Origin of the sequence: Streptomyces sp. NPDC052236 (genome assembly GCF_044548015.1) — a bacterium.
GTDB lineage: Bacteria > Actinomycetota > Actinomycetes > Streptomycetales > Streptomycetaceae > Streptomyces.
Map to the genome: position 1 here is coordinate 1 of NZ_JBIUBL010000020.1, position 57,671 is coordinate 57,671.

Annotated in this window: 42 protein-coding genes; 16 read left to right on the plus strand and 26 right to left on the minus strand. The window is 70.4% G+C overall.

All coding sequences use genetic code 11. The features are described from left to right. Window positions 1–89: 89 nt before the first annotated feature. Genes ACIHCQ_RS28555 through ACIHCQ_RS28565 form a run of 3 tightly spaced genes read right to left on the minus strand, consistent with a single transcriptional unit; the run spans window position 90 to window position 3,141 of the window. Window positions 90–1,382 (minus strand): ABC transporter substrate-binding protein, encoded by a 1,293-nt coding sequence (locus tag ACIHCQ_RS28555; RefSeq protein ID WP_399668289.1) that lies wholly within the window; start codon window positions 1,380–1,382, stop codon window positions 90–92. Beyond that, window positions 1,382–2,224 (minus strand): carbohydrate ABC transporter permease, encoded by an 843-nt coding sequence (locus ACIHCQ_RS28560; RefSeq protein ID WP_399668292.1) that lies wholly within the window; start codon window positions 2,222–2,224, stop codon window positions 1,382–1,384. The genes ACIHCQ_RS28555 and ACIHCQ_RS28560 overlap by 1 nt, the downstream gene beginning before the upstream one ends. Further along, on the minus strand, window positions 2,221–3,141 hold the full coding sequence (locus tag ACIHCQ_RS28565) for a carbohydrate ABC transporter permease (protein ID WP_399668295.1): 921 nt from the start codon (window positions 3,139–3,141) through the stop codon (window positions 2,221–2,223). The genes ACIHCQ_RS28560 and ACIHCQ_RS28565 overlap by 4 nt, the downstream gene beginning before the upstream one ends. 168 nt (window positions 3,142–3,309) lie before the next feature. On the opposite strand from ACIHCQ_RS28565, the gene ACIHCQ_RS28570 reads away from it, so the two are divergent. After that, window positions 3,310–4,170: a phosphotransferase enzyme family protein gene (locus tag ACIHCQ_RS28570; RefSeq protein WP_399668713.1), complete on the plus strand. Its 861-nt coding sequence runs from the start codon at window positions 3,310–3,312 to the stop codon at window positions 4,168–4,170. A 28-nt stretch (window positions 4,171–4,198) separates the two neighbouring features. Here ACIHCQ_RS28570 and ACIHCQ_RS28575 read toward each other — a convergent pair whose 3' ends face one another. The 3 genes from ACIHCQ_RS28575 to ACIHCQ_RS28585 form a co-directional block, all read right to left on the minus strand. Then, window positions 4,199–6,058 carry a hypothetical protein gene (locus ACIHCQ_RS28575; protein WP_399668300.1) on the minus strand — a complete coding sequence of 620 codons (1,860 nt, stop codon included), beginning with the start codon at window positions 6,056–6,058 and terminating at the stop codon, window positions 4,199–4,201. After that, a complete protein-coding gene (locus ACIHCQ_RS28580; protein ID WP_399668303.1) occupies window positions 6,055–7,116 on the minus strand; it encodes an ATP-binding protein in 1,062 nt (353 codons plus the stop codon). Before ACIHCQ_RS28580 ends, ACIHCQ_RS28575 begins: the two co-directional genes overlap by 4 nt. Before the next feature lie 194 nt (window positions 7,117–7,310). Further along, a complete protein-coding gene (locus ACIHCQ_RS28585) occupies window positions 7,311–8,024 on the minus strand; it encodes a 3'-5' exonuclease (RefSeq protein WP_399668306.1) in 714 nt (237 codons plus the stop codon). A 160-nt stretch (window positions 8,025–8,184) separates the two neighbouring features. On the opposite strand from ACIHCQ_RS28585, the gene ACIHCQ_RS28590 reads away from it, so the two are divergent. Continuing rightward, window positions 8,185–8,949 (plus strand): DUF5984 family protein, encoded by a 765-nt coding sequence (locus ACIHCQ_RS28590; RefSeq protein ID WP_399668309.1) that lies wholly within the window; start codon window positions 8,185–8,187, stop codon window positions 8,947–8,949. 99 nt (window positions 8,950–9,048) lie between these two features. On the opposite strand, the gene ACIHCQ_RS28595 is transcribed toward ACIHCQ_RS28590, so the two are convergent. Then, window positions 9,049–10,278 carry an SAV2148 family HEPN domain-containing protein gene (locus ACIHCQ_RS28595; RefSeq protein WP_399668312.1) on the minus strand — a complete coding sequence of 410 codons (1,230 nt, stop codon included), beginning with the start codon at window positions 10,276–10,278 and terminating at the stop codon, window positions 9,049–9,051. A gap of 253 nt (window positions 10,279–10,531) precedes the next feature. On the opposite strand from ACIHCQ_RS28595, the gene glgX reads away from it, so the two are divergent. Both glgX and treY read left to right on the plus strand, forming a co-directional pair. Then, window positions 10,532–12,652: a glycogen debranching protein GlgX gene (gene glgX, locus ACIHCQ_RS28600; protein ID WP_399668315.1), complete on the plus strand. Its 2,121-nt coding sequence runs from the start codon at window positions 10,532–10,534 to the stop codon at window positions 12,650–12,652. Between the two features lie 133 nt (window positions 12,653–12,785). Continuing rightward, entirely contained in the window at window positions 12,786–15,143 is a 2,358-nt protein-coding gene (gene treY, locus ACIHCQ_RS28605; protein ID WP_399668318.1) for a malto-oligosyltrehalose synthase, read from the plus strand. Between the two features lie 207 nt (window positions 15,144–15,350). On the opposite strand, the gene ACIHCQ_RS28610 is transcribed toward treY, so the two are convergent. After that, window positions 15,351–15,905: an FHA domain-containing protein gene (locus ACIHCQ_RS28610; RefSeq protein ID WP_399668321.1), complete on the minus strand. Its 555-nt coding sequence runs from the start codon at window positions 15,903–15,905 to the stop codon at window positions 15,351–15,353. A 234-nt stretch (window positions 15,906–16,139) separates the two neighbouring features. On the opposite strand from ACIHCQ_RS28610, the gene ACIHCQ_RS28615 reads away from it, so the two are divergent. Then, window positions 16,140–17,024, plus strand: a complete 885-nt coding sequence (locus ACIHCQ_RS28615; protein WP_399668324.1) for a GNAT family N-acetyltransferase — start codon at window positions 16,140–16,142, stop codon at window positions 17,022–17,024. Between the two features lie 21 nt (window positions 17,025–17,045). On the opposite strand, the gene ACIHCQ_RS28620 is transcribed toward ACIHCQ_RS28615, so the two are convergent. Beyond that, a complete protein-coding gene (locus ACIHCQ_RS28620) occupies window positions 17,046–18,416 on the minus strand; it encodes a GH1 family beta-glucosidase (protein ID WP_399668329.1) in 1,371 nt (456 codons plus the stop codon). 88 nt (window positions 18,417–18,504) lie between these two features. Between ACIHCQ_RS28620 and treZ the strand changes: the two genes are divergently transcribed. Together treZ and ACIHCQ_RS28630 are read left to right on the plus strand one after the other, a co-directional pair. After that, complete coding sequence (treZ, locus tag ACIHCQ_RS28625; RefSeq protein WP_399668332.1) at window positions 18,505–20,265, plus strand: malto-oligosyltrehalose trehalohydrolase; 1,761 nt, start codon at window positions 18,505–18,507, stop codon at window positions 20,263–20,265. Between the two features lie 43 nt (window positions 20,266–20,308). Continuing rightward, on the plus strand, window positions 20,309–21,307 hold the full coding sequence (locus tag ACIHCQ_RS28630) for an aldo/keto reductase (RefSeq protein ID WP_399668335.1): 999 nt from the start codon (window positions 20,309–20,311) through the stop codon (window positions 21,305–21,307). Between the two features lie 7 nt (window positions 21,308–21,314). Here ACIHCQ_RS28630 and ACIHCQ_RS28635 read toward each other — a convergent pair whose 3' ends face one another. Together ACIHCQ_RS28635 and ACIHCQ_RS28640 are read right to left on the minus strand one after the other, a co-directional pair. Beyond that, window positions 21,315–22,271: a hypothetical protein gene (locus ACIHCQ_RS28635; RefSeq protein WP_399668338.1), complete on the minus strand. Its 957-nt coding sequence runs from the start codon at window positions 22,269–22,271 to the stop codon at window positions 21,315–21,317. A 126-nt stretch (window positions 22,272–22,397) separates the two neighbouring features. Further along, a complete protein-coding gene (locus ACIHCQ_RS28640; protein ID WP_399668341.1) occupies window positions 22,398–22,997 on the minus strand; it encodes a CGNR zinc finger domain-containing protein in 600 nt (199 codons plus the stop codon). A gap of 91 nt (window positions 22,998–23,088) precedes the next feature. Between ACIHCQ_RS28640 and ACIHCQ_RS28645 the strand changes: the two genes are divergently transcribed. Then, window positions 23,089–23,880, plus strand: a complete 792-nt coding sequence (locus ACIHCQ_RS28645; RefSeq protein WP_399668344.1) for an MBL fold metallo-hydrolase — start codon at window positions 23,089–23,091, stop codon at window positions 23,878–23,880. A gap of 24 nt (window positions 23,881–23,904) precedes the next feature. Here the strand turns inward: ACIHCQ_RS28645 and ACIHCQ_RS28650 are convergent, their stop codons facing one another. Both ACIHCQ_RS28650 and ACIHCQ_RS28655 read right to left on the minus strand, forming a co-directional pair. Further along, complete coding sequence (locus tag ACIHCQ_RS28650; RefSeq protein ID WP_399668347.1) at window positions 23,905–24,108, minus strand: hypothetical protein; 204 nt, start codon at window positions 24,106–24,108, stop codon at window positions 23,905–23,907. Next, complete coding sequence (locus ACIHCQ_RS28655; protein ID WP_399668350.1) at window positions 24,105–25,004, minus strand: hypothetical protein; 900 nt, start codon at window positions 25,002–25,004, stop codon at window positions 24,105–24,107. The genes ACIHCQ_RS28650 and ACIHCQ_RS28655 overlap by 4 nt, the downstream gene beginning before the upstream one ends. A gap of 318 nt (window positions 25,005–25,322) precedes the next feature. On the opposite strand from ACIHCQ_RS28655, the gene ACIHCQ_RS28660 reads away from it, so the two are divergent. After that, window positions 25,323–25,958: a DUF6461 domain-containing protein gene (locus ACIHCQ_RS28660; RefSeq protein ID WP_399668352.1), complete on the plus strand. Its 636-nt coding sequence runs from the start codon at window positions 25,323–25,325 to the stop codon at window positions 25,956–25,958. Between the two features lie 119 nt (window positions 25,959–26,077). Here ACIHCQ_RS28660 and ACIHCQ_RS28665 read toward each other — a convergent pair whose 3' ends face one another. Then, window positions 26,078–26,494: a VOC family protein gene (locus ACIHCQ_RS28665; RefSeq protein ID WP_399668355.1), complete on the minus strand. Its 417-nt coding sequence runs from the start codon at window positions 26,492–26,494 to the stop codon at window positions 26,078–26,080. A gap of 176 nt (window positions 26,495–26,670) precedes the next feature. Between ACIHCQ_RS28665 and ACIHCQ_RS28670 the strand changes: the two genes are divergently transcribed. From ACIHCQ_RS28670 to argB, 6 genes are all read left to right on the plus strand, one after another. After that, the gene (locus ACIHCQ_RS28670) at window positions 26,671–27,612 is read left to right on the plus strand and encodes a phosphotransferase (RefSeq protein WP_399668358.1); all 942 of its coding nucleotides are present in this window, start codon (window positions 26,671–26,673) and stop codon (window positions 27,610–27,612) included. Window positions 27,613–27,680: 68 nt separating this feature from the next. Next, complete coding sequence (locus ACIHCQ_RS28675) at window positions 27,681–28,358, plus strand: hypothetical protein (protein WP_399668361.1); 678 nt, start codon at window positions 27,681–27,683, stop codon at window positions 28,356–28,358. Between the two features lie 127 nt (window positions 28,359–28,485). Beyond that, complete coding sequence (locus ACIHCQ_RS28680; protein ID WP_399668364.1) at window positions 28,486–28,893, plus strand: hypothetical protein; 408 nt, start codon at window positions 28,486–28,488, stop codon at window positions 28,891–28,893. Window positions 28,894–28,922: 29 nt separating this feature from the next. Continuing rightward, complete coding sequence (locus ACIHCQ_RS28685) at window positions 28,923–29,390, plus strand: MarR family winged helix-turn-helix transcriptional regulator (protein ID WP_399668367.1); 468 nt, start codon at window positions 28,923–28,925, stop codon at window positions 29,388–29,390. Window positions 29,391–29,531: 141 nt separating this feature from the next. Continuing rightward, window positions 29,532–30,185, plus strand: a complete 654-nt coding sequence (locus ACIHCQ_RS28690) for an isochorismatase family protein (protein ID WP_399668370.1) — start codon at window positions 29,532–29,534, stop codon at window positions 30,183–30,185. 55 nt (window positions 30,186–30,240) lie between these two features. Then, the gene (gene argB / locus ACIHCQ_RS28695; protein ID WP_399668716.1) at window positions 30,241–31,011 is read left to right on the plus strand and encodes an acetylglutamate kinase; all 771 of its coding nucleotides are present in this window, start codon (window positions 30,241–30,243) and stop codon (window positions 31,009–31,011) included. A 20-nt stretch (window positions 31,012–31,031) separates the two neighbouring features. Here argB and ACIHCQ_RS28700 read toward each other — a convergent pair whose 3' ends face one another. The 11 genes from ACIHCQ_RS28700 to ACIHCQ_RS28750 form a co-directional block, all read right to left on the minus strand. Continuing rightward, window positions 31,032–31,565, minus strand: coding sequence for a GNAT family N-acetyltransferase (locus ACIHCQ_RS28700; RefSeq protein WP_399668373.1), 534 nt, complete (start codon window positions 31,563–31,565; stop codon window positions 31,032–31,034). An 80-nt stretch (window positions 31,566–31,645) separates the two neighbouring features. Further along, a complete protein-coding gene (locus ACIHCQ_RS28705) occupies window positions 31,646–32,248 on the minus strand; it encodes a 4'-phosphopantetheinyl transferase family protein (RefSeq protein WP_399668376.1) in 603 nt (200 codons plus the stop codon). Window positions 32,249–32,325: 77 nt separating this feature from the next. Next, the gene (locus tag ACIHCQ_RS28710; RefSeq protein WP_399668379.1) at window positions 32,326–32,571 is read right to left on the minus strand and encodes a hypothetical protein; all 246 of its coding nucleotides are present in this window, start codon (window positions 32,569–32,571) and stop codon (window positions 32,326–32,328) included. Next, window positions 32,568–34,145, minus strand: a complete 1,578-nt coding sequence (locus ACIHCQ_RS28715; protein WP_399668382.1) for an amidohydrolase — start codon at window positions 34,143–34,145, stop codon at window positions 32,568–32,570. The genes ACIHCQ_RS28710 and ACIHCQ_RS28715 overlap by 4 nt, the downstream gene beginning before the upstream one ends. A gap of 17 nt (window positions 34,146–34,162) precedes the next feature. Next, on the minus strand, window positions 34,163–35,002 hold the full coding sequence (locus ACIHCQ_RS28720; RefSeq protein WP_399668385.1) for an ABC transporter ATP-binding protein: 840 nt from the start codon (window positions 35,000–35,002) through the stop codon (window positions 34,163–34,165). 14 nt (window positions 35,003–35,016) lie between these two features. Then, the gene (locus ACIHCQ_RS28725) at window positions 35,017–36,090 is read right to left on the minus strand and encodes a FecCD family ABC transporter permease (protein WP_399668389.1); all 1,074 of its coding nucleotides are present in this window, start codon (window positions 36,088–36,090) and stop codon (window positions 35,017–35,019) included. Between the two features lie 5 nt (window positions 36,091–36,095). Further along, the gene (locus tag ACIHCQ_RS28730) at window positions 36,096–37,166 is read right to left on the minus strand and encodes a FecCD family ABC transporter permease (protein ID WP_399668392.1); all 1,071 of its coding nucleotides are present in this window, start codon (window positions 37,164–37,166) and stop codon (window positions 36,096–36,098) included. A gap of 113 nt (window positions 37,167–37,279) precedes the next feature. Next, window positions 37,280–37,489: an MbtH family protein gene (locus tag ACIHCQ_RS28735; RefSeq protein ID WP_399668396.1), complete on the minus strand. Its 210-nt coding sequence runs from the start codon at window positions 37,487–37,489 to the stop codon at window positions 37,280–37,282. Next, window positions 37,486–53,010: an amino acid adenylation domain-containing protein gene (locus tag ACIHCQ_RS28740; RefSeq protein WP_399668399.1), complete on the minus strand. Its 15,525-nt coding sequence runs from the start codon at window positions 53,008–53,010 to the stop codon at window positions 37,486–37,488. The genes ACIHCQ_RS28735 and ACIHCQ_RS28740 overlap by 4 nt, the downstream gene beginning before the upstream one ends. 58 nt (window positions 53,011–53,068) lie before the next feature. Beyond that, window positions 53,069–54,118 (minus strand): iron-siderophore ABC transporter substrate-binding protein, encoded by a 1,050-nt coding sequence (locus ACIHCQ_RS28745; RefSeq protein ID WP_399668402.1) that lies wholly within the window; start codon window positions 54,116–54,118, stop codon window positions 53,069–53,071. Window positions 54,119–54,267: 149 nt separating this feature from the next. Beyond that, entirely contained in the window at window positions 54,268–55,620 is a 1,353-nt protein-coding gene (locus ACIHCQ_RS28750) for a lysine N(6)-hydroxylase/L-ornithine N(5)-oxygenase family protein (RefSeq protein WP_399668405.1), read from the minus strand. A gap of 252 nt (window positions 55,621–55,872) precedes the next feature. Between ACIHCQ_RS28750 and ACIHCQ_RS28755 the strand changes: the two genes are divergently transcribed. Further along, window positions 55,873–56,820 (plus strand): methionyl-tRNA formyltransferase, encoded by a 948-nt coding sequence (locus tag ACIHCQ_RS28755; RefSeq protein ID WP_399668408.1) that lies wholly within the window; start codon window positions 55,873–55,875, stop codon window positions 56,818–56,820. 97 nt (window positions 56,821–56,917) lie between these two features. Here ACIHCQ_RS28755 and ACIHCQ_RS28760 read toward each other — a convergent pair whose 3' ends face one another. Further along, window positions 56,918–57,547, minus strand: a complete 630-nt coding sequence (locus tag ACIHCQ_RS28760) for an HAD family hydrolase (RefSeq protein WP_399668411.1) — start codon at window positions 57,545–57,547, stop codon at window positions 56,918–56,920. Window positions 57,548–57,671 lie beyond the last annotated feature (124 nt).

Sequence of the window (57,671 nt, forward strand, 5' to 3'; positions counted from 1 at the left end):
GCGCGGGCGGGGGGGGGGGGGGGGGGGGGGGGGGGGGGGGGGGGGGGGGGGGGGGCCCCCCCCCCCCCCCCCCCCACACCCCCGCCGGGTCAGCGCTGGTAGCGGGCCAGAACCAGGTTGCCGTCCTTCACCAGCCGCTTCTTCAGCTCCGCCGCGTCGATCGCGCCGCTGTAGTACTCCTGGAGCGCCGGCGTCGCCACCTTGTCCTTCCACTCCGGGTAGCCCCGCACCGACTGCGCCGGCGCCGAGCGCAGGTCCCGCGCCAGCTCCGCGCCCGTCGCCCAGCCGTCCTTCTCGGTGTGCAGCGACGCGTCCGCCAGGGCCGCCGTACCCGTCGGCAGCATCCAGTCGCCCTTCGCCAGCCGTACCATGTTCGCCGGTTGCAGCATGAAGTCGATGAACTGCGCCGCTTCCTTCTTGTACGGGCTGTCCTCCGCGACGGACAGCGTCTGCGGGCTCACGCCCTGAGCCAGGCCCTCGGACCCGGCCGGCGCGGGCAGCACTGTCCACTCGAAGCCCTTCGGCGCCTGCTGCACTATCTGCTGCCGGTACGAGAACCCCAGCGGAACCATCGCGTACTTGCCGCCGAAGAATCCGGGCAGCGTGTCCGAGCCGCCCATCCCCAGGGTCGTACGGGAAGCGCTCTTGTCCCTGTTGACCTGGTCGTGGACGGTGCCGGGCACCACGCCGTCGCCTTCCGCGAACCGGACCGTGACCTTGCCGTCCTCACCTCGGTGGAACAACTGCCCACCCGCGGAGAGCCCGAGGTTGAGCGTGACGGAGACCGGCTCCTTCAGCGGCCAGGCGACTGCGTACTTCCCCTTCCCCGTCTTCTCGGTGAGCGTCTTGGTCACCTGGCCGAACTCCTCCCAGCTCCAGGGCTCGGCCGCCGTGGGCACGCGGACCCCGGAGGATTCGAGGAGCTTCTTGTTGGCGATCAGGACGCGCGGCTCCTGGAGGAAGGGGACGCCGTAGACCCCCTTGTCGAAGGTCACCGTCTCCCAGCTCTGCCGCGGGATGTCCGCCTTGAGGCGCTCGGGCAGCAGCTCGCTCAGATCCGCGAGGTAGCCGCCGTACGCGAAGTCGGCGAGGTCGTCGGAGGCGTCGTGGATGATGTCCGGCGCCTCGCCGCCCTCGAAGGAGGTCAGCAGCTGGTCGTGGACGCTGTCCCAGCTGCCCTGGACGTACTGGACCTGGACGCCGGGGTGGCTGGCGTTCCACTCCTTCACCAGTTCCTTGTTGGCGTCGACGGACTCCTTCTGCCAGGCCAGGGACTGGAAACGCAGCCTGATCGTCCCGTCGGTGTTCTGTCCGTCGTCCGAACATCCCGTCAGCAGCAGCGCGCATACGGCCGCGGAGGCGGCGAATCTCTGTGGTCGCATCAGCTCTTCACCGCCCCGGTCAGCATCCCGCCGGTGATCCGCCGCTGGATGATCGCGAAGATGACGAGTGAGGGAATCGTCGCGAGGAACGCGGCTGCCGCGAGCGGCCCGAGGTCCGCGACGCCCTCCGCGCCGAGGAAGTGGGTGAGGACGACAGGCAATGTCTGCTTCTCCGGGGTCTTGAGCAGGACGAGCGCGAAGAAGAACTCGTTCCACGCGGTGATGAACGCGAACAGCGCGGTGGCGACAATGCCGGGGGCGAGCAGCGGCGCGGTCACCGAGACGAGGGTGCGTACCTTGCCCGCGCCGTCGACGGAGGCGGCCTCCTCCAGCTCGGGCGGCACAGCCCGTACGTACCCCACGAGCATCCAGAGCGCGAACGGCAGCGACCAGACGACGTACACCATGATCAGTCCGAACAGGGTGTTGATCAGATGCAGGTTCTTCAGGATCAGGAACAGCGGAATGATCACCAGGACGAACGGGAACGCCTGGCTGACCACGACCCAGCCGGTGGCGGCGGTGGAGAGCCTGCCGCGATGCCGGGCCATGACGTACGCCATGGGTGTCGCGATGACGACGGCGATCAGCGCGGCGGACAGGGCGGCGATCAGGCTGTTGGCGGCGGCCTGGAGGAGGGGCTGTTCGTCGAAGGCCTGCCGGAAGTTGTCGAGGGTCGCATCGCGCGGGATCCAGGTGGGGTGGAGGGAGCCCAGTTCGCGTGGCGGCTTGAAGGCGGTGGAGATCAGCCACAGGAACGGGAAGGCGAGGAAGACGAGATAGCAGAGGAGCGCGACGTACTGCCCGGCGCGCCCGGACCTGCTGGTGCGGAGCGTCGTCACGTCTCGTCCCCTCCCTTGAGCCGTCCTACGAGGTAGAGGGCGAGCATCACCGAGATCACCGCGACCATGACGCAGCCCATCGCGGCGGCGTACCCGAACTGGCCGTAGCGGAAGGCCTCTTCGTAGGCGAAGAGCATGGGGAGGCGGGTGCGTCCGCCGGGCCCGCCGTTGGTGAGCACGTACACCAGGGCGAAGGCGTTGAAATTCCAGATGAAGTTGAGCGCGGTGATGGCGAGCGCGACGGGTTTGAGCGCCGGCCAGGTGACGGTACGGAACCGGCGCCAGGCCCCCGCGCCGTCGAGCGCGGCGGCTTCGTGGAGTTCGTGCGGGGTGTTCTGGAGCCCGGCGAGCAGCGCGACGGTGGTCTGCGGCATACCGGCCCAGATGCCGACGACTATCACGGCGGGCAGGGCGGTGGCGAGGCCGGTGAGCCAGTCCCGGCCGTCGCCGAGGCCGAGGTCGCGGATGGTTTCGTTGAGGATGCCCGCGTCGGGGTTGTAGACGAGCCGCCACATGATGCCGACGACCACCTCGGGCATGGCCCAGGGAATGATCGCGAGGGCCCGCGCCAGCCAGCGGAAACGGAGGTTCTGGTTGAGCAGGAGGGCAAGGCCGAGGGCGAGCGCGAACTGCGGGACGGTCACGCCGACCGCCCAGAGCAGGCCGATCCGGAAAGAGTCCCAGAAGAGGGTGTCGTGGAGGAGGTCGCGGAAGTTCAGCGTGCCGATCCACTCGGTGGGCTCGGTGCGGCCGGCCTGGGAGTCGGTGAAGGCGAGCGAGATTCCGTAGAGCAGCGGTCCGACGCTGAGTACGAGAATCGGGATGAGGGCGGGCAGTACGAGGAACCAGGCCCCGTGGTCCACCGGCTTTCCCGCACTCGGCTTACCGGACCGCGGTGGTGCGGTCACTAATGTCATATATTGGTCCCCTTCGGGCGGCTCATCCTGGTCTGGCCGCCCTGGCGGCCCCCGTCATCGTGCTGACGGCCCGTTGGTTCGTCAAGCCAACCTGCACGGATGCGAGACTTTGCCCCCATGAACGCCGGGAACGCCAGAAACGCCATGAACGCCAGGAACACAGACGCCTTGGACGAGACACGCGCACGCGACGTACTGACGGCCGCCGGGCTCCCTTCCGGCGCGGCGCTGCTGGCGCTGGGCGAGAACGCGGTGTTCCGGGCGGACGAGGTGATCGTCAAGGTCGGCCGGTACGTCAAGGATCCGGTGCTGCTGGCGCGGGCGGAGCGTGAACTGGCCATCGGCGCCTGGCTGGCGGAGGCGGATGTCCCCGCGGTCCGGCCCGCCGAGCCGAAGGCCCGTGTGGTGGAGGGCCACCCGGTGACGCTCTGGCACCGCCTCCCGGACGCGGTACGCCCGGCGGAAGCGGCGGATCTGGCGCGGCTGCTGCTCCTGATCCACGCGCTGCCGTCCCCTTCCTTCTCCCTCCCGCGGCGCGAACTGCTCGGGGGCGTCGAGCGCTGGCTGAGCCTCGCGGGCAACGCGATCGACCCGGCCGACGCGGACTATCTGCGCGAGCGCCGTGACGGTTTCGCCGAGGCGGCCTCCGCGCTGACCCCGCACCTGCCCCCGGGCCCGATCCACGGCGACGCGCTCCCCCGGAACGTCCATGTGAGCCCGGAAGGACCGGTCCTGGTCGACCTGGAGACGTTCTCCGCGGATCTGCGGGAGCACGATCTGGTGGTCATGGCGCTCTCCGAGGACCGCTACGGCCTCGCACCCGGGGCGTACGAATCGTTCACGGAGACGTACGGCTGGGACGTCCGCGCATGGGAGGGCTGCACGGTCCTGCGGGGCGCCCGCGAAACGGCGAGCTGCGCCTGGGTGGCCCAGCACGCACCGACGAACCCGAAGGCGCGGGCGGAGTTCCGGCGCCGGGTGGCCTCCCTGCGGGACGGCGCGCCGGAGGTCCGCTGGTATCCGTTCTGATGAGCCCGGGGAAACCCGTGCGGCGTCGTCAGCTCATCGCGAAGACCGGGCCCCGCGGGGTGAACGGCAGCTTCCCGCCCCGCGGGATCAGGTAGGCGTGCTCCCTGCGGACCCGCAGGACATCGCACTCCGCGTCCGTGATGATCAGCACGGGCGCGGTCGGCGGGAAGTCCTCCGCCCGCAGGAGCAGGTCCACGCCCGGCTGCAGGACCGTGCCGCCGCGTCCCCGGACCTTGACCCGGCCGGCGATCTCGGTCACCGGCAGATAACCCGCGTCGAAGGGAGCCGCGTCGCACATCACCACGCGCGCCGCCGCCACGTCGCGGGCGGTGGCATACGAGGCGATGGCGCCCAGCGCCTTGCCGAGCATCGCGCGCTCCATCGAACCCGACGTGTCCAGCACGACGCCGAAGGTACAGCGGGCCACTTCGTCCGGCGGGAAGTGCCGCCCCGCGCGTGGGATGTCGGGCGTTGCCGCCTGCCGTCGGGACGGCCTCGCGTAGCTGCGTACGGCCTCGGGGCGTGGCACGTACTCGTCGAACCAGCGGGCCAGCTTGGCGTCCCACGGCACGGGCGGATGGCTGAGCGCGCGGATCTCCTCGACCAGACCGGCGGGGAGCAGGCCTCGTCGGCCACGGTGCAGGTCGAAGCCGTTGACCAGGCCGCGCCGGTAGAACTCGTCCAGGTCCGTCCACTCCCCCGGCGCGGCAGGCCGGAACAGCGGTTCGCCCAGCACGTCGCCGCGCCCCTTGCCGCGCAGGGTGGCGAGACGGCGGGCCCGGCGCAGGTCGGTGGTGATCCGGTCGTAGACCTCCTCGGCGGACATGCCGCTGAACAGCGGGTCGTACAGCAGCCCCTCCGGCATGTCGCCGACGCCCATTTCGAGCAGCCAGCCGTTGATCACGTAGTCGGCTGCGACGTTGAAGAGGAACGGGTCGCGGGTGCCGTTCCGGTCGCCGTGGCGCAGTGCGGCGTGCAGCATCTCGTGGGCGAGGACGAACCGCCACTCCTCGTCGGTCTGGCGGCGCAAGGGATTGATGTAGATCTCGCCGGCCCGCGCGCTGACCGCGGCGATCGAGATGTCGTGGGCACGGGCCAGTTCGGCGTCGGCGACCAGCGTCATACCGGCCGCGATACCGCCGAGCAGGGGGTACGAGGACACGAACCAGTTGAGGGCGCGCTCCCAGGGCTGCGGCTCCGTGCGCTCCCCGGTGAGGGCGTCGCGGCGACCGCCCGCCACGTCCATCGCGGCGGAGACCCTGCGGGTGAGGGCGCGGGCGAGGGCGTGCGACCAGTCGGGCGGGTCCTGCCAGCGGTTCGTCCAGGGCTTGAGGAGCTGATCGGGCTCGCCTTCGCCCGCCGTACCGCAGTTGGCGTACTGGGGCGGGATGCCGCTGCGGCGCCAGCCGGCGGCAAGCTTCTCCTCGTCACCGTCCGGCCAGGCTTGCGGCAGGAACTCGGGGGGCTCGCCCACCGGCATGGTGGCCAGGAACCGGTTGACGACGACGCAGCGGGCTGTCAGCTCGTACGCGTCGGGCTGCTCGCGGGGCGCTGCGTCGGCGACCGCGGGGACATGGTCGAAGCCCAGGTGGAGAAGGGCGTGGGCCAGGGCCCACGCCCAGGCGGCGGGCTCGGCCTTACGGTGCGGATTGGCGTGCAGGACACCGTTGGAGTCGACGGTGACCAGGCCCCGCTGGGGGTGGTCGGTGCAGTCGGGGTCCCGGCAGTGGGTGCCGGGCAGCGCGTGCAGAGCCGAATTGCGGGAGAGCAGAACGCGCCCGGCGGCGTATGCGGCGGCGGCCGCCTCCTTGAGCCGGGCGTCGGGCCCGCCCTTCCCGCGGCCCTTGCCTCCTTTGCCGTTGCCTCCTTTGCCGCCATTGCCGCTCACCGGCGGGCCTCGACCAGACGCGGCATGTCGCGCGCGGCCTCGACAAGGAACCAAGCGGGCAGCACCGGCTGGTCGTCAGAGCTGTCGGCGATGACGGTCTGCGCGACCTCGACGGAGATCTCGGCGAGCTGGACAAGCAGCGACTTGGCCCGGAACGCGGTCTGCCGCACGGCGGAGGAGACATGCTCCTTGTTGGCGGGCAGTTCCTTGATGAGGCGGCCCCGGAAGGCGTCGGCCAGGTAGTAGAGCAGGTCGCGGTCCTCGACGCGGCGCGGCCAGGAGGCATCGCCCTTGAGGATGGCGTCGAGTCCGTACACATGACGGACGATCTTGGCGTAGCCGCAGAACGACACGGCGTGCGCCGGGGTGAGCGTGCCGTGCACGATGACCTGGAGGGTGGTCTCATCCAGGTCATCGCCGAAGGAGTGCAAGGCGTCCGAAAGCATGTGCCAGGAGCGCGGGGTGGAGAACGGCTCCTCGGTCTTGGGCGGCTTGGACCACAGGTGGTCGGGGCGGTCTATGAGGTAGTCGACGACCCAGGGGTGGATGCCGGACTCCGCCGCCCACACGAGCCAGTCGGTGCTGGAGGCCCGCAGGTGCACATGGGTCAGGCGGTTGACGAGGGCGGAGGCGATGGGCCGGGCCAGCGCGTTGTCGGTGGCCCGGTTGCCCGCGCCGATGACGATGCTGCCGGGCGGGAGTTCGTAGTTCCCGATCCGGCGGTCGAGGATCAGCGAGTAGAACGCCTTCTGCACGTCGGGCGTCGCGGCGTTCAGCTCATCCAGGAAGAGGCAGTACGGTTCGTCACGCGCGATGGCCTCGGGCGGGCAGAACCGCGACCGTCCGTCGACGATCTGCGGTACGCCGATCAGGTCCTCGGGCGCAAGCTGCGTGCCGAGCAGGCTGACGCATTCAAGTCCCAGTGATTCGGCGAACGCCTTGACCAGTGAGGACTTGCCGATCCCGGGTGAGCCCCACAGGAACACCGGCCGCACGGTCGCGAGACCGAGCAGCAACTCGGGTACCTGGGTGGGCGTAATGGTGATCGTTGCCTGCACGCGCGGGCTCCTCGGGCATTGGGGGGGTGGCGCGCGGGGCGCGGCTTCGTGCCGCCCAGTGTGTGGGCTCGTGATGGACCACGCACCCTATTTCCGCGCCGGCCCGCTCTCGCACCGGAAGAACCCGGTGAGCCCGGTGAGCCCGGTGAGCCCGGTGAGCCCGGTGAACGGCTCGGAGGGCCCTGACCAACTCGTCAGTCTCTGCTCGGGATGACCGGCCAGTCCGGCTCGACCACCGCCGTCGGGTTCGCCGTGCGGCGCAGATACTGCTGCAGCGACGCCGACTGCTCCGCAGCCGCACGCACTTGAAGGTCATGCAGATCCGCCAACGGCATCATCCCGATGGGCTCGTGCTGCTCTGCCATGCGCCGCACCACGCGCGCGGCGGCCACCGCGTCCGCGCTCGCGTTGTGCGCGTCGTCCAGCGTCACGCTGTAGTGGGCGCACAGCGCGTGAAGGGCGCGCTTGCCCCTGCGGTACTTGTCCACATGCTTGTCCAGCACCAGAGGGTCGATGACAGGCGCGAGCACCGTGCCCAGCCGGTCGGCTATCGAATGGACCCCGTACCGCCGGCATTCGCGCTCCAGCAGCGACAGGTCGTACCGGGCGTTCATCACCACCAATGGCGTCCCGGAACGCAGCACCCCGGCGAGAGCATGCGCGATCTCCTCGATCGCGGAAGCGGCCGAGGCCCCGTGCTCGCGGGCATGGGCCGTCGAAATGCCGTGAATCGCAGAAGCCTGCTCGGGGATCACCACCCCGGGGTTGAGCAGCCAGGTCCGTTCCTCCGAGATGGCCCCGTGCGACTCCAGCCGCACCACTGCCGCTGTGACGATACGGTCGGTCTCCACGTCGGTGCCCGTGGTTTCCAGGTCGAAGGCCACCAACGGCCCACTCATCCAGCCCATCACTCGGCTCCCGTTCCGGTGGTGTCCGGATACCGGCCGACCAGTGGTTCCCGATGCCAAGCCATAGTGGCCCTCCTTCATGGTGCGGCGGTGCGTTCCCCCAACAGGCATTCACCCTCCCACGCGCCACTGACAACGAGAGACCAGGGACACTGGGGCGGTGACCCACACCGACCCCGCGATTCGCCTCCGCTTCGGACTGACTCCGTTGGACCGGGTCGGCGCCTGGGGCGGTGAGCGTCCCGTACTGCACTGGTTCGGGCTGACCGACGGCTGGTACTGCATCGACCTCGGCGGCCATGAAGTGCTGCGCTACTCCAAGCGCACCTCCCGGGAACCGGACCATCCCTATGTGGACTACTACGTCGTTCGCCTGTGGGAAGACATGCTCGCGCTCGTCTCAGGGGCGATGGAGCCAGTGCCGCCGGACTTGGCGGACGTCGCCGCCGAAATGTCGCCGGACTGGAACTGGGTGGACACGCCGGAAGCCGAGGCCGCGGTGGACTGGCACAGCGCGGGCTTCCTGTACACGGATTACCTGCGCGTCGCTCCGCACGTCCGCTGCTGGCGCACCCTCGTCGGCGACGACGACACCGTGACCGTCGCCTGGGAGCACCAGCCGGACCCGGAGGGTGCGATCGAGTTCGCCGGCCCGCAGACCGGCCGGGTGACCATGCCGACGAGCGAGTTCCTCGCGGCGGTGATCGAATTCGACCGGGCGCTGCTGGCCGCGATGGACCAGCGCATCAGCGAGCTGGAAGCGCTGGAAGAGTCAGGCCGGGCGGCCGTGCCCGGTGTTGAGCTGGACCTGGAGCAGTTGTGCCGTGAGCACCTGGACCGGGCTGCCTGGCTGCGGCGCGCCCGGGACCGCGATCCGGCCACCGACTGGGACGCCGTACGGGCCGGTGTACGCATGCTCCGCTGACCGACGAACCGGAGAGAGCGCGATGACATCACCGACACCGGCCGTCGTGAGCGGCGGACCCGGCACCGGAAAGACGATCAGCGCCATGTGATCAGCGCTTCAGGAAACGGGGCGAGAGTCCGCCCACACCGACTCGAACTCCTCCCGGTACGTCTGGAACAGCCCGTTCTCGCCGTCATAGCCCGCCGTGACCACCGCACGCCCGCCCCGCAACACCAGCACCGGCGCCTCCATCCCCCGCGCCCGCCGCAAGTACGACTGGATGACCGCGAGGCCGTCCGGGCCGTCGCCGTCCACCAGGTACGCCGTGAAGCGCGGCGTCTCGTCGAAGACGTGGATCTCGAACGCGCCCGGGTCCCGCAGGCGGGAGCGGACGCGGCGCATATGGAGGATGTTCATTTCCACCGTACGGCTCAACTCCCCCTTCTTCAGGCCCAGTTCACGCTCGCGCCGCTTCACCGCGCTGCTCGCCGGGTTCAGGAAGAGCAGCCGCACCCGGCAGCCCGATTCGGCCAGCCGGATCAGTCTTCGGCCGGAGAAGTTCTGAACCAGCAGGTTCAGTCCTATGCCGATCGCGTCCACGCGGCGCGCTCCGCCGAAGAGGTCTTCGGCGGGGAGCTGGCGCTGCAGGCGGACCCGGTCCGGATGGACCGAGACCACGTCCGCGTAGCGGTCGCCGACGAGGTCCTCGACCGCGTCGACCGGGAGCCGGTCCGCCGAGGGGACGCCCGCGCCGCTGCCCAGTATCTCCAGCAGGCGCGCCGACGCGCGCTCCGCCTGCGCGAGGACCGCCTCGTTCAGCGCGCGGTTGCGGGAGACGACATTGCGCGCCACCTCCAGCTCGTCCAGTGCCAGTTCGACCTCGCGCCGGTCGTCGAAGTACGGCTCGAAGCACGGCCAGTGCTGGACCATGAGCTCGCGCAGCTGCGGCAGCGTGAGGAAGGACAGCACATTGTCGTCCGCCGGATCGAGCAGATAGCCCTTGCGGCGCGAGACCTCCCGTACCGCCACCGCCCGCTGCACCCACTCCTGCCCCGCCGGGCCCGCCGCGGCCACCACCCAGTCGTCGCCGTGCACCGGCTCGTAGATGGGGCGCAGCACCGCGGCGACCACCGCCCGCAGCCGTTGCTCGACCAGGTTCAGCCAGATGTACGCCCGCCCGGCCCGCTGCGCCCGCGTACGCACCTCGCTCCAGGCGTCCGCGTCCCAGTCCAGTTCCGCCCCGATCTCCATCGGCCGCGCCAGGGAGACCGCTCCGGGCGGGATGCCGGCGGATTCCCCCTCGTGACCACCGTCACCGGGGGGTAGCTCCAGCCCTCCCGAGCTCACCCGCGTACCGCCTTCCCTACCCCTTCAAAGATCAAGGAAGACTACTCCGCCTGTGCGACACGACGCATCGGATCGACAACGTCCTTTCCCAACCCTCCATGCCATGAAGGACCGCTTTGCCGGTTATGAGGGAGAATAAAGTGTTGTACGCGCCGTCCTCACCGGCGTCAGCCGCCCCACCCGCGATACTTTCAGGGAACATCTGGGCCAAGTGCCCCCCAGCACCCGGATCAGAAGTGGAAGAGTCATATCTATGCAGGTCTGGCCGGGACAGGCGTATCCGCTCGGCGCCACCTACGATGGCGCCGGCACGAACTTCGCGGTGTACTCAGAAGCCGCCCGACGAATTGAGTTGTGCCTGCTGTACGACGACGGCTCGGAGACCGCGGTGGAGCTGCGGGAGTCCGACGCCTTCGTACGGCACGCCTATCTGCCCGGCATCATGCCGGGCCAGCGGTACGGATTCCGGGTCCACGGCCCGTACGCCCCCGAGCGCGGGCAGCGCTGCAATTCCGCGAAACTCCTCCTCGATCCGTACGCGCGTGCGATCAGCGGCTCCGTCGAGTGGGACGAGTCGGTCTACGGCTACCACTTCGGCAAGCCCGATTCGCGCAATGACATGGACTCCGCGCCGCACACGATGACCTCGGTCGTCGTCAATCCGTACTTCGACTGGGGCGACGACCGGCCGCCGCGTACCGAGTACCACCGCACGGTGATCTACGAGGCCCATGTGAAGGGCCTGACCATGCTCCACCCGGAGCTGCCGCCGGAGCTGCGCGGTACGTACGCGGGGCTCGCGCACCCCGCCGTCATCTCCCATCTGACCGAGCTGGGCGTCACCGCGCTCGAACTGATGCCGGTGCACCAGTTCGTTAATGATCATCGGCTGGTGGACGCCGGGCTGAACAATTACTGGGGCTACAACACCATCGGTTTCTTCGCCCCGCACAACACCTACGCGTCCTGGGGCGACCGCGGCGAACAGGTCCTGGAGTTCAAGCAGGCCGTGCGGGCGCTGCACAAAGCGGGCATCGAGGTCATCCTCGATGTGGTCTACAACCACACGGCGGAGGGCAACCACCTGGGGCCCACACTGTCCTTCCGGGGGCTGGACAACGCCTCGTACTACCGCCTTTCCGAGGACCGCCGCTACCACACCGACACGACCGGCACCGGAAACTCCCTGCTGATGCGCAGCCCCCATGTGCTGCAGCTGATCATGGACTCGCTGCGGTACTGGGTGACCGAGATGCACGTCGACGGTTTCCGCTTCGATCTGGCGGCGACACTGGCCCGCCAGTTCCACGAGGTGGACCGGCTGTCGTCGTTCTTCGACCTGGTCCAGCAGGACCCGGTGGTCAGCCAGGTGAAGCTGATCGCCGAGCCGTGGGACGTCGGCGAGGGCGGCTACCAGGTGGGGAATTTCCCGCCGCTGTGGACCGAGTGGAACGGAAAATACCGCGATACGGTACGCGACCTGTGGCGCGGCGAGCCCCGAACGCTGGCGGAATTCGCGTCCCGGCTGACCGGCTCGTCCGATCTCTACCAGGACGACGGGCGCCGCCCGCTCGCCTCCATCAACTTCACCACCTGCCACGACGGCTTCACGCTGCACGACCTGGTCTCGTACAACGACAAGCACAATGAGGCCAACGGCGAGGGCAACCGCGACGGCGAGAGCCACAACCGGTCGTGGAACTGCGGGACCGAGGGCGAGACCACCGACCCCGAGGTCCTCGATCTGCGCGACCGGCAGATGCGTAACTTCATCGCGACGCTGATGCTCTCGCAGGGCGTGCCGATGCTCAGCCACGGCGACGAGTTCGCCCGTACGCAGGGCGGCAACAACAACGCGTACTGCCAGGACAACGAGGTCTCCTGGGTCCGCTGGCCGGAGCCGGGCGCGGACGAGACGGGGACGCTGCTGGCGTTCACCCGGGCGATGGTGTGGCTGCGGCGCGACCACCCCGTATTCCGGCGGCGGCGCTTCTTCCACGGCCGTCCGGTGGAGGGGACGCACGACGAGCTGTCGGACATCGCCTGGTTCACCCCGGAGGGTGAGGAAATGGTCCAGCGGGACTGGCAGGCGGCGCACGCCAAGGCCCTGTCGGTGTTCCTGAACGGCCATGCGATCTCGGAGCCGGGAGGGCGGGGCGAGCGGATCTCCGACGACTCATTTCTGCTGATGTTCAACGCGAGCGCGGAGGATCTGGATTTCGCGGTGCCGGTGAACCACGGGCGGCAGTGGCAGGTGGTCGTGGACACGGCGAGGAAGGAGGGCGTGCCGCCGGGGGCGGGCCCGGAAGTGGCGGCCGGGGAGCGGGTGCGGCTGGTGGGGCGGAGCCTGGTGGTGCTGCGACGGCCTGCGTAGGGCCGGGCTGGCCTGCGTGGGGGGCCGGGCCTACGTAGGGCCGGGCTGGTCTGCGTGGGGCCGGAACGCTCCCGGGGCTGAATTTGCGGGCGGATGTGACGCGGAACCCCGCCAACTGGGTACGTACGTTCGCATGACGCCCACCGCCACCTACCGGCTCCAGCTCCAGCCGGATTTCCCCTTTCGGGCCGCCGAGCAGGCCGTCCCGTATCTCGCCGAGCTCGGCGTCTCGCATCTGCACCTCTCGCCGGTGCTGGAGGCGGTCCCCGGGTCCAGGCACGGCTACGACGTCGTGGACCCCGCCCGCGTACGGGAGGAGTTGGGCGGCGAGGAGGGCCTGCGCCGGCTCGCCCGTACGGCACACGCCCACGGGCTCGGGCTGGTCCTGGACATCGTCCCGAACCATATGGCCGCCGTGCCGGGCCACAACCCGGCCCTGTGGGAGGTGCTGCGCGAGGGCCCCTCGTCCCCCTACGCCCGCTGGTTCGACATCGACTGGGCAGCGGGCGGCGGGAAGATCCTGCTGCCGGTGCTCGCGGGCCGGATCGGCGACGAGCTGGGCGCGCTGCGGGTCGAGGGGGACGTACTGCACTACGGGGAGCAGCGCTTCCCGCTGCGATCGGCCACCGCGCACCTGCCGCTGCCCGAGCTGCTGGACGCGCAGTGGTACCGGCTCGCCTGGTGGCGGCTGGCCAGGACCGAGCTCAACTACCGCCGCTTCTTCACCATTTCGGACCTGATCGGGGTACGAGTCGAGGACCCCGAGGTCTTCGACGCGACCCACGGGAAGATCCTCGAACTGGTTCGGGACGGGGTCGTGGAGGGCCTGCGGGTGGACCATCCGGACGGTCTCGCCGACCCGGAGGCGTATCTGGGGCAGCTGTCCGAGGCGACGGGAGGAGTGTGCTGGATCGTCGTCGAGAAGATCCTCACCGGGGACGAACGGCTGCCGCCCGGCTGGCCGGTCGCCGGTACGACGGGCTACGACGCCCTGCACCACATCGACGGCCTGTTCGTCGACCCGACGGGTGAGGCCGAACTCGCCGGACAATACAGGGAGTTCGCCCGCCCGGCCGGTGACCGCGGCGGCTACTGGGAGGCGACGGTGCGCCGCGCAGCGTACAAGGTGGTCACCCATGAACTGGCCGCCGAGACCGCGGTGCTCACCCGCCTGGCTTCGCGGGTGTGTGCCGCGGACCTCGCGCTGCGTGACCATGCTCCGTGGGCGTTGCTCGCGGCGGTACGGGAGCTGCTGGTGCGGGTCCCCGTCTACCGTCCGTACCGCATCGGCGGCGAGACGGCGCTGCCCGCGGAGGCGGCGGACAGCGCGAAGACGGCGTTCGCGGTCGCCGAGGAGGCCACGGCGGTCGATGTGGTGCGGGATCTGGCGCTCGGGCGGCTCGGCGAGGGCGCGGCCGAGGGCACGGATGAGGCGGCGTTCCGGTCGCGCTTCGCTCAGACCGCGTCCGCGCTGCGCGCCAAGTCGGTGGAGGACACGGCCTTCTACCGGTACGCGCCGCTGATCTCGGCGAACGAGGTGGGCGGGGACCCGGGGAGCCCGGCGGTCGGCCCGGAGATGTTCCACGCGTACTGCGAGCGGCTGGCGCGCGACTGGCCGACAACGGGGACGGTGCTGTCCACGCACGACACCAAGCGGAGCGCGGATGTACGGGCGAGGATCGCCGTGCTCTCCGAGTGCCCGGAGCGGTGGGCGGACTTCCTGGGGCGCATCACGGCGGAGGCCGACCAGGTGGACGGCGGGCGCGCGCCCGATCCGCAGCTGGCGTGGGTGGCCTGGCAGACCGCGGTCGGATTCGCCGTCCCGTCCGCGGAGACCGCGCGGCTGGAGGCGGCGCTGCTGAAGAACGTACGGGAGGCGGGGCTGCACACCAGCTGGACGGAGCCGGACCCGGCGTACGAGCGGGCGGTGACGGCGTTCGTCGGGGCGGGTCCGGCGGGTCCGCCGCTGCACTCGGTGGCGCGCTTCGCGCGCGAGCTGGATCCGTACGTACGGGCGAATGTGCTGGGGGCGGCGCTGGTACATCTGACGATGCCGGGGGTGCCGGACCTCTACCAGGGTACGGAGCGCGAGTATCTGGCGCTGGTGGACCCGGACAACCGGGAGCCGTTCCGGCAGTGCCCGCCGACCGAGAAGACGGCCCTGACGAGGGCGGCGCTGCGGCTGCGGCGGGAGCGCCCGGAGGTCTTCGGCGCGTCGGGCACGTACACACCGCTGCGCGCGAGCGGCCCGGCGGCCGGGTACTGCCTCGCTTTCTGCCGCACGGGCGAGGTGATCACGGCGGTGACGCGGCTCTCGCTGCGGCTGGAGCGGGCGGGGGGGTGGGCGGGGACGGAGCTGACGCTGCCGGGGGGGCGGTGGGTGGATCTGCTCGCTCCGGAGCAGCGGGAATTCGGGGGTGGGGGCGCTGTAGGGCTGGCGGAGCTGTTCGGGGAGCGGGGGGTGGCGTTGCTGGGGCGGGTGGGGGGGTAGGGGGGCGGTGCGGGTGCGGTGCGGTGCGCGTGCGGGTTGCGGTGGTGCGGGTGGCGCCTGCGGCGGGCTTTTCCCTACCCGCCACTTCCCGAACTGGGGGCGCTGCCCCCAGACCCCCGGTCCTCAATCGCCGGACGGGCTGGATTTCCCAGCCCCGTCGGCCTTTGAGGCGCGGAGGTTCGGGGGCAGCGCCCCCGACCAGGGACGTCAGCGTTCCGTGAGGCGGAAGCTCATGCGGCCGAAGCCCACCATGTCCCCGTGGTGCACCACCACCGCGCCCGTCACCCGCTGCCCATTCACCGTCGTGCCGTTCGTCGAGCCGAGGTCGCGCAAGACCCACAACGCACCCCGCTGGCTCAGCTCCGCGTGCAGCCGCGAGACCGTGTCATGGCTCAGCCGCAGCCCGTTCGCCGGATCGCGGCCGATCCGCAAGGGGTACGGGCCGGGTTCCGGCAGCAGCAGCGGGGGGAGCTTCTCGGCCTGCCAGGCTCTGCGCAGCCGTACCGAGAACGCGGACACCCGGCCCACCGCGCGGTACAGCCGCCGGGAGAGGCGGCCTCCGCCCCCGGTTTCGAGGTCGGCGGTCAGGGCCCGCAGCTCCTCCGAGTGGCGGGCGGCCAAGGCGAGTTCCATCCGGTGCAGGAAGGTGTCGTGCGACAACTGGCCCTGAGCCGCCCCCTCCCTGAGCACACCGAGCACACGGTCGCGCTCGACGTCCGAGAGCCGAGCGGGATACGTGTGGAACTCGAAGGAGGAGGTCACATACGAGATTGTCGGGCCGACGGGCCAGGGTGTCCAGAAGCAACTGCCCTGGCAGAGAAAAGCGGTGGACGGGTGGGCGGAGAGCCGATTAGCGTGGCCGCGACGCCAGTGACCGAGGGAAGGAGGCGAGAGCAGTGCACACCACACGATTCCCGCGCTCCCGCCCCGTCCACCGGGCGTTCACTGTCTGACCGGGAGCGCGCCACCGCACATCCTTTCCCGGAGGCATTTCCCATGACCGATCTGGTCATCCGCGCGCTCAGCGAGAGCGACGCACAGCTTTTCCACTCCCTGCCCGACCCGCTCTCCACGGGCACGGCGCTGGCCCGTGCCACGCACCGCCCCCACTGGAAGCGGGTCGCTCTGCGCGACGGCAAGGTCGTCGCGCGGGCCGCCTGGTGGGGCGGGCCCGATGACGAAACCCCCGTCAACCTCAACTGGTTCGACATCGCCGAGGGCGAGGAGGAGGCAGGCGCCGAGCTGCTGCGCACCTCCCCGTTCCAGGTCGAGTACGAACTGATCCTGCCGGCCGGCTGGCGCGCGGACCCCGTGGCCCTCGCGGCCGGTGAGGCCAGGATCCGGGCCGCTTCGGCGGCCGGGATGAAGGTGCTCGTGGAGCGCTACCGGTACCACTGGACGCCGTCGTGCGGGCTGCCCGAGCGACCCGGGCGGCTGGAGTTCAGGCCTGAGCCCGACGACGCCGTGATCCTCGACGTACTGCGCCGCGTCCACTCCGTGACCCTGGACGCGCACGCGCTGCGCGCCATCGCCGAGTCGGGGGTGGACCAAGCCGCGCAGGAGGAGCTGGACTTCTTCCACTGGTGCCCGTCGCCGCGCGAGTGGTGGCAGCTGGCGTACACACCGGAAGGGGAGCTGGTGGGCATTCACGTTCCGGCCCACAACCCGTCCGGTCCCTGTGTCGGCTTCATCGGCGTCGTACCGGAGCAGCGCGGCAACGGCTACGCGTACGACCTGCTCGCCGAGTGCACGCACTTCCTGGTGGAGCAGGGCGCCGAGTTCATCGCGGGCGCCACCGATCAGGGCAACTTCCCGATGGCGGCGAACTTCGCCAAGGCCGGGCACCCGATCACCGAGGAGCGGATCCACTTCACCCCGTAGGTGAGACAGGCGCGGGGGCGGCTACGGACGCCCCCGCGCCGATCGGATCCGCTGCGCCGCGATCGCGTCCCGGTACCAGCCGTACGACGCCTTCGGCGTCCGCTCCAGCGTCTCGTAGTCGACATGGACCAGGCCGAAGCGCTGCGACGTGCCCTCCACCCACTCGATGTTGTCGGTGAGGGACCAGGTGAAGTAGCCGCGCACATCGACCCCCGCCTCCATCGCCTCGCGCAGCGACCGCAGATGAGCGTCAAGGAACTCGATACGTCGCTGGTCGTCGAGGCCGTCGTACGAGCAGCCGTTCTCGGTGATGTACACCGGCGGCAGCCGATCCCCGAATCGCTCCTTGAGCAGTACGAGCAGCTCGCGCAGCCCGTCGGGAACGACCGGCCAGTCGAAGTCGGTGCGCTGTTCACTCTCGATGTTCCGCAGTCCGAAGGGGAGTTCCGCGGGCATGGTGGCGCCCGCGAACTCCCCGAGGGCGTCCGCGGCGGGCGCGCCCACGAGCATGGGTTGGTAGTAGTTCACGCCGTACCAGTCGAGCGGCGCGGAGATGACGGCGAGGTCCTCGGCGACCGGACCCGGCATCAGCGCGGCGAAGTTCTCGTCGGGGTAGCGACCCGTCAGGATGGGGTCGGCGAACAGCCAGTTGGTGAGGGTGTCGTACAGCTCCGCGCCGAACCGGTCCTCGTCGCTCGTCCCCGCCGTCCGTACCGGCGAGTGGGAGAGCGCGATGCCGATGTTCGCGGCGCCCGCCGCGCGCAGCGCCTGGACGGCGAGGCCGTGCGCGAGCAGCTGATGGTGGGCGGCGGGCAGCGCGTCGAAGAGGAGCTGCTTGCCGGGCGCGTGTTCGCCGAGCCCGTAGCCGAGCAGGGTGACCTCGGCCGGTTCGTTGATCGTGATCCACATCGGTACGCGGTCGGCGAGCCGCTCGGCGACGATCGAGGCGTACTCGGCGAACCGGGCGGCAGTGTCGCGGTTCAGCCAGCCGCCCGCCTCGTCCAGCGGGAGCGGGGTGTCCCAGTGGTAGAAGGTGGGCGCGGGCGTGATGCCGTGGGCGCACAGTTCGTCCACGAGCCGGTCGTAGAAGTCGAGCCCTGCCGCGTTGACCGGGCCGCTGCCGCCGGGGATAACACGCGGCCAGCTGACCGAGAAGCGGAAGGCGTCCGCGCCGAGCCCGGCGAGCAGGGCGACGTCCTCGCGGTAGCGCGCGTGGAAGCCGGTGCCGCGCGAGGCGTCGGCGCCGTCCTTGATACGTCCCTGGGCGGCGAAGGCGTCCCATCCTGAGGGTCCCTTGCCTTCCGCGTCGGCGGCTCCCTCCGTCTGGAAGGCGGAGGCGGACGCGCCCCAGAGGAAGCCGGGCGGGAAGGCGGGCAGCGGCGGCATCGTCATGACCCGTGACCTTAATGGTCCAAAGGACGCCGCTTCCAGACCCCGATCTTGCCAGGATGGGGGCTCACCGACGACGAGGGGACCACCAGTGCTGTTCGAGGTGTGGGCGCCGCAGGCCGATGACCGGGTCACGCTGTGGTTGGAGGGTGTGGAGCACCCCATGGAACCCGTGGAACGCGCCGAGGACCGCCCGGGCTGGTGGCGGGCGGAAGCCGAGGCGACGGACGGCGCGCGGTACGGCTTCGCGCTGGACGGCGGGCATGTGCTGCCCGATCCGCGCTCGCGCCGCCAGCCCGAGGGCCCGGACGGCATGAGCGCGGTGGTCGACCAGAGCGCGTACCAGTGGGCCCACGAGTGGGCGGGGCGCGGGCTGCGGGGCGCGGTTGTGTACGAGCTCCACGTCGGCACGTACACCCGCGAGGGCACCTTGGACGCGGCGGCCGGACGGCTCGGCGAGCTCGCCGAGTTGGGGATCACGCATATCGAGCTGATGCCGCTGTGCCCCTTCCCCGGTGTGCACGGCTGGGGGTACGAGGGTGTGTCGCTGTGGGCCGTGCATGAGCCGTACGGCGGGCCGGAGGCGCTCAAGCGCTTTGTCGACACGGCGCATGGCCATGGCCTGGGGGTGGTGCTGGACGTGGTCCACAACCACCTCGGCCCGTCCGGGAACTATCTGCCCGCCTTCGGCCCGTACTTCACCGAAACCCACCACACGCCCTGGGGTTCGGCCGTCAACCTCGACGCTCCCGGTTCGGACGAGGTCCGCGCGTATCTGCTGGGCAGCGCGCTCGCCTGGCTGCGCGACTACCGGCTGGACGGGCTGCGCCTGGACGCCGTTCACGCGCTCGCCGACACGCGGGCGCTGCCGTTCCTGGAGGAGCTGTCCGCCGCCGTCGACGCGCTCTCCGGCGAGCTGGAGCGGCCCCTGTTCCTGGTCGCCGAGTCGGATCTGAACGACCCGCGGACGACGACCCCGCGCGGTATGTGCGGTCTGGGCCTGCACGCGCAGTGGAACGACGACTTCCACCATGCCCTGCACACCGCCCTGACCGGCGAGTCCCAGGGCTACTACGCCGACTTCGCCGCCGCTCCGCTGGCCGCGGTCGCCAGGACGCTCACCCACGGGTTCTTCCACGACGGTACGTATTCGAGCTTCCGGGGCCGTACGCACGGCCGCCCGCTCGATCTGACGACGACCGCCGCCCACCGCTTCCTGGGCTATGCCCAGACCCACGACCAGATCGGCAACCGGGCGCTGGGCGACCGGCTCTCGGCGCTCCTGTCCCCCGGGCTGCTGGCGTGCGCCGCCACGCTGGTGCTGACCGGGCCCTTCACGCCGATGCTGTTCATGGGCGAGGAGTGGGGGGCCCGTACGCCCTGGCAGTTCTTCACCGACCACACCGACCCGGAGCTGGCGGAGGCCGTACGCAACGGCCGGCGGCGGGAGTTCGCGGCGCACGGCTGGGCGGCGGACGACATCCCGGACCCGCAGTCCGCGCTGACACGGGAGCGCTCCTGCCTGGACCGGACAGAGCGGGAAAGGGAGCCGCACGCCCGGCTGCTGGCCTGGCACCGCGCGCTGATCGCCCTGCGGCACACGCAGCCGGATCTGACCGATCCGGACCTGGCGGCGGTGAACGTGGCGTACGACGAAGGGGCGCGCTGGCTGGCGTACCGGCGCGGGGATCTGCGTATCGCGGTCAACCTCGCCAAGGAGCCGGCGGCGATCCCGCTGGGCGGGAGCGGGGTTGGGCGGGTGCTGGCGGCCTGGGAGCCGGTCCGGCCGCCGGGCGCGGACGGGCTGTTGCGCCTGCCGCCGGAGTCCTGTGTCGTACTCGCCGACGGCTGAAATGCCTGTCTTTGAGTGCGCTTCACCTCCTACTGTCGCTGTCATGAAGCAACGGAATCTTGGCAGGACGGGTCTACGTGTCAGCGAGCTGTGTCTCGGCACGATGAGCTTCGGCGACGACGCCGGCGGACATCGCGTCCTCGACGCCTTCACCGAGGCGGGCGGCACCTTCATCGACACCGCCGACATGTACGCGCGCGGCGCGTCGGAGGAGATCCTCGGCCGCTGGCTCAAGGGGCGCAGGCGCGAGGACCTCGTCATCGCGACCAAGGTGTGGGGCCGGATGGGCGACGCGCCCAACGACGGCGGGCTGAGCCGCAAGCACATCCTCGCGGCGGTGGAGGCGAGCCTGCGCCGCCTCAACACGGACTACATCGACCTGTACCAGACCCACCTCTGGGACCCGACGACCCCGGTCGAGGAGACCCTCGCCACGCTCGACACCCTGGTCAAGGCGGGCAAGGTCCGCTACCTGGGCGCGAGCAATGTCTCCGCCTCGCAGCTCCAGCGCTCGCTGGACCTGGCGCGTCACCGCGGCTGGGAGCCGTACGTCTGTCTCCAGCCGCTCTACAACCTGCTGAGGCGCGAGGCGGAGTGGGAGCTGGGGCCGCTCTGCGAGAGCGAGGGCATCGGCGTCATTCCGTACAGCCCGCTCTCGGGCGGCTGGCTGACCGGCAAGTACCGGCGCGGCATGACGTCCGTGCCCGCGGACTCGCGCGAGGCCGCGTTCCAGGAGCGGTCCGGCAAGGAGGGCTGGCGGGAGCGGGACACGGAGGAGACCTGGCGGGTCGTGGACGCGGTGGAGGAGGTGGCGGCGGAGGCGGGCCGTACGCCGTCGCAGGTGGCGCTGCGCTGGCTGCTGGAGCGGCCCGCCGTCACCGCGCCGATCATCGGGCCGCGTACGGCCGAGCAGTTGACGGACAACCTGGGCGCGGTGGGCTGGGAGCTGACGCCGGAGCAGACCGCGAAGCTGGAGGAGGCGAGCGCGCGCCCGCTGCCGTATCCGTACGACTTGCTGACGCAGCGCCCAACTCACCACTGAGGCTTGATCAGGCGTCGTCGTCCTCGGCCACCAGCCGCTCCAGCAGCTCCTGAAAGTCGTCGCCGACGACGAGCCGCAGCCCGTCGCCGTCCTCGTCGCGGTCGCTGAGCTGGGTGAGGGTGCCCTCGCGCCACCAGTAGACGTACGGGCTGATGGCGCCGGGAGTGTCGGCGTACCCGGAGGCCGCGAAGGAGGCCATGGCGTTGAGCGCGGAGACCATGCCGGTGTCGTGGATGGCGTGGAAGGCGAGCTGGTGGCGGAAGGGTATCGCCACCAGCGCGCCGTCGGAGGTCAGCTGCTCCCCGGTGACCTGCCGTACGACGGATTCCAGCGCCAGGACGCGGCTGGCGGTGTAGAAGGAGTCGCCGAGGAGCACCTCGAAACGCATGCCTCCGGAGTCCTTGACGGTCTCATGGCCTTCGAGGGGCAGGCCGCGGAGGTTGTAGAGGGCCTGGTCGCGCAGATACGGCAGGTCGCCGAGCGGTTCCAGCGCCTCGTCGGTGAGCATCATGACGCTCTCCGGGAGGTCGAGCGCGAGGATCTCGTACAGGCCGGGGGCCACGTCGCGCGCGTAGGTGAAGTTCTCCGGGTTGAGTCCGTCGGCGCCGACGACCCGGGGGTAGATCTGGGCGCGGATCTGCTCGGTCGGCAGAGTGTCCAGCGCGGAGGGCGCCGCCATGGTGCGCAGCACCATGCCGACGTGCTGGCGGACCACTTCGGGCCAGGTGCGCGGCCCGCGCTGGTCGTTGTGGCAGACGGCGGCGAGGTTGGCGAGACCGAACTGGCGGCCGTCGCTGTCGGAGACCACATCGGCGTAGACATCCACTTCCAGGCCGTGTTCGGCGAACGCCTCCCGCACCTGGGAGCGGAACCGCGCGCCCTCGTCGCCCGAGAAGAAGGGGAACCCGGCGTCCCGGGGCGCATCGCGTCCGTCACGCTTCGGCCCTCGCCGGAAGAACCCCACGTCTACCGCCTTCGCTCGCAGTGCTCAGGAACCCTGAGCGTACCCACCGGGTCCGGTGGGGCCACCTGGCCGGGGTGGGCGAGAGCCGCGTACTGGAACCGGTTCCCCCAACACGCCCGGCGTATCTCAGTCCACTGTGGACTGAGTACGTCGGGCATAGGCGCGGGCGGCGCGGGCGCGGTCGCCGCAGCGGGTGGAGCACCAGTGGCGGCGGCCATGGCGCAGCAGGTAGCGGTTGCACGGGGTGGAGGCGCAGGCTGTGAGGCGTTCGGCGTCGGGGCCGGTGAGCAGGCCGGCGGCGTCGGCGGCGAGGGTCGCCAGGGCGTGTTCGAGGATCTGGGTGATGGGGTGCGAGGCGGCGCGGTACATGCCGCGGGTGGGATCCCAGTGCAGCAGGGAGGCCGCGGGAGCCAGGGTCAGTGCGTCGTTGACCGCGGCAAGAGCGCTCGGCGGGGCGGGGCACCCGTCGACCCGAGAGGCGAGCAGGGCGCGGATCTGTTCGCGCAGCGTCCGCAACTGTGCCGCGCACATCTCCCGCACTCCGGCGTCCGCCGGGGCGAGATCACGTTCGGTGAGCCACTGGTTGGCGGCGGCGGGGGTGCCGAGGAGGTCGAGGAACTGGCCGCCGGGCAGGGCGATGGCGCTGTTGGCGAAGTCGAGGGCGGGGTACTGCTCCGCGCCCGGCGCGGGCGGCAGGGCGGGCTCGGCGGTCGCGGTCTCCTTCATGGCCCTCATGGTACGGCTTGCGCTTATCCGTGAGAACGAACTACCGTCTCTCACGGATAAACCGATCTCCATCCGTGAGGTGCTCTCTTTCATGTCTGCTGCCGGCACGACCAACGACACGATCAACGAGCAGATCCCCGTCCGCGTCCTCGGTGGCCCGACCGCCCTCTTCGAGTACGGCGGTCTGCGCTTCCTGACCGACCCCACCTTCGACGCACCCGGCGACTACCCGGTGCCCGGCGCGGTCCTGACCAAGACGGCACCCTCCTCCATCGACCCGGCGGGCCTCGGCCGCATCGACGTGGTCCTGCTCTCGCACGACGAGCACCCCGACAATCTCGACAACTCCGGCCGGGCCCTGCTCGCCGACGTCCCGCTCACCCTCACCACCCCCGGCGGCGCGGGCCGCCTGGGTGAGGGAGCCAAGGGTCTTGAGGACTGGGAGTCCATCGAGCTGGACCGTCCCGACGGCGGCACGGTGACCGTGACGGGCGTGCCCGCCATCCACGGTCCCGGGACGCGCGAGGAGGTCGAGCCGATCACCGGCCAGGTCGTCGGCTTCGTCCTGACCGGGGAGGGCCTCCCCGCGGTCTACGTCAGCGGCGACAACGCCTCGCTCGACGCGGTCAGGCAGATAGCCGAGCGGTTCGGCCCGATGGACACCGCCGTCCTTTTCGCCGGGGCTCCCCGCTTCCCCATCCTCTTCGACGGCGCGCTGATCGTGCTCGACAGCGCCCAGGCCGCCGAAGCGGCCAAGATCCTCGGCGCACGCAGAGTCGTCCTCGCGCACTGCGACAGCTGGGCCCACTTCACCGAGGGCCGCACCGACCTGGTGGCCGCCTTCACCGCGGCGGGACTGGCCGATCGCCTGCAGCACGCCTGACGCAGCGCATCGGAGCCGAGCGCCTCATCGGCGGATGTTGACCGTCACCTGGGTGCCGCCGGCGACGGCACCGCCGGAGACTCCGACAGCCGCCGCTGCTTCGGCATGGCCGGTGAGCGCCAGGATGACCGCGGCGATGACGGACAGCAGGCCGGTAGCGGCCGTGAGCCATCCGAGAACACGCGTGTGGGTACTGGGTTCTGCGGGGGTGCGGTCGATGGACGTCATTGGCCCACCATCGCGTTGACGGCTTGCTCCAGGGTGAGGCCGTCCGCGTCCTCGGCCCGCTCAAGGAACCCGTAGATCACCGCGAGAGCGACCGTGCCCATCAGGGAACGCTGCTGATCCTGGTCGACGACCCCGGCGCGGGGATCGCCGATGGAACGCAGGATCACGCCATCCGTGGCGGCGGACAGGGCGTCGGCGAGGTCGTCGAGGCCGAGCCCCGGCCGTAGCCGCAGGCCGCGTGCCTGGAGGACATCGGCGTAGACCTGCTTCCAGGAAGAGAGGTATTTCTGGTACGTCTCCGTGAGGGCCCCCTGGACCGCGTCGTCCCCGTCGGCGAGCACCATCAGGGCAAGGCTGAGCCGAACGGAGGGCATGCGGGCGCTCTCAGCGGTGTGCTGGCAGGCCGTTTCATGGACGGCCCGCACGAAGTCCCCTGCCGCCACGAGTCGCTTGGTGTTGACCGCCCTCTGCTCCATATATCCGGGGTGGTAGTTCGCCGGCCACATGGCGAAGTTGATCAGATCGGCAACGAAATCCGACTGCGACCGCCACGTAGTCCGCAACCTCGGGACACCGCCCCGATGGGCAAACGGGGCGGGATTGTCGGCGACTGCCGCCGCGACCGCCCGCTGGGACAGGAAGCCCAGCAGGGGGCGTTCGAGACAGTGCCGATTCCGCGCGGCGGCGGCGTCACGTACCGCGCCGGGACCCAGGTGCTGTTGGATCAGCCGCATGCCCGCGGCCAAATAGCCGGCGGTGCTCAGACTGTTCGCGAGCTTTTTCCGGCCCGCGGCGGTGATCCGGCTGAGGTGACGCAGGACCTGGGACAAATCCTGGTCGTAGGGAAAGGGAAGATGTGTCTTGTGCGAGAGGTACGGCTCGTTGAAGTTGTCCACGCCCTGATGCTCGCGCCACGCCCCCGTCAAGAGCTAGGTGCGCAACCGCGCGAAGTCCCCCTGAGCCGCCGCACATCAGGAAAGCCCCAGCTGACTGCGGCCGCGCTGAGCCGTGACACGGTAGTTGAAACCGACAAGCCGTGGTGACCTGACCGTTCTCAGCGTGCGTGACACGCTTGTTTGGAACCGGCCCGCGCAGGACAGGTCGTACCGCCAGTCCGCCGTGATCACACCGGGTGTCACCGGGCGGACCAGAGCTGGGGGAGGCAATTATCTCCGAGGGCGGGCACTGTCAGTGGCGGCTGCCATGCTGCGTCCATGGCTGACACAACTACCGCCGCCGATTATGTGTGGATCCGGGAGCAAGGCCAGTACGAGGAGTACTGCATCACGCTCGTCCAAGGGCTTACCCCCGAGGAGCTGCTCCAGGCCCTCGGAGTCGAGTTCGGAATGCGGATCACCGGCGTGGACGGACTGATCAAGCCGTCACAGGACGCACTGCTCCACCACCACCGGGAGTTCGCGGGGGCCTCCTCCCTCGGTGGCTGGTCGCTGATGTTCGAGCCCGACGGCTATCTGGGCGCCACGGATGAGGCCATGCTCCCCCTCTCTCGCGGACGCACGGTGGTCTCGAACCACCACGGCATCGCTGGGGCGTGCCGCTTCTGCTGGTACCGCGACGGCGCCATACTCCTGGATTTCGACCAGGCCTGGCCCGACGACCGCGACGGCAGCCACCCGGATGGGCTCCTCACCGAGATGCGGGAATCCGGCTTCGACCTCAGCGGGTCCGACGACCTGGACTGCGGCGAACAGTTCCTCGCCGCCTTCGCCCTCGCCCACCGCGTCACGGGCATACACCTGACGCCGGAGCTCTTCGCGTCCGCAGAGTTCATTGGCGGCCTCGGGCCTCGGCGTCCTTCTTTCTCCTGTCCAGGTCGTGCGGAGCCGTAGCCGGATCACTGCCGGTGACCGTGCCGTGAAAGACGTACGCTCTCTTACCGGCCAGGTCCTGGACCGGGCAGATCACCCCCGCGCGGGACCTGGGTGCCCTTGGCCAAGGCGCTGCCCGCTCAGGCCTTCTGCTCGGTGATATTGACCATCCAGGTAATGCCGAAGCGGTCCGTACACATGCCGAAGACGTCGCCCCACATCTGCTTCTCCAGCGGGACCGAGACCGTGCCGCCCTGGCAGAGTTTGTCCCAGTAGCCACGCAGTTCGCCGGCGTCCTCCCCGCTCACGCTCACTGAGATGTTGTTCCCGGGCTTGTGCTCCATTCCCGGCGGGGTGTCGGCACCCATGAGCGTGAAGCCACTGTCGGTCTCGAGCATGCTGTGCATGATCTTGTCGGCGGCGTCTCCGGCCTCCTTCTGGCCGAAGTCACCGAATGTGTTCACCCTCAGGGTGCCGCCGAAGACTTCCTTGTAAAACTCCATGGCTTGCCGGGCGTCGCCGTCGAAGCTGATGTATGGGTTGAGTCGAGAAGGCACGATGTTGTCCCCTTTCGTGATGAGACGTCAGTTCCGACAGATTAGGCGATGTGCTGCCGCCGATCGGGGCGACTCCCCGGCCATCGAACGTCTCACCGGCTCGCCGAAGCCACAGCGTCTGTGATGGCGCACTGGGAGAACGACAAGGCGCAGTACGACTGAGGGAGCGCGTTGGTATGAGCGAGAACCTGTGGGAGTTCATCAAGAACCGCACTGCTGCCGATGGAGCGGTGTGGCGCTCGGCGGACGGGAAATTCTTCAAACGGACCGGCGGCGCTGAGCTGCGCGAGGAGGCCGCATTCCACCGCCGGATCGCCGAGCTCGGCTACCCCGTGCCCCGCGTCGTGGACGACGGAACCGAGGACGACAAGTCGTACTTCGTCGAGGAATCCATGGGGAACGCTTCGCTGCACGACACCGCCGTCGCCGCCACGGGCGGGCAGAGCGCCGTCCTGGCCGAGGAGGTGGTCAGCGGCGCAGCCGCGATCGCTGCCCGGCTGCTTGTCGCTCAGGCTGCCCATCCGCACCCCGCCTCAGCCGGTGTGCTGCGGGAGTGGCCACGACGGGCCGGGTTCACCGCCAACGTGTTCGCCGAGAATCCCGACCTCGACACCCCGCGCGTACGCGCGCTGACCGGCCGCGTCCTGGACCGGCTGGAGTCGGCCCCGCTGGTATGGGCGCACTACGACTACGGGCTGCCGAACGCATTCCCCGCGGGGATCATCGACTGGCAGCACCACGGCCTGGCCCCGCTCGGGTACGACGTCGTCCCGGCGCTGGACATCATCGCGTTCAAAGGCGGCAGCAAGGGCTACACCGCCGGCCCTGCCCAGCGTTCCCGCTACCTCGCCGCGCTGGACCAGGCGTCCGTCCGTGCCACGGGCCGACCGGTGAGCGAGCACTTGGCGGAGTTTCTGCTCATCAAGTCCCTGTTCTTCCTCGCCCTCATGAAGCCGACCGACCCCGCCCGCACGGACAAACTCATCAAATGGCAGTACCGCCGCCGACTCTTCACGATGGGACTGGATCAGTACGAGCACTCCGAGACCATCGACACCGCCGCCTTCCCCACTCTCACCCAGTTCACCGCCGGTGACCGCATTGCCAGCCGTCCGTGACTACGTATCCCCCGTCGGAGCAGGAGCATTGCTCCTTGGCAGGCAGGCCCATGCGGGAGACTCGTAATGTGCCCCTCACCAGATCACTCGCGACGGCCGATGAAATACGTGCCTATTTCATCGAAGAGCTGAACCCCGCCCTGCGCCGCCCCGGGATGTACGGAAATGAGGGGGCGCTGCGGACGCTGATAGCCCATCTGCTGTTCGTGGAGAACGAGCCCGACGCGTGGACCGAGCAGCAAAGTGCGTTGGAAGACCGCGGGGCTTGGACCAGTACCGGTGTGACGGGCGCGTTCTGGGATCTGATCCCAGGCGGTTCCTACGAGTTCGGCATGGCCTCGGTCTATTCCGAGTTCGCCCACCGTCGCGGCTGGCTCGTACCCGACCGTGTTCTTACGGCTGACAACTACCACGCGCTGCGGGACAGAGCGCGTCCGTGGGCGGGTGAGGACCGCGTGTGGGCCGACGTCACCGCCGAGTTCGGCACCCCATCCATCCTGATCGGAGGCACCAACCCCCGCTACGGCAAGACGCTCGGCTACCTGAGCGAAGACGCGCAGGAACCGATGGTGTTCTTCCATCTGTGGAACGGCAGCGCTCCGGACGCCGAGTCATCGTGGCCACCCGAGCATGAGGAACCCCTCCTGCTTGCCGTGCGCTTCGGAGGCGGGCTCTTCCCTGCAACGTTCACCTTCACTCCCGAGGGACAACGCAGGCGCCCGGACCCCGACGCCCTCTGCCGCTGACAACGGCAGGCGTGCGCCTCGTACAGCTGGGCCAGGTGAGCGGTGCCGTCGTACGGGACGCGCACGACAGCAAGACGCGCGTCCCGTACGAGGAGCGTTGTCAGACCCACCCGGCAGGATGGAGTCCATGACGGACTTCAGCCGCATCCCCGCAGACCAGGACCGACAGATTCCCGCCTGGGCCCCCACCGTCGGGCCCGGCTGGGCCGCCCTGCTCGATCAGCTCCACCGCGACCTCCTGGCCCTCGACGCCGACTACCAGCTCGACTCCTTCAGCACGAGCCTGGGAAGTCTGCGCATCCTTGTCGCCGATCGCTTCGACCAGGACGGCGAGTACGACGGCGACTTCGCGGACAAGGCCTGCGCCCTCACCGACGCGGCACAAGTCGCCTCCGAGCACATCTGCGAACAGTGCGGCGCAAGCGGCAGGCCCCGCTTCCGTGGCGACCAGCACCGCACCTGGATCGTCACCGTCTGCGAGACGTGCCGGACCTACCCGGCAGCCGCTGGTCTCCGCCTTGCCGCCAATGGGTGACGCGTCAACCACTCGCTATACTGATACGTATGACTGAGACATCAAGTTGGCTCACCGCGACGGAGCAGCACGCATGGCGCAGCTTCGTCCGGATGCAGGACAAGCTCACCGGCCGGCTGGCTCGTGAGCTGCAGGCCGAGTCCGGCCTGTCCTCCGCCGACTACGGGGTGCTCGTCCACCTCACCGAAGTGCCCGAGGGCCGGCTGCGCGTCCTGGAGCTCGCCAAGGCGGTGGAATGGGAAAAGAGCCGGATGTCCCACCACATCAACCGCATGGCCAAGCGCGGTCTGGTCGTCCGCGAGGAATGCCCCGAGGACGGCCGGGTGGCGTTCATCGCCATCACTCCCGCCGGCCGTGAGGCCATCGCGACCGCGGCCCCCCGCCACGTCGAAGCAGTCCGCCGCCTGTTCATCGACCCTCTCAGCGCGAAAGAGCTCGACACGCTCGCCCAGATCGCGAACCGCGTCCTCGAAGGGCTGGAGAAGGACCCCGCGTGAGCGGTCGGCGCCCACAGGGGCGCCGACTGCCGACGCGCCGCTTAGGCTAGGCTAAGCTAACTACCCGATCATGGTGCTGAGGCCATACGCCTGTAGGCCTGACTGGGCTGCCATCGACACGCCATCAGGCAGGAGCTCACCGTGGATTTACCGGTCATCCACTCCTATCCCATGCCGCACCACTCCGCGATCCTTCCCTCGCGCGTTCCCTGGACAATCGATCCGGCACGCGCCGCGCTGTTGATCCATGACATGCAGAACCACTTCATCCAGGGCTTTCCGGCGGGACTCTCCCCAGTGGTGGAGCTCGTCGAAAACATCGCCGCCCTGCGCGAACTCGCGGCCACGCTCGGCATGCCGGTCATCTTCAGCGCCGAACCGGCCGCTCAGCTGCCCAGCCAGCGCGGGCTGCTGGCCGACATATGGGGGCCCGGTATCGGCCATGAGGCCGACGGCGCCGCGATCATCCCGGTGCTCGCTCCCCGGCCCGGCGAACATCTGCTGGCCAACGTCCGCCACAACGCCTTCCTCCGCAGCCATCTCGGCAGACTGCTGCGCTCCGCCGGCCGCGACCAGTTGATCGTCTGTGGTGTGTACGCCCATCTCGGCGTCCTGCTGACGGCGGCGGACGCCTTCATGAACGACATCCAGCCCTTCGTCGTCGCCGACGCGGTGGCGGACTTCTCCGCCGAGGAACACACCCTCGCGCTGCGCTGGGCCGCGCGCAGTGGCGTCGTGTCCACCACCGACGGACTGTTGCGCGATCTCCTCATCAGCAGAGCGCGCGGTGCCTGACGCGCTGGGGAAGTTCCGGGGCCGGAGGGTCGTCATCAAGTTCGGCGGCAACGCCATGGTGAACGAGGACCTGAAGCGGACGTTCGCCCAGGATGTGGTGGCGCTGTGGCACGCGGGGCTGCGCCCCGTCGTCGTACACGGTGGCGGTCCGCAGATCAGCGCGCTGCTTGACCGGCTCGCCCTGGAGGTCCGCTTCGAGGCCGGGCTACGGGTGACCACCCCCGAAGTCATGGACGTGGTCCGGATGGTGCTGACCGGCCGGGTCCAGCCGGAGCTGGTCGGACTCATCAACAGCCACGGGCCGTTCGCGGTGGGGATGTCGGGCGAGGACGCGCACACCATGACGGCCGTACGGCGGCCGGCCTGGGTGGACGGTGAGCCGGTGGACATCGGGCAGGTCGGCGACATCGTCGACGTGAACCCGGACACCGTGCACGCCCTGCTGGAGCAGGGCCGTATCCCGGTGGTCTCCCCCGTGGCCCGCGGCACGGACGGGCAGGTCTACAACGTCAACGCCGATCTCGCGGCGGCGGCCATCGCGGTGGCTCTCGGCGCGGAGAAGCTGGTGATGCTCACCGATGTCGAGGGGTTGTACGCCGACTGGCCGCACAGCACCGAGGTGATCGACCGCCTGACGGCGGGTGAGCTGAAGGAGCTGTTGCCGCAGTTGGCGGGCGGGATGCTCCCCAAGATGGAGGCGTGCCTGCGGGCCGTCCAGTCGGGCGTGCCCATGGCACACGTACTGGACGGCCGGGTGCCGCACGCGCTGCGGCTGGGGGTGTTCGGCGGCGCCGGCGAGCACGTCGGCACCACTGTGGTGTCCTGACGGACCGCCGCGACGGACCGCTATACCGAGTGCCAGGCCAGCACCCGCGAATTACGCCGCGGGTCCAGCGAGTTCGCCCAGGCCGCCGGAGCCAGTCCCGCACGGGCCGGCGCGAAACCGTAGCGGAGAAAAAGGCCGCCGCCACCGGTCGTCGCCGTGAACAGGGCGTCCAGCGATTGGGCGGTCGCCCGGTCCAGCGCCGCGCGCAGGAGCTGCGCTCCCACACCGCGGCCCTGCCTGCGCGGCGCGACGCAGAAGTTGTACAGGACGCCCGTGGGCCCGCCGCCGCGGGCCGGGTCGGCGGGGTGTACGCGCAGACCCAGGCAGCCGGCGAGGGCGCCGTCGCAGGCTTCCACGACGAGGAAGTCGGTCGCGTCCGAGGCGTAGCGGGAAAGGGATCGCTCGCGCAGCTCTCCCGAGCGTACGAACGGCCGGGACAGGGCCGCGAGGGCTGTGGCATCCCCGCGGCGCGCCGCCCGTACAGGCAGCAAGGCAGGCAGGGTTGTCGTGGCGCGCGGCAATAGCGTGCCGAGGCGCGAGGCGGCCGTGCTCAAGGGGTTCTCTTTCCTCTGTCCCTACCGATTCACCCAAACGAGGAAAGGTTAGCCTTACCTAAGTCACTTGCCAAATCGCGTCAGGCGGTGCGCAGTGCGCAGGCCGCCGCGTAGCCCGGGGCAACAGAGACATCGGCCAGTGACCAGCCGGTCAGCACCCCCGCATCGGGACCGGCGCCGACGTATGTGATCGAGGGGTCCTCGGCAAGGCCGATGCCAATGCCCTTGAGGTACGCCTCCTTGCGCGCCCAGCAGCGGGCGAACGCGGCCGGCCGGGCGGCGAGAGGCAGGGCGGCCAGCTCGGCTCGCTCCGCCGGGTGCAGCATGTTCGCGACTTCGGCCGCTACGGCAGCGGACGGCTCGCTCTCGACATCGATACCGACCGGGGTGTCCGCGAAGGCGAAGAGGGCGAAATCGCCGGAGTGCGACAGAGAGAAGTGCAGGGGTGCGCCCGCCACGGCCGGACGGCCGTGCGCACCGCCGCACCCCGGGCACGCCTCGCGCATCAGCTCGACAGCTTCCGGGTCCCGGGCCAGATACGCGCCGAGCAGGCGTCGCAGCACCACATGCGCGACGCGGTACCGGTCACGGTCGGCCTCCCGTACGAAGGTCCGGACCCGCCCCCGTTCGTCGCCGTCGAGCAACCACTCGTCGGCGGCGGCCCGCCGTGCGTACTCACTCACGCGTACGGACCACAGGCGGGGCCCCGCCCCGCCTTGCCAGGGCGCCGGCAGTGGATCCGTACCGACCTGCAGTCGTGTCACCAGAGGCCGGAGCCGGAGCCGCCGTGGCCGCAGGGACGGCCCGGATACTCCTCGGTCTCCGGCACTCCTGCCTCGCGCATTCTGCCCACGACCTCGCTCAGGACCGGTTCGTCCACGTCCTCGGGGCAGTTGATCTGCCTGTCGAAGACCATGGTCTCCTCGGCGGTGGTCCAGATGACCCATCGCTGCTCCGAGGATGTCCGCCACAGAGCCGCATAGCGCTCGATGTCGTATGTGCTCATCGTGTCGTCGTCCCTTCGGATTCCCGGCCGTCGACAAACGTCGAGACCACTTCGATGTCGCCGATGCGTGAGGTGCTGACGCGCCGCGGGTCGTCTCCCAGCACCACCAGATCGGCGCGCTTGCCCGGGGTCAGGCTGCCTGCGACGGCGTCCCAGCGGCAGGCGTACGCACCGCCGAGGGTGTACGAGCGCAGGGCCTCATCCACCGTGACACCCTCGTCCGGGCCGATCACCTGGCCCGACTCGGAGGCGCGCTCGACCAGGAACTGGATGGCCCGCAGCGGCGATCCGTCCGTGACGGGCCGGTCGGAGCTGCTGACCAGTGTGATGCCGTGGTCCAGGAACCCCTTGCCCCGGTACAGCCAAGGGGCCCTCTCCTCGCCCATGATCGACGCGTAGTCGTCGCCGAAGTACCGCAGGAAGTTCGGCTGGATCACCGCGATCGCGCCGAGTCGCGCGAGGCGGGGCAGCTGGTCGGGCCGGATCAGGCCCGCGTGCTCGATGCGGTGGCGTGCGTCCGGGCGCGGACGCGTCCGCTGTGCCCGCTCCAGGGCGTCCAGCGCGACGTCGGCGGCGCGGTCACCGATGGCGTGGACGGCGAGCTGCCAGCCGGCGAGGTGGCCGTCCACGATGGTGTCCGTGAGGACGTCCGGGTCGTGCTGTAGCTCCCCGGTGTGGTCCATGCCTACGTACGGGCTGCTCAGCGCGGCGGTGCGGGCCATCATGCCGCCGTCGGTCCAGATCTTGAGCGCGCCTACGGAGAGCCAGTCGTCGCCGAATCCGCTGCGCAGGCCGAGGTCGAGGCCCCGCGGTATGCGGTCGTCTTCGTGCGAGCCGACCGGGTGCAGTGTGTCCGCGGACACCATGAGCTGTACGCGCAGGGGCAGCCGCCCCTGTTCCCTGAGGAGTTGATAGGCCCCGAGCTCGACCGGGCTGTGGCCCAGCAGGCCGACGCCGATGCCCGCTTCGGCGCAGGCCGTCACTCCCTCCGCGAGGCAGATCCGGGCGGCGCGCGCGATCGCGTCCGCCAGCTCTTCCTGGGAGTAGGGCAGCCGGAGCTGCCGTGCGGCCCCCATGGCACCCTCGGCGAGATAGCCGTCCGTGTGCGGGACATGAGCGGGCAGCAGGTCCAGGACGGCGCTGTTGACGACGCAGGCGTGTCCCGAGTCGTGCATCATGAACACCTTGCGGCCGTCGCTGACCTTGTCCAGTTCGGCGGCGGTCAGATGGCGGCCAAGTCCCCGCTGGTCGTAGCCCGCGACGGACACCCAGGAGCCGTGCGGTTTACGGGCGACGGCCTCGGCCACGACACGGAGCACGTCGTCGACCCGGTTGCACGGGGCCACACTCGGGATACTCGCCCGCAGACCCGTCCAGGCCAGATGCACATGGCTGTCGATGAAGCCGGGCAGCACGGTCGCGCCCTGGAGGTCGATCACCTTGCGGGCGGGCAGTGAGGTCACCGCGTCGTCCAGGCCCACGATCCGGCCGTGCCAGATACCGAGGTCGTGGGCGACGGGGTGGTCCGGGTCCATGGTGATGATGTGGGCGTTGGTCAGCCTCGTACAGAGCATGGGCGTCCGTCCCTGGGCTAAGAGGTCGCGTCGCCGGCCATGGCGGGGCGCTTGCGGGCGGCGGGCACCATCAGCGGAGTGCCTGTCTCCGGGTCGTCGATGATCCGGCAGGGCAGGCCGAACACATCCTCGATCAGCTCGGCGGTCATGACCGTCGCCGGGGCGCCTTCCGCGGCGATCGTGCCGCCTGCTCTCATCACCACCAGGTTGGTGGCGTAGCGGCAGGCCTGGTTGAGGTCGTGCAGCACCGCGACGATCGTGTGCCCTTTGCGCTCATGAAGATCCGCGCACAGGTCCAGCACCTCGACCTGGTGGGCGATGTCGAGGAAGGTGGTCGGTTCGTCCAGCAGCAGGATGGACGTCTGCTGTGCCAGCACCATGGACAGCCATACGCGTTGCCGCTGGCCGCCGGAGAGGTCGTCCACGGGCCGGTCGGCGAGGTCCAGTACGCCGGTCTGCCGCATCGCCCCGGCCACGGCTGCCTCGTCCTCCGCGGACCACTGCTTCAGCAACCGCTGGTGCGGATAGCGGCCCCGGGCCACCAGGTCTCCCACCGTGATGCCGCCGGGCGCGGTCGACGACTGCGGGAGCAGGCCGAGCCTGCGCGCGACTTCGCGGGAGCGGTAGGACGCGATGGCGGCACCGTCGAGATAGACCTCTCCCGCCTTGGGCTTGAGCATGCGTGCCAGTGCCTTGAGCAGGGTGGACTTGCCGCAGGCGTTCGGTCCGACGATCACCGTGAACGAGTGGTCGGGTATGACCACGCCGAGGGATGTGGCAACGGTCCGCTGGTCGTAGGACAGTGTCAGATCCTCGGCGCGCAAGCGGGCCGCCGCGGTTTCTGTTGTGCGTGTCATACGTGTTGTGCGTGTCATACGCGGCTCTTTCGCGACTCGGTGATCAGCAGCCAGATGAGATACAGCCCGCCGATGGTGCCGGTGGCCGCACCCACCGGGAGGAGAGTGGGTGCGAAGATCCGCTGCACCGCGAGATCGCTCCCGGCCAGCAGCACGGCGCCCATGAGGGCGGACGGGATCAGTGCGGGGCCGGACGACCGGGTCAGTCTCCGGGCGATCTGTGGGGCCGCCAGTGCGACGAACAGGATCGGGCCGGTCACCGCGGTGGCCAGCGCGGCCAGCGAGACGCTGATGCCGAGCAGGATCAGTCGGCTGCGTGCCACGTCGAGGCCCAGTGCCGTCGCCGTGTCGTCGCCCATTTCGACCATGGACAGCCTGCGGGCGAGGCCGAAGGCGGGAGGGAGCAGGATCGTGACCGCGATGGCGATCGCGTTCGCGTGGTCCCAGCCACGGTTGCCCAGGCTGCCGAGCAGCCACGCCTGGGCCTCCAGTGCCTCCTGCCAGGTCGCCCTGGTGATCAGGTACGAGTTGACGGCGAGCAGCAGGGCGCTCACACCGATCCCGATGACGACGAGGCGGAACCCCAGCAGGCCGCCGCTGAACACCAGCAGGTAGATCGCGGCGGCCGTGGCAAGACCGCCGGCCAGTGCCCCGAAGGCGATCTGGGTCATGCTGCCGTTGACCACGACGATGACGACAAGCGCTCCGGTCGCCGAGCCTGTCGTGAAGCCGATGATGTCGGGGCTGCCGAGCGAGTTGCCGGTCAGGCTCTGCAGGATCGCGCCGCTGACCGCCAGCGCCGCGCCGACGCACAGCGCGGTCACCAGTCGTGGCATACGCAGGGTGTTGACGATGAAGTCGGCGCTTCCCGAGCCCTTGCCGACCAGCGCCTGGAGCACTTCCCCGATCGACAGCTCGAAGTCACCGGTGGTGAGGCTGATCCCCATGACCGTGGCGAGCGTGACCACCAGCGCCACCGTCACAGCCACAGCGCGGCCCTGGATCCGCAGAGACACCCGCCCGCCCTGGAAGCGGACGACACGACCACTGATCACGCGGGTCACGCGGGGTTCCGGGGTGGTGTCCACGGGACTCACAGCATGACCAGCTTTCGTCGGCGGCACAGCGCGATGAACAGAGGTGCGCCCAGAACCGCGGTCACGATGCCTACCTGGAGCTCGCCGGGGGCGCCCAGCACCCGGCCCAGGACGTCCGATCCGATCAGCAGAATCGGCGCGAGCAGCATCGAGTACGCCAGTACCCACCGCTGGTCGGGCCCCACGACGAAACGGGCCACATGCGGCACCGCGAGGCCGACGAATCCGATCGGGCCCACGGCGGCGGTGGCGGCGCCGCACAGCAGCATCACCGCGATGACGCCGAGCACCCGGGTCCGGCCGACGTTGACGCCCAGCGCCCGTCCCACCTGGTCGCCCATGGCCAGCGCGTTCAGCGAGGGGGCCAGACCCAGGGCGATCACGAGACCCACCACGACGAACGGCAGGATGACGTAGACGATGTCGAAGTTCCGGCCGGCGAGGGACCCCACCGTCCAGAACCGGAACTGGTCGAACGCCCGCGGGTTGAGCAGCAGCACCGCCGAGTTGAAGGCGTACAGCACCGCTGTGACCGCCGCACCCGCGACCACCAGCCGGTCGGGGGTGGCAGGAGCTCGTCCGGACGAGCCGATCATATAGACCACCACGGACGCGATCGCCGCACCGAGAAAGGCGAACCACACAAAGCCGAGGGCCGTGCCCACGCCGAGGAACGCGATGGCCAGGACCACTCCGGTCGAGGCGCCCAGGCTCACACCGAGCAGCCCGGGGTCGGCGAGCGGGTTGCGGGTCAGCGCCTGCATCAGCGCGCCCGAGAGCCCCAGCGCCATGCCCACCAGGATGCCGAGCACGGTCCTCGGAATCCGGTACTCGTGGATGATGACCGCGGTCTCCGACCCGTCGTTGTGCCACAGGACGTGCCACGTCGAGGTGAACGGAATGTCCCTGGTGCCCAGCCACACGCCGACCAGGGAGATCAGGATCAGCGCGCCGAGCGCCACCAGGAGGCCCAGGCCACGCAGCGCCGCCGCCGCGAACCGGCGCTTCGGGGGTGCGGCCGTGCCGTCGACACCGCTTTCGGATGTCGCCTGGGTCTCGACGGACAACACGGACTACCCCCGAGCCACAGAGTGCGCTTCACGCAAGGAACATGACGAACTCACAGACGTTAACTTAGGTGAGCCTAACTGAATGCGTTCTGCAGGGTCAATGAGACCCGTCAGCCCTGCTGGGCGACCAGACTCGCGGGCCGCAGATCGGTCCAGTTGGCCTCCACATGGGCGAGGCAGGCTTCCCGGGTGTCCTCACCGAAAACGGTCCGCCACCCCGCCGGCACCTCCGCGAAGGAGGGCCACAGCGAGTGCTGGTTCTCGTCGTTGGCCAGGACCAGGAAGCGGCCCTGCGGGTCCTCGAACGGGTTGGTGCTCATGTGTTCTCACTCCTCGTGAACATCGTGGATATTGCGGTGGACAGCTCTGAGAGCGGCTGTTCCGGGTCGGCTGCCACGCGCCGTAGCAGCGCCTGAAGTTCGTCGGCGAGGCGGTGTACGTGTACCTCTGCCCGGCCGATGAGTTCACAGTGCACCGGCCCGTCCCCCCGCGGCTCGTAGAAGCTGAGCGTCAGCTCCGCCCTCGCCGCTTCGGAGCCGGTGGGCACGGCGTGGAACGAGCCCATCCCGCCCTGGAGTTCCCCGAGGTCCGCCTGCTCATGGTGGATCACCATGACCCGCGGCCCCTCCGGCGGCAGGCCCGTCACCCGTACGACCTCCTCGAACGGTACGTCCTGCCGGTCCAGCGCACCGAGCGTCGTCTCCCGTACCCGGGTGAGGAGTTCCGCGAAGGTCGGGTCCCCCGCGGTGTCGGTGCGCAGTACGACGGTGTTGAAGAAGCAGCCGACCAGATCGGCCAGCTGGTCGTCGGCGCGGCCCGCGACCATGGTGCCGATCGGCAGGTCGGTGCCCGCACCATGGGCGGTGAGCAGCACCGACAGCGCCGAGTGCAGGATCATGAACATGCTGGTGCCGGTAGCCCTGGCAAGCTTGTCCACCTCGGCGTGGAGCTGCTCGTCGAGGACGAAGGGGACGTAGTCGCCGCCGTGGCCGGCAGGGCGCGATACGGATACGGGGGCATCCGGCAGGTCCTTCAGCGTCCGCTGCCAGTACGCGAGCTGCCGCCCGCCCACGCTGCCGGGGTCGGCGAGATCGCCGAGCACCTCGTGCGCCCAGTGCGTGTAGTCGGCGTAGGTCACCGGCAGCGGCTCCCAGCCGGGCTCCCGGCCGTGCGTCCGGGCCTCGTACGCCGTCGTCAGATCGCGGAACAGAGGCACCACCGACCACTCGTCAACGGCCAGGTAGTGCATGGTCAGCAGCACCGCCTGGGCGCCGTCCGCGCCAGTGAGCAGCCGGGACCGCAGGGGCGCTTCCCGCGACAGCTCCGGGGCCAGTGCGGCGAGTTCGGCGAGCCGGGCGTCCAGATCGGCGCACTTCTCCCGCTCCAGGGCGGGGGGCTGTGCGGCCTGCTGGTGGACTGATCCGTCCCGTTCGGTGAAGCGGGTGCGCAGCGGTTCGTGCCGCGCCACCACATCGCCCAGTGCGGCGGACAGCGCGTCCGGGTCCAGTGTCCCGGGTGAGCGCAGCACCAGTGCGTGGTCGAAGCCCGCGTGGCGGCGGTACGTCGACCACTGCCACCGCTGTACGGGGGCGAGCAGTTGCGGGGTGCCCACCACGCGGTCGATCGGGCGCAACTGCGGCCGGGCGGCCGTTGCCGCCCCGTCGAGCTTGGCGGCGATACCGGCGACCGTCAGCGCGTCGAAGACGTCCCGGATCGACAGTTCGACCCCGAACTCGGAGCGGATCCGGCCCAGCAGCCGCATGGAAGCCATGGAGTGGCCGCCCAGCGCGAAGAAGTTGTCGTGGATGCCGACAGCCTCCAGCTTCAGGATCTCGCCGAACAGCTCGGCCAGGCGCGTCTGTGTCGCGGTGGCCGGGCGGGCGTCGCCGGTCATCCCGGACCAGTCGGGCGCGGGCAGTGCCTTGCGGTCCAGCTTGCCGTTGGGGGTCAGCGGAAGCGGCCCGTCCAGCGGTACGACGAGGGCGGGCACCATGTACTCGGGCAGCAGCCCGGCGACGTACGCACGCAGCGCGTGTGGGTCGAGGTCTCCGCGCGAGGGGCCGCTCTCCGGGACGGCGTAGGCGACGAGACGCACGATGTCACCGTCGCGGTCGGGCACCACGGCGCCCTGGCTGACCGCCGGGTGGCCGGTGAGCGCCGCCTCGATTTCGCCGAGCTCGATGCGGAAGCCGCGGATCTTCACCTGGTTGTCGACCCGGCCGAGAAAGTCGATGTTGCCGTCGGTACGCCAGCGGGCGCGGTCGCCGGTGCGGTACATCCGACGGCCGGGCGGGCCGAACGGGTCCGCGACGAACCTCTCGGAGGTCAGCGCGGGCTTGCCGAGGTAGCCGCGGGCCAGGCCGCGCCCGGCGACGTACAGCTCACCGATCACGCCGGGCGGGACCGGGCGCAGGCCGGCGTCCAGCACGTAGCAGACGGTATTGGGGTCGGGGCGGCCGATGGGCACCCGCCCGGTGGGCCGTCCTCCTGCCTGTCGGGCGGGCCACAGCGTCGAGTTGACCGTCGCCTCGGTCAGTCCGTACGCGCAGATCAGGTTGGTCGTGGCGCCGAATCGGTCGAACAGGTCCGGCGGCACGGTCTCGGTGCCGACCAGGATGGTCGACCCTGCGGGCAGCTCGCACCCGGCGGGCAGCGCCGACACCAGGGACGGCGGCAGGATCATATGGCTGATCCGCTCGTCGGCGAGGAAGTCGGTGAGCGCCGGGCCCGCGACGCGCGCCTCGTCGGATATGAGCACAAGCCGGCCGCCCTCGCACAGTGCCATCGCCAGCTCGAATACGAAGACGTCGAAGCCGATCGAGGCGAACTGCAGGACGCTGCTGCCGCGTTCCAGGCCCATCCGGTCGACGGCGGTGGCGACCAGGCTGGAGATGCCCTCGTGGGGGACGACCACACCCTTGGGCCTGCCGGTCGAACCGGAGGTGTAGATGACGTACGCGGCCTGGTGCAGGCTCACCGGCAGGCCGTCGACGGCGGAATCGGGGAGCCGGTCGAGTTCGGTCGCGGCCTGTGGTGCGTCGAGCAGCACCACGGGTACGCCCGCCACATCGGGGATCTTCCCGGCCACCGGCTCCGTGCCGACGACCAGCGCGGCGCCGGAGTCCTCGATCATGTAGGCGAGCCGGTCGGCGGGGTGGACCAGGTCGAGCGGCAGGAAGGCGGCGCCGAGCTTGAGTACCGCGAGCACTGTCGCGACCATGTCCACCGAGCGGGGCACGGCCACGCCGACCACGCTCTCGGCTCCCACTCCGTGCGCGGCCAGCAGCCGTGCGATCCGGTTGGACCGCGCGTCCAGCTGTGCGTACGTCACCGACCTGGACCGCTCCACGCGCTCTACGACGGCCACCGCGTCGGGCCGCTCGGCGAGCCGCTGGGCGAACAGGGCGGGCAGCGAGGACTCGTCCACCACCCGCTCGGTGGCGTTGAAGCCTTCCAGCACCAGCTGCCGTTCGTCGGCGGCGAGTATGTCGGCCCGGGAGACCGGGGCTTCGGGTTCGGCGACCAGGGCCGCGACCAGTCGTCGCAGGCGGTCGCCGAGCCGCTCGGCGGTCTCCTGGTCGAACAGCTCGGTGGCGTACTCCAGGCGGCAGGAGAGAGTTCCCGTGTCCCCGTCGGTGCCGGTCTGCTCGCTGAAGCTGAATACGAGGTCGAACTTGGCCGACTTGATCCGGAACGGCACATACTCCACGCCGAGCCCGGACAGCTCCAGCTCGTCGCCGGAGCGGTTGTGGTAGCCGACCATCACCTGGAACAGCGGGTTGCGGGCGAGCGAGCGCGTCGGGTTCAGCTTCTCGACAACGGCCTCGAAGGGCACGTCGGCGTGGGAGAACGCGGCCAGGTCGGTGTCGCGGACCCGCGCCAGCAGTTCGGTGAAGCTCGGATCGCCGCTGAGGTCGGTCCGCAGTACGAGCGTGTTGACGAAGAAGCCGACCAGCTCGTCCAGCGCCTCGTCGCTCCGTCCGGCGATGGGCGAGCCGAGGGGGAGGTCCGTACCGGCGCCCATCCGGTGGAGCAGTGTGGCGACGGTCGCGTGCGCCACCATGAACATGCTGGCGCCGCTCTCCCGGGACAGCCGCTTCAGCCCCTGGTAGGCCGTGGCGTCGAAGTCGATGTCGAGTTCGGCTCCGGTGAACGCGGGGCGCGCCGGGCGGGGCCGGTCGGCCGGCAGCTCGATCTCCTCGGGGGCGCCTTCCAGCGTCGTACGCCAGTACTCCAGCTGCCGGGCCGCCAGGCTCGCCGCGTCGGCCGGGTCGCCGAGCAGCCGCTGCTGCCACAGCGCGTAGTCGGCGTACTGGACGGGCAGCGGCTCCCACACCGGTGCGGCACCGGAGCGGCGGGTGGCGTAGGCGGCGGCCAGGTCGCGCAGGAAGGGCCGGTCCGACCACTCGTCGGTGGTGATGTGGTGCAGCAGCAGGACCACGACGTGGTCGTCCGGCGTGAGCTCGACGATGGTCGCCCGCAGCGGCAGTTCGGTGGCGAGATCGAACGGGCGGTTGATGGCGGCGTCGATGATGCCCGCCACTTCGTCTTCGTCGTCGGCGCGGAGTGACTCCACCACCGGGTGCGCCTGCTCCACGGGCAGAACGCGCTGGAACGCCTGGCCGTCGCGCTCGGCGAAGACCGTCCGCAGCGCTTCATGACGTTCCGTCACATCGGCCAGCGCCGCGCGCCACGCGTCCGCGTCGAAGGTGCCCCGCAGCCGCATCACCAGCGGGAAGTTGTACGCGGCGGAGGTGCACTCGATCTGCTGGATGACCCAGAGCCGCTGCTGGGCATGGGACAGCGGCAGCTCGGCGGGCCGCTCACCGGCGGTCAGCGCCGGGCGGTCGGCGGCGTGCGATCCGGTCGCGCGCTCCACCAGCTCGGCGACGGTCGGCGCCTCGAACAGGTCCCGGATCGCCAGCTCGGCCGAGAGCGCGGTGCGCGCGCGGCTGATCAGCCGGGTGGCCAGCAGCGAGTGGCCGCCCAGCTCGAAGAAGTCGCTGTCGATCCCGACGCTGCCCTCGGCGAGCCCGAGCACTTCGGCGAAGAGCGCGCAGAGCGTCTCCTCCTGCGGCGACCGGGGCGGACGGCTGGTGCTCGGCCCCGCGAACTCCGGGGCGGGCAGGGCCTTGACGTCGAGCTTGCCGTTGACGGTCAGCGGCAGCGTCTCCACCGCGACCAGGACGGCGGGGACCATGTAGTCCGGGAGGCCGGCCTTCAGGTGTTCGCGCAGCCGCTGGAGCAGTTCCTCGGCCTGGGTCCCTTCGGGGACGACATAGCCGACCAGGCGCTTGGTCCCGGCGGTCTCCGCCACGACGACCGCGGCGTGCGCGACCTCCGGGTGCGCGGCCAGGGCCGAGGAGATCTCGCCGAGCTCGATCCGGTAGCCGCGGATCTTGACCTGGTCGTCGGTGCGGCCGAGGAAGTCGATGAGGCCGTCCGGGCGCTGCCGTACGAGGTCGCCGGTGCGGTACATCCTCTCGCCGGGGGCCCCGAACGGGTCGGCGACGAACCGTTCCGCCGTCAGGGCGGGCCGGTCGTGGTAGCCGCGGGCCAGGCCGGTTCCGGCGATGTACAGCTCTCCGGGGCAGCCGGGCGGGACCGGGCGCAGCATCGCGTCGAGCACGTGGGCGCGGGTGTTGCGGATGGGCATGCCGACGGTCGGGGTCGGGCTGTCGGTGGTGGATCCGCCGAGCGTGTTGATCGTGTACTCGGTCGGCCCGTACAGGTTGTAGCCGTATGTGCCCTCGGTACGGCGCAGTCGCGTCCACACCGTGTCGGACACGGCCTCGCCGCCGAGCAGCACCAGTGCCGGCCGGTGCTTGCCCGCGGCCTCGTCCTGGTCGAGCAGGCCCTGCTCGATGAGCAACTGGGCGTACGTCGGCGTCACATTGACGACGTCGACGCGGTGGGCGTCGCAGTACGCCACGAGAGCTTCCGCGTCGCGGCGCAGCTCCTCGTCGCAGACGTGCACCTCGTGTCCCTCTACGAGCCAGAGCAGCTCCTCCCAGGACATGTCGAAGGCGAAGGAGACGGTGTGCGCGATGCGCAGCCGCCGGCCGCCCGCCGAGGCGATCGCCGGGTCGAAGATTTCCTTCTGGTGGTTGAGCTGCATGTTCGTCAGACCGCGGTACGGGGTGACGACGCCCTTGGGCCTGCCGGTCGAGCCGGAGGTGTAGATGACGTAGGCGGGGTACTCCAGCCGGTCCGCCACTCCGTGCGCGAACGCGGGCCGCTCGGCGTCGGTGATGTGCCCGGACGGGAGACCGTCGAGCTCCGCGGCCACATCCGGGTCGTCCAGCAGCAATTCGGTGGTTCCGGCCTCGCCCCGCAGCGTCGGGGCCACCGCCGTCGTGGACAGCAGGCACAGCGGGCCGGTGTCCTCGATCATCAGGCGCAGCCGGTCGGCGGGGTGGTCGAGGTCGAGCGGCAGATAGGCGGCGCCGGTGCGCAGCACCGCGAAGAGCGCCACCACCATCTCGATGGAACGCGGCAGCGCCAAGGCCACCACCCGCTCGGGTCCCGCGCCGCGGGCCAGCAGGAGCCGCGCGAGCCGGTTGATCTGCGCGTCCAGCTGTACGTAGGTGAGTGCGCGGTCGCCGAAGACCAGCGCCACCGCGTCCGGGGTACGGGCGACCTGGGCCGTGAGCATGTCGGCGACGGTCTCGTCGGGCACTGGGTCGAGGCCGGCCTCCGCGTCCAGCGCGGCGCGCTCGGCGGGCAGCAGCAGGTCCAGGGTGCAGACGCGTGCCGACAGATCGCCGGTCAGCCGTTCCACCAGGACGCCGAAGCGCTCCAGTGTGGCCTCGGCCTGCTCGTCGTCGACCAGGTCGGGGCGGTACTCCAGCTTGGCCTGGACGATTTCGGCCGGGTTGACGATGAGCGTCATGGGGTAGTGGGTGGCGTCCACGCTGCCCACGCCGGTGATGCCGTGCCGCGCGGTCAGTTGCCGGAACGCGCCTTCGTCGGCGAAGTTCTGGAGTACGTACAGGGTGTCGAAGAGGGTTGGGTGGCCACCGGCCCGCTGTAGCTCGGCCAGGCCGAGGTACTCGTGGTCCATCAGCGCGACCCGCTCACGCTGCATGCGGCGCAGCAGATCCGCCACCTGCTCGTCGGGGTCGAGGGTGACCCGCAGGGGCACCGTGTTGAGGAACATGCCGATGGCCGTGTCCACACCGGACACGTCCGCGGGCCGTCCGGCGACTGTGGCGCCGAACACCACGTCGTGGCGTCCCACGGTCGCGGACAGTACGAGCGCCCAGGCGGCGGACAGTACGGCGTTGATGGTCAGTCCGTGGGCGCGGGCGGAGGCCCGCAGGCGGTCGCTGAGCTCCGGGGACAGTTCGAAGGTACGGCGCCGGGGAATCGTCGGCTCGTCGCCCCGGTCGCGGGCGATGAGCGTGGGCTCGTCAAGGCCGGCCAGCGCCTTCCCCCATGTGTCACGGGCCGCGTCGAAGTCCTGTCCGGCGAGCCAGCTGAGGTAGTCGCGGTAGCTGCCGGGCACGGTCAGCGCGGAGTCGTCGCCCCCCGTGGCGTAGAGCCCCAGCAGCTCGTCCAGGAACACGGACTGCGACCAGCCGTCCCAGGCCACCAGGTGGTGGCTGAGCATCAGCCGGTCGGTGTTCGCGGTGAGCCGGATCAGCTTGAGCCGGAACAGCGGGGGCGCGGCCAGGTCGAACCGCTCGTGCCGCCCGGCCTCGGCGATCTCGGCGAGGCGTGTCTGCCGCTGCTGCTCGCTCAGACCGGTCAGATCCACCTCGGTCAGCGGCACCGGCAGCTCGGCCGCGGAACAGACGAACTGCACCGGCCGTGGCAGGCCGTCGCTGGTGATGCCCGCGCACAGGCTCGGGTGCCTGCGCAGCAGCGTCGCGCAGGCGGTACGGAGCCGGTCGGCGTCGAGGCGGTGGTCGAAGTCGAAGGTGTCCTGCGCGGTGTAGACGTCGAGCGCGGACGTGTCGTAGGTGGCGTGGAAGTGGATGCCCTCCTGCAACGGAGACAGCGGCCAGATGTCGGCGACGGCCACCGGGCTGACGCGCTCGACCAGTTCGATGTCGCTCTGGGAGAGCGCCACCAGCGGTACGTCCGACGGTGTGAGGCGCCGTACGGCCGGTCCGGACCGGTCCGTCCGCTCGATGAGTTCACGCAGTGCCGCCGCCCACTCGCGGCCGAGCGTGCGTACGTCGTCCTCGGTCAGCGCGTCGCCGTCGGGCCAGGTCCAGGTGGCGCGCAGTTCGGGGCCGTGGGGGGTGTCGGCGCACACAGCGTTGACCTGGAGCGGGTACGGCATGGCCAGGTCGGCGTCGGGTGCCACGGACAGGGCGTCGGCCTCGGGCGCGGGCGCCCAGTCGCGGGTCTGCTCGGCGGGGAGCCGGCCGAAGTAGTTGAACAGCACCTGCGCGCCGGACAGCTGGGCGAAGACGGGGGCGAGCTGCGGGTTGAGGTAGCGCAGCATGCCGTAGCCCGCGCCGGAGTCCGGTGCCGACCGTACGGACTCCTTGACCAGCTTGACCACGTTGAGGACGTCGGGTGTGCCGGCGGCGGGGAGCCGTACGGGATGGAGGCTGGTGAACCAGCCCACGGTGCGCGACAGATCCATGTCGGCCGCCCCGTCGCGTCCGTGCCGTTCGAGATCCACGAGGAGATCGGTATCTGCGTCCACCCGCCAGCGGGACACGGCGAGGCGCAGTGCGGCGAGCAGGACCTCGGTGACGTCCGCGCCCGCTGTGGCGGGTACCGCCGTGAGCAGCGCGCGGGTTTCGTCCGCGGACAGGGTTACGACGTGTTCGCGCGCCGAACCGGCTGTTCCGGTACGGGTGGCGCCGGGGACCAGTTCGGCTCCGGCCGCCAGGGTCTTCGCCCAGTAGGGCAGTTCGGCCTGGCGCCTGGGTGAGGTCGCCTGCTCGGCGACGTCCCGTGCGTACCGCCGCAGGGAGGTGGGCACCGGTTCCAGACCCGGCTGCTCGCCCCGCGTAACGGCGTCCCAGGCGGCGGCGAGGTCTTCGAGCAGCACACGCCAGGACACGCCGTCGATCGCCACATGGTGGACGACGAGCAGCAGTCGGCCGGGGTGTTCCACGCCCGCGTCGAACCAGACGGCCTGGAGCATGGTGCCGCTGTCGGGGTCGAGCCGGGAGGCCGCGCTGTCGGACTCCTCGGCGATCACCGTACGGAACCCGGCGGCGTCGAGGCCGCATACGTCCACGCGCCGCAGCAGCGCCCCGGCGTCCACCGAACCGGCAGCGAGCGTCTGGGCCGACCACAGCGCGGGAATCGCCGGGCCCAGATCCATGCGGGAGAGCGTGAGCCGCAGACCGTCGTGGTGGTCCAGGACCGCTTGCAGGACCCGCGTCAGCGTGTCCGTGCCCGCTGCGGCGGGCGCCTGGAGCAGCATCGACAGGTTGAAGCGGCTGACCGTTCCGCCGTCTTCGCGGAGCTGGTGGACGATGGGCAGCAGCGGTACGTCGCCCACACCGTCGGCGGAGGCGGGTGCGACCTCCCGGGCCTCTTCGGCGACGGTGGCCGCCAGTGCCGCCGGCGTGCGGTGTTCGAACACATCGCGGGGGCTGATCGCCAGACCGGCCTTGCGGGCGCGGCTGGAGACGGACATGGACAGGATGCTGTCCCCGCCCAGTACGAAGAAGTCCTCGTCCGCGTCGACGTCGTCCAGGCCGAGCACGGCGGCGAAGATCGCGCAGAGCTGCCGCTCGCGGCCCTCGCGCGCGGTACGTCCCGGCCGCCTGCTCCGGACCTCGGGGGCGGGCAGGGCCTTGTGGTCGGTCTTCCCGCCCGGTGTCAGCGGCAGCGCGTCCAGCTCCACGAAGTGGCTGGGGACCATGGTCGCGGGCAGCGAACCGCTCAAGGCGCTCCGTACGGCCGCGACATCCAGGACATCCGCTCCGACATCCGCTCCCGTGGCGGGGACCAGGTAGGCCACCAGCTGCGTGACTCCACGATCGTCGTCGCGGGCCACGACCACCGCATCGCCGACGGACGGCTCTTCGCGCAGCCGTGCTTCTATTTCACCGAGTTCCACCCGGTTTCCCCTGATCTTGACCTGGTGGTCGGTGCGCCCGAGGTAGCTGAGCACGCCGTCTCCACTGAACTGGACCATGTCTCCGGTGCGGTACATCCGCGCACCCGGATCGCCGCCGCTGAACGGATCGGCGACGAAGCGCTCCGCGGTCAGCGCGGCGCGTCCGTGGTAGCCGCGGGCGAGCTGCGCGCCCGCGATGTAGAGCTCTCCTGGCTCGCCTTCGGCAACAGGGCGGAGGTACCGGTCGAGGACGTACAGCCGGGTGTTCCACACCGGACGCCCGATGGGTACGGTGCCTTCCTCACCCGGCTGCGAGCCCGCCTGCCAGCTGGTGACCTGGATGACGGCCTCGGTCGGCCCGTAGACGTTGAAGAGGGGCACTCCGGTGCGCTCCCGCCAGCGCCGCGCGAGCGGTACCGGCAGCGCCTCTCCCCCGCTGAAGGCCCGGCGCAGGCTCGCCCACCAGTGGCCGGTCTCCTCCTCGGCCAGCAGCGCCGCGTACAGCGAGGGCACGAGGTCGACGTTGGTGACGCGCTCGCGGCGGATCAGCTCGGTGAGATAGGCCGGATCGCGGTGGCCGTCCGGCCTGGCGATCACGACGGTCCCACCGGTCAGCAGCGGCGCGAAGATCTCCTGCACCGACGGGTCGAAGCTGGTCGAGTACTGGTGCAGCACCCGCTCGCCGGGGCCGAACCCGAACTGCTCGGCTGTCCAGGTGAGTTGGCCGACGACCGCGCGGTGCGTCACCACAACACCCTTGGGCCGACCGGTCGACCCGGAGGTGTACATCAGATACGCGGCACTGTCCGGATGCACGCGTACGGGGGCGCGTACAGCCACCAGGCTCCGGGCATCGCCGAAGAGCAGCCAGGTCACGCCGTCCAGTTCGGGCAGGCGTGCCCGGGACTCCTCGGTGGCGACGACCGTCCGGGCCCCGGAGTCGGCGAGCATGTGCCGGACCCGCTCGGCCGGGTAGTCGACGTCGACCGGCAGATAGGCCGCGCCCGCCTTGACCACGCCGAGCAGGGCGACCAGCGTCTCGGCCGAGCGGGGAACGGCGACGGCCACGATGGACTCGGGACCCACGCCATGGGCGGACAGCCGGTGCGCCAGCGCCTCCGCCCGCTGGTCCAGCTCGGCGTAGGTTGTCCGCTCGCCGTCGTGGATCAGAGCGGTCGCGTCCGGGGTCCGGCGTACCTGCTCGGCGAAGGCTCCGTGCAGCGTGCCGGAAGGCGGCTGGGCATGGTCCGCTCCGGCGAGGTGGTCGAGTGTGCTCTGCCGCTCGTCGGCGGTCTGTGTGGTCAGCCGCGCGACCGGGAGCCCGGGGTCGGCGATCACCTGGTCGAGCAGCGCGCGCAGCCGGGCGCCGAACCGCTCGGCGGCCGTGGCGTCCAGGCGGGTGGGGTCGTGTTCGAGCCGTAGCTCAAGCCGTTCGCCGGGGAGCACGGTGAGCGCCAGCGGGTAGTGCACCGCGTCGCGTATGTGTGAGCCGACGATACGGATCCGGCCCGCCGGATCGGTGGGCTCGCCCGCGTCGGGCAAGTTCTCCACGACGACCAGGGCGTCGAACAGTTCGCCCCGGCCGACGGCCCGCTGGATGTCGGCGAGTCCGAGGTGCTGGTGGTCCAGCAGGTCGGCCTGCTCGTCCTGGAACGCTGCCAGGACTTCGGCGAGCAGCTGCTCGGGACGCCAGCGCAGCCGGGCGGGCACGGTGTTGATCAGCAGACCGACCAGCGTTTCGACGCCGTCGACGGCCGCTTGCCTGCCGGAGACCGTGGTTCCGAAGACCAGGTCGTGGGTGCCGGTCACATCGCCGAGCAGCAGGCCGAAGCCGCCCTGCACGACGGTGCTCAGGGTCAGTCCGAGTTGCCGGGCCCGGGCGGCGAGCGCCGCCGTGTCCCGTGCGGACAGCTCCACGGTGACCCGGCCGACCGTGCCGGGCTGCTGCCCGTCCCGCACGCGTACGGGAAGCCTGGCCGGGGCGTCGAGGCCCGCCATCGCGTCGCGCCACGCGCTGCGCGCCTGTTCCCGGTCGCGGCCGGCGAGCCATCCCGCGTACGCCCGGTAGGTCACCGTCGCCGTCGCCGTCGGCGCGGGGGGCTGGGCTGCGGCACCCGGCCGGTAGCCGTCCAGCAGTTCACGCATGACGAGCGAGACGGACCAGCCGTCCACGACGATGTGATGCATGGTCAGCACCAGCAGGGACCGCTCGGCGCCGAGGCGGATCAGCGCTCCGCGCATCAGCGGCGGGGCTCCGAGGTCGAAGCCGTCCGCCCGCTCCGCCGCCGTGACCTTGTCGACGGCCTCGGACCGCTCTGCCGCGTCGAGTTCCGACAGGTCGGCGAAGCGCCACGGCAGCTCGGCGCGCGCGCCGATGAGCTGCACGATCTGGCCGTCCGTACGCTGGTGGAAGGCGGCGCGCAGCAGCGGATGGCGGTCCAGCAGACGCTGAGCGGCGATCCGCAGCGCCTCGGGGTCCACGTCTCCGGCGAGTTCGAGGGTGTCCTGTACGGCATAGCCGTCCGACCCGCCCTGGTCGACGGCGGCGTGGAAGAAGAAGCCCTCCTGCAGCGGAGTGGCAGGTACGACGTCGAGGAGACCGGGGACGGCGGAATCGAGCTCCGCGCGCTCGGCTTCGGTCAGCGGGACCAGGGAGAAGGGCGCGGGCACCGGCACGGATTCACGCGGCGGCACGTCCGCGTTCGCGTCGTCGGCGACGCGCGCGAGCGCCGCCACCGTACGGCGGCGGAACACGTCGCGCGGTGTGATCGCCAGTCCCCCGGCACGGGCGCGGCCGACCAGCTGGATGGCGACGATGCTGTCGCCGCCGAGTTCGAAGAAGCTGTCGTGGACGCCCACCGACGGCAGGCCGAGAACCTCGGCGAACAGCGCGGCGAGGGCTGCCTCGGCCGGCGTCGTCGGCGTGGCGTCACCGGTCAGCGCCGTCCACTGCGGCTCGGGCAGCGCCCGGGTGTCGAGCTTTCCGTTGGGCGTCAGCGGCAGCGGTCCGGCCAGGACGACGAGGGCCGAGGGCACCATGTAGTCCGGCAGCGCCTCCGCCACCTGGACGCGCGCCGCCGCCACCGCGGCATCGCCCTCGCCCACGAGGTAGGCGACCAGACGCTTCACACTCCGGTGGTCCTCCCGTACGAGGACGGCGGCCTGGGCGATGCCCGGGCAGGCCATGAACGCGCTCTCGATCTCGCCCGGTTCGATCCGGTGGCCACGGATCTTGAGCTGGCCGTCCGCGCGGCCGAGGAACTCCAGGTTGCCGTCGGTGCTCCAGCGCACCCGGTCACCGGTGCGGTACATCCGCGCGCCCGGCTCCCCGAACGGGTCGGCGACAAACCGTTCCGAGGTCAGCCCGTGCCTGCCGAGGTAGCCGCGGGCAAGGCCGCGCCCGCCGACGTACAGCTCGCCCTCGACGCCCACCGGCACGGGGCGCAGCGCCGCGTCGAGCACGTAGGCACGGGTGTTGGGGTCGGGTACGCCGATCGGGGCGGGCCCCTGCCAGCCGGGCTGGGCGCGCCACAGCGTCGAGTTGACCGTCGCCTCGGTCAGGCCGTACGCGACGACGACGCGCATCCGTTCGGCCCAGCGGGCTATCAGCTCGCTGGGCACCGACTCCGTACCGACCACGAGCACCGCGCCGTCGGGCAGTTCGCAGTCCTGCGGCAGCGCCGAGACAAGCGACGGCGGCAGGATCATGTGGGTGGCCCGGTGCTCCTTGATGTAGTCCGTCAGGGCAGGCCCCGCGACCCGGCGCTCGGTGGGGACGATGATGGTCCGGCCGCCGACGCACAGCGACATAATCAGGTCCCAGACCGTCACATCGAAGCCGACCGAGGCGAACTGCACGACGCGGCTGTCGGCTTCGATGCCGATCCTGTCGGTGGCGGTCGCGATCAGGCTGCCGACTCCGTCGTGCGAGACGACGACGCCCTTCGGGCGGCCGGTGGATCCTGAGGTGTAGATGACGTACGCGGCCTGGTCCAGGGCGATCGACAGGCCCAGGTCGGAGGCGTCCGAGGGGGCCGGCGCGGCCAACTCGGCGGCCACGGAGGGGTCGTCAAGAAGTACGACACCCGGCGCGCTCGGCAGTTCGCCGGCCTGCTCGCGTGTGGTGATGACGGTCCGCGCGCCCGCGTCGGACAGCATGTAGGCGATCCGGTCCTGGGGGTGGTCGGCGTCCAGCGGCAGATACGCGGCGCCCGCCTTCATCACCGCCAGCAGCGAGATGACCAGTTCGGGTGAGCGGGGCACGGCCACCGCGACGACGTCCTCGGGGCGTACGCCTCGGGCGGTCAGCAGGCGGGCCAGCCGGTTCGCGGCGGCGTTCAGTTCGGCGTAGGACAGCTCCTGGTCCTCGTACACGAGCGCGACGGCGTCCGGCGAGCGGCGCGCCTGCCGCTCGAACGCGGCGGGCCAGGACAGCTCGGGCACCTCGCGCGGCGCGGCTCCGAACGTGTCGAGCAGCTGGGTCCGCTCCGCGCCGGAGGTCAGTTCGATGTGGCCGATGGGGCGGTCCATGCCGTCGGCAAGGGCGTCCAGGAGTATGCGGAAGCGGCGCTCGTGGTTGTCCAGCGTCCGCTGGTCGCACACGTCGGCGTCCGCGTCGAAGTGGATACGGATGCCGCCGCCCGCCGGGAACTCGTCGACGGTGACCGCCAGGTCGCTGACCGGGCCGAGCCAGCCGGGGAGGAGGTCGCCCTCGTGGTCGCCGAACCGCAGTGTTTCGCCGCGCGGCAGGATGTTGACGGTGGGGCCGACGAGCTCCGCCACGCCGTCGACCAGCGCCAGGTCCCTTGCCAGGTCCTCGGCGCGGTAGCGCCCGTGCTTGACCGTCTCGGCGATCGCGCGCCGTACCTCGTCCACGAGCTCGGACCCGGTCATGCCCCCGCGGACGGCGACGCGCAGGGGGAGGACGTTGGACACCATGCCGGGGATGCCCCTGGACTCGGTGTCCTGCCGGGTGGTGACGGGCAGGCCGAGGACGAGATCCTGTTCGCCGGTGACCCGGTGCAGGTACGCGGCCACGGCCGCCACCAGCAGGCGGGACAGGCGTACGCCCGCGCCCTCGGCGGCGGCGCGCAGCCGGGCCGTGTTCTCGGGTGACAGCTCCGCCGTGCGCCTCACCCGCCGCCTGATCGGCGCGGACGCGCGCTCGACGAGACGTACGGGCTCCGGCCGGTCGGCCAGCCGGGCGAGCCAGTACGCGCGGTCTGTCCGGTACTGCTCGGACTCGCGGTAGGCCCGGTCGGAGCGCACCAGCCGGGACAGTCCCCAGTCGAGGTCCGCTGACGCTTCACCGGAGGTGTAGATCTCACCGGCCCTGCGGGTGATCAGCTCGATGCTCACGCCGTCGATGACGATGTGGTGGTAGCGCTGGTACCACCAGACGGTGCCGTCCGGCAGCCGGAGCAGGGCATGAGCGAACAGCGGACCGTTCGCGAGGTCCGCGGGCCGGTCCCGGTCGGCTTCCATCCACTGCGTGGCGGCGCCTTCGGGATCCGGCTCGTCCCGCAGGTCGACGGTGGGCACATCGACGGGCAACCGCGTGGGTGTCTGGCGCGGCGCTCCGTCCTCGGCACTGACCCGCACATGCAGGCACTCCGCCTCCTCGGCCGCCTGCCGCACGGATGCGGTCAGGCGGGTCAGGTCGACGTCGCCACGCAGTTCCAGGATGAACGAGACGTTGTAGGCCGAGCTGTCCGGCTCGATCTGCTGGGCAAGCCAGATGCCGGATTGCCCACCGGTGAGGGCTGTCCCGGCAGCGGACGTCCGGTCCGGCTCGGCGTCAAACACGTCGCGAGTCCCTTTCCTGCTTGTGCTTCAGTGATGAGTGGTCAGTCCTGCTCGGTGCCTACTTGATGGCCTCAAGCATCGGTACGACCTGGTCGATGGCGTACGGAATGGACAGCACGGTGTTGAAGGACAGCGCGGCGCCGATGTCGGGGTTGTCGTACGGCAGGAACAGGTCCCGCTTCTCCTGGTTGACCTTGGTCTTCTTGTAGAGCGGGTCGGCCTTCAAGGCCTTCTCCGTCTCGGGAGTGCCCAGCCACACCGTCCGGTCGGCCTCCATGACGTCGAGGCGCTCGGAGCTGAGGTCGGCGATGGTCTCCTTGCCCAGCGCCTTGCTGAACGCCGCGGGCGTGGTGAACCCCATCTCCGTCAGGAAGACGGTCTTCGGGTCCTTGGGCGAGAACGCGGCGAACTTGCCCGGCTCATAGGGCTCGCCGACGGTGACCGTCTTGCCCTTCCACTCGGGGTGTGTGTCGCGCACGGCCTTGAAGCGCGCGTCGATGCCGCTGATCAGCTTCCCGGTCTCGGCCTCCTTGCCCAGCGCCTTGCCGATCTGCTGGGTCATGACCTGCCACGGCGCCTGGTAGTCCTCGTGGCCCTTGGGCTGCCCGACCACCTTGGCGATCTTGGACAGCGTCTCGTACTGCTCCTTCTTCATCCCCGAGTACGAGGCGACGATCAGGTCCGGCTTCAGGGCCGCGATCTTCTCCATGTTGTACTCGTCGCGCTCACCGACGACCTGCGGCTTCGCGGTGCCCCACAGGTCCTTGACCCACGGCCACTTGCCGTACGGCTGCTCCTTGAACCAGTCGATCGAACCGACCGGCTTCACACCGAGCGCCAGCACCGTGTCCTGGTCCGACAGACCCAGGGTGACGACCTTCTTCGGCGCCGCCTCGATCGTCGTAGAGCCGTACTTGTGCTCCACAGTGACGGGGAAGGCCCCGGCGTTCGCCTGCCCGGAGGGCTGCTTCGACTCGGTCTCGTCGGACCCGTCACCGCCCCCACAGGCAGTCAGGGCGAGCGCGGCGACAGCGGCGACAGCGGCGACAGCCACGCGGGGGACGAGTGTGGCGAACCTCGTCAGCGCGGGACGCGTACCAATGGACACGGGTGTTTCCTTTCACGGAGGTTTCACGTTCACGGTGCGTGCGCCACGCCCGCCCGGCGGGAGACAGCTGCCGGGCAGGCGTGTGGGTGTGGGGGAGGTGAAGCAGATGAGGCGAAGAGGCGTTGTCGCTCGTCCCTGGAGGGGCGTCCCTAGAGGGGCGTGCTGATCTCGTCCTCGGCGGTGCGGGACGGGTCCGCGGCGGACTCCTGGCGCCGGTCCACGATCGACTCAAGGATCTCGCCGACCCTGATCGCCGTGTTCGACAGCAGGGAGGACGTGATGCCGTGCGTGTGCTCGGTGGCTCCCTGCAGATAGATTCCGCACTGCAGTGCGGCGTCCGTGGCGACGCGGTAGTCACGCTGGACGCGGACCCGGCCCTGGTCGTCGCGGTGGCAGTGCTCCCCGATGTCGCCGAGGAGCCCGAGGGCGTCGGCGGGCCGGTAGCCGGTGGCATAGACGACCACATCGGCGTCCAGCGGAGTCTTCTCTCCGGTGACCAGCGACTCGACCGTGGTACGCACCTTGTCCGGGGTCTCTACGACGTCGGTGAGGCGGGACACGTTGAGGAATCGCAGCCGCTCGGTGCCCAGGACCTTCTCCTGGTACGCCTGGCGGTACAGGTCGTCGATCAGGTCGATGTCCACCACGGCGTAGTTGGTGTTGCCGTGGTAGTCCATCAGCTTGCGCTTGATCTCGTCGGGGGCCGCGAAGTACTCGTCCACCGCTTCGGGGTCGAAGATCCGGTTGGCGAAGCTGCTGTCGTCGGCGGGGCTGTAGCCGTAGCGGGTGAAGACGGCGCAGACCTCGGCCTCGGGGAAGCGGCGGTGCAGGAAGGCCACGTTCTCGGCGGCGCTCTGGCCCGCCCCGACCACGATGAAGCGAGACGGGTCGGCGTCGGCCAGACCCTCCACACGTGCCAGCAGGTCGGAGTTGTGCCAGATCCGGTCCGTACGGTCGATGCCCTCGGGCATCTGGGGCCGCAGGCCGGTGCCGATCACGAGGTTGCGTGCCCGGTGGACCACCACTTCCGATCCGGAACGGGCCGTCACATCGACGTACTCCACGACTCCGTCGCGTACGACGGGACGTACGGCGACGACCTCGTGCCCGTAGGACACCATGTCGTCCACCTGGGCCGCGGCCCACTCGAAGTAGTCGTGGAACTCCACCCGCAGCGGGAAGAGACTCTTGCCGTTGACGAAGTCGACCAGCCGCCCCTTGCTCTGCAGGTAGCACAGGAAGCTGAAGTCACTCGACGGATTCCGCAGTGTCACCAGGTCCTTGAGGAAGGACACCTGCATGGTCGCGTCGTCGATCAGCATGCCGCGGTGCCAGCCGAAGCGCGGTTGCCGCTCGAAGAAGTGAGCAGTGACCGCCTCCTGCCTGTCGACGCCTGCGTTGTGCTCGCTGAGCGCTATCGCCATGGCCACATTGGACGGTCCGAAGCCGATTCCTATGAGGTCGTGGGTGGGTGGGGCGTCGTCAGGAAGAGCCTGTGACATGTCACTCCCATCGTGCGGGGCAGCCGCTTGTCAGGCGTTGGGGGGAAAATCGGGGGCGGCAGGGCACACCGATGGAGCGGCGGCCCAGCCCGAACTTAGGTAAAGCTAACCTCATCTCGTGAAGCTGTCGATAGGGACCCCCCGGAAACCGGGAGCCCGTGGGCGCGAACACAACCCAAATCACGCCCCGTTGCACCCTTAGGTTAGCCTTGCTTTACTTGCGCCGGTCCATTACTGCTCCAGGAGGAACCCATGCGGGTCGTCATGTTCGGTTACCAGACCTGGGGGCACCGCACCCTGCAAGCTCTCCTGGACTCCGAGCACGACGTGGTGCTGGTCGTGACGCACCCCAGGAGTGAGCACGCGTACGAGAAGATCTGGAGCGACTCCGTCGCCGAACTCGCCGAGGAGCACGGAGTCCCCGTACTGATCCGCAACCGGCCGGACGACGAAGAGCTGTTCGCCGCCCTCAAGGAGGCCGCCCCGGACATCATCGTGGCGAACAACTGGCGGACATGGATCCCGCCGCGCATCTTCGGACTTCCCCGCCACGGCACACTGAACGTCCACGACTCGCTGCTGCCCAAGTACGCGGGCTTCTCCCCGCTGATCTGGGCGCTGATCAACGGAGAGCGTGAAGTCGGCGTCACCGCGCACATGATGGACGACGAGCTCGACGCCGGCGACATCGTGGTTCAGCAGGCGGTGGCGGTCGGGCCGACGGACACGGCCACAGACCTGTTCCACAAGACGGTCGATCTCATCGCCCCGGTCACCACGGGCGCGCTCGACCTCATCGCGGCCGGGCGCACGGACTTCACCAAGCAGGACCGGTCGCTGGCGAGTTTCTTCCACAAGCGGTCCGCCGAGGACATCCGCATCGACTGGACCTGGCCGGCGGAAGACCTCGAACGTCTCGTACGCGCCCAGTCCGCCCCGTATCCGAGCGCGTTCACGTACCACAGGGGCAAGCGCCTCGAAATCCTGGCGGCAGTCGTGTCCGAGGGGCGCTACGGAGGCACGCCCGGCCGCGTCTTCTACCGCGAGGGCGGCGGCGTGGTGATCGTCGCGGGAGCGGACGCCCGCACGGGCCGCAACCACGGCCTGGCCATCACGCGCGTACGCACCCAGGACGGCGAGGAAATGCCCGCGGCCGACTACTTCACCTCGATGGGGGGCTACCTCACCAGCCGTCCCTGACGGCCCGGAGCACAACGGGGGCCGGGGGCAACCCCGGTCCGGGCTCGGGTGATGCCCCGCCGGCGGGTTTCAGCGGCCATCCTCGGCGGCGAGTCCGTTACGCGAGGAAGCTCAACGACGCACGGATATCCGCGGGTTCGCGGAACAGCACGCCGGTCATCCCGAGCGCGACCGCGGCTTCGATGTTCTCCAGCCGGTCATCCACGAAGAGACACCGGTCCATGGGGACACCCGCCCGCTCGGCCGCGATCTCATAGATCCTCGGGTCCGGCTTGGCCACCCCCACCCGGGCACTGCTGACGACATGGTCCGCGAGATCCGCCAGCCCCAGCGACGCCAGGTCGTTCTCCAGCTCCGGGGTCGCGTTCGTCACCAGGACCAGGGGCAGGTGCGCCCGTACCCGGCGCAGGAGAGCCACCACCGGCTGGTCGGCCCGGAACGGCGCCGTGGCGAGTGCCGTAGCCAGCTCACGCGCCTGCGCCTGCGATACCTGGCCGCCGCCCGTAAGGCCCAGCACGATCGACTCCACCCACTGGTGCTGAGCGATCTGGCCGAGGAGCAACGGCATGTCCGTCTCCCGTGCGTAGGCCACCTTCGCGGTCGCGCCCTCCGCCAGCCCCGCGGCACGCTCCAGCTCCGCCACCCGGCTCGTGTCGTAGAAACGGATCACGTTGTCGAGGTCGCACAGCACCGCGCCGTAGGGGCTGCTGTGGATCTTGGAAGTCATCACTGGCCTTGGATAGCACAGCGATCAGCGGTCATCCAGGATCCGCTCGAAGGAATACCTGACGCATCAGTTACTGTCGCGTCAGGTGAATTGCTTGCCCCGAGCATGTGATCAAGGAGCTTTT

Excerpts from the sequence above, each read along its gene's own strand:
- ACIHCQ_RS28750 (WP_399668405.1), bottom strand. The coding sequence starts at position 55,620 with ATGTCACAGGCTCTTCCTGACGACGCCCCACCCACCCACGACCTCATA.
- ACIHCQ_RS28720 (WP_399668385.1), bottom strand. The coding sequence starts at position 35,002 with ATGACACGCACAACAGAAACCGCGGCGGCCCGCTTGCGCGCCGAGGAT.
- ACIHCQ_RS28735 (WP_399668396.1), bottom strand. The coding sequence starts at position 37,489 with ATGAGCACCAACCCGTTCGAGGACCCGCAGGGCCGCTTCCTGGTCCTG.
- ACIHCQ_RS28620 (WP_399668329.1), bottom strand. The coding sequence starts at position 18,416 with ATGACGATGCCGCCGCTGCCCGCCTTCCCGCCCGGCTTCCTCTGGGGC.
- ACIHCQ_RS28640 (WP_399668341.1), bottom strand. The coding sequence starts at position 22,997 with ATGAAGGAGACCGCGACCGCCGAGCCCGCCCTGCCGCCCGCGCCGGGC.
- argB (WP_399668716.1), top strand. The coding sequence starts at position 30,241 with ATGGTGAACGAGGACCTGAAGCGGACGTTCGCCCAGGATGTGGTGGCG.
- treY (WP_399668318.1), top strand. The coding sequence starts at position 12,786 with ATGACGCCCACCGCCACCTACCGGCTCCAGCTCCAGCCGGATTTCCCC.
- ACIHCQ_RS28650 (WP_399668347.1), bottom strand. The coding sequence starts at position 24,108 with ATGACGTCCATCGACCGCACCCCCGCAGAACCCAGTACCCACACGCGT.
- ACIHCQ_RS28585 (WP_399668306.1), bottom strand. The coding sequence starts at position 8,024 with ATGGGCTGGATGAGTGGGCCGTTGGTGGCCTTCGACCTGGAAACCACG.
- glgX (WP_399668315.1), top strand. The coding sequence starts at position 10,532 with ATGCAGGTCTGGCCGGGACAGGCGTATCCGCTCGGCGCCACCTACGAT.
- ACIHCQ_RS28630 (WP_399668335.1), top strand. The coding sequence starts at position 20,309 with ATGAAGCAACGGAATCTTGGCAGGACGGGTCTACGTGTCAGCGAGCTG.
- ACIHCQ_RS28615 (WP_399668324.1), top strand. The coding sequence starts at position 16,140 with ATGACCGATCTGGTCATCCGCGCGCTCAGCGAGAGCGACGCACAGCTT.
- ACIHCQ_RS28715 (WP_399668382.1), bottom strand. The coding sequence starts at position 34,145 with ATGCTCTGTACGAGGCTGACCAACGCCCACATCATCACCATGGACCCG.
- ACIHCQ_RS28680 (WP_399668364.1), top strand. The coding sequence starts at position 28,486 with ATGACGGACTTCAGCCGCATCCCCGCAGACCAGGACCGACAGATTCCC.
- ACIHCQ_RS28670 (WP_399668358.1), top strand. The coding sequence starts at position 26,671 with ATGAGCGAGAACCTGTGGGAGTTCATCAAGAACCGCACTGCTGCCGAT.
- ACIHCQ_RS28685 (WP_399668367.1), top strand. The coding sequence starts at position 28,923 with ATGACTGAGACATCAAGTTGGCTCACCGCGACGGAGCAGCACGCATGG.
- ACIHCQ_RS28555 (WP_399668289.1), bottom strand. The coding sequence starts at position 1,382 with ATGCGACCACAGAGATTCGCCGCCTCCGCGGCCGTATGCGCGCTGCTG.
- ACIHCQ_RS28755 (WP_399668408.1), top strand. The coding sequence starts at position 55,873 with ATGCGGGTCGTCATGTTCGGTTACCAGACCTGGGGGCACCGCACCCTG.
- ACIHCQ_RS28710 (WP_399668379.1), bottom strand. The coding sequence starts at position 32,571 with ATGAGCACATACGACATCGAGCGCTATGCGGCTCTGTGGCGGACATCC.
- ACIHCQ_RS28660 (WP_399668352.1), top strand. The coding sequence starts at position 25,323 with ATGGCTGACACAACTACCGCCGCCGATTATGTGTGGATCCGGGAGCAA.
- ACIHCQ_RS28645 (WP_399668344.1), top strand. The coding sequence starts at position 23,089 with ATGTCTGCTGCCGGCACGACCAACGACACGATCAACGAGCAGATCCCC.
- ACIHCQ_RS28565 (WP_399668295.1), bottom strand. The coding sequence starts at position 3,141 with ATGACATTAGTGACCGCACCACCGCGGTCCGGTAAGCCGAGTGCGGGA.
- ACIHCQ_RS28760 (WP_399668411.1), bottom strand. The coding sequence starts at position 57,547 with ATGACTTCCAAGATCCACAGCAGCCCCTACGGCGCGGTGCTGTGCGAC.